The sequence below is a fragment of the Sporolactobacillus terrae DSM 11697 genome (genome assembly GCF_000648615.1).
In the GTDB taxonomy this organism is placed as follows: domain Bacteria; phylum Bacillota; class Bacilli; order Bacillales; family Sporolactobacillaceae; genus Sporolactobacillus; species Sporolactobacillus terrae.
Window position 1 is genome coordinate 57,672 of sequence record NZ_JFZC01000034.1, and the last position, 56,000, is coordinate 113,671.

Consider the following 56,000-nt stretch of genomic DNA (forward strand, 5'->3'; position numbering starts at 1 on the left):
GGAAGCAGGCACCCTCTTTTGAAGTAGCAAAGCAACGATCAGCGAGATCCATAGTTTTAATCTTGTGAACATGTAAATCCTCCTCTGCTCTAGGTTGCAGGCACCATTCTCATGATTGTTCTTTTACGTCTGCAGTCATGGGAAAAAGACAAAATTAATAAGCCTGTTTAACGTCCGTGCTCAGAACGAGATAAGTGCAGATCACTATCCTTTCCGGGATATCCCCTGCATGATGCTGCGGTATTCACTCTGCAATTCTTGGAACTTCACAGTATTCTGCCGCTTCATTCGTCTAAATCCGCCTATTGTCTTGGGTGCGTCCTTGCCCAGCACCATCTGCCACCTAGCAAACTGCTTTTTCTCTTGATTCGCAACTCTGCGAATCTCTTGCTCTTTCTCGTATGCCTTTATCTGAGAAGCGGAGCGAACGTCTTTGTCTGGCTCGAAACCTTTCCATGCGTTCAGCTCGGATTGAATCTCGCTGTCTGAATGAAACTCAACTAAATACGGCGATACAGTATGACGGCAGCTAGTTTGGGTGATAAGGGGGCAGTATCCCAGTTCCTGAAGGGAATCCCTCTATATCACCATTCAAACTCACCACCTTCCCTGCATACGGCGCACACACATGGCATGTAGGACTGTGTTCGTCAACCTTTACCAGTTTCACATCGTTTTCAAGGTACCGATTAACCGCCCCGGTCGTGTTCGCTGTCCGCATCTTCGTCCGCACCACGGCCTGAGAATAGAAGTCTAACGGTAACCGCTTATCATCGCTCGTGATGAACGATGTCAGTCCATTCTCCGCGAACGATTTAGCGACCCGTGCTTGTATAACCTTGCGCGGATCGCCTACGATTAAGCCATTTGCAATATCTTTATTCACAGCTTTCAGAGCACCGTCAATGCTCGCTTTTGCACTCCGCTGAGCTGTTCGAATCGCCGCATTCAGGTCCATCATCGTGTCTTCGACAATGTTCTGCACGGCTTCAAGATGCATTTGTGACTGGAATTCTTTCCGCACCTTGCCGTCTTTCGTCAGTGCGGATGCTTTTTTTATCTCAAGCCCCGCTGCGATAAGCAACTTCGTTCCCTCATCTACACCGCCAAAATACTCCTTTAGAATCTGCTCCGGAATGACATCAGCAACCGTAGCTTTCAGCCTGTCCAGTGTCTTGAGAATAGAATTAATCAGCTCAAGCGCATTCGCGTCGTTCTGCAAATCATCGACTGAACTGACTTGAGAAAGGATATCTTGAACGACGAATGAGAAGTAATCAATCAGCTTGTCAGGAGACATTATTCTTCATCCCCCTCAATCGGCTTCCCATCCTCATCTCGGTTATCCATGTAGTTACTGAGGTTCGCTCTGCCTTGGCTAAGTGATGTGCTATCGTCACTCTGTTTCTCAGCTTCAATACGTTGTACTTCCTGATTAATCCAATCTTCCGAAGAATCCGGATTAATCGTTCGCACAAGTGTTTCAAGTGACGATCCGCCGCCAGTGTGTGCCGCAACGCCTTGCGTGATTAGTTCGCTCTTCGTGATCGGGAACATCTCTTTGGTCGCAACTTCCGGCTGTTCAATTTGCACCGCCGAATCGTCCTGATTGGCAAGCCACAGACAGTTTTCAAACAGCTGCTTCAAGAAATAAACATATTCATTTCTCAGCCGCTCAGCTTTGCACAGGGAAACGAACAAGTCATAATACTTGGCAATGCCTGACTGTGCTTGTGTGGTCTCAGAAAACAAGTCCAAGGCTTTTTCAGAGGTCTGTGTCTCAGCCAACATCTGCCGCTCGAGGTCTTTTACCCAAGCAACGTCGCCGATCTTCGTAATGTCAATCTGAACAACTTCAAGTGCCTTGCCATTTTCATCGAAGGTGGTTATTTCCAAGTCACGGTGATCAATCTTGCTTTCATCACCGTAGCGATCAAATGCCTTATCTTGTAGCGCCTGCATGATTTCCTTGGAGACGGCCAGCCTCGGTTTTCCGTTGCGCTCATACACAATCGCATTCCGTGTCAGCGACCAGTTGATCTCATCCTGCTTCCCTTCCTGACCTTTCAGGCAGCTGACGCCCAGCGGATGCATGAACGTCTTGTCGTTCGGCCAATACACAATAAATGGACGGTTGCGACCCGGATAGAAGGTCTCCAACTCGTCCATCTCAAGAAGTTCCATTGCTGTTTCATCGTCCACTGGCTCAAGCTGTCCGGATATGGCTTGCGAATAGTTACCAATGCCACTCGCATCAAATCCGCCGGCGGATTTCTTTTCGTCGTGCGCGCTCAACTCGTCGATCTTGTAGAGCATGTTTGTTGCAAGAAGCCCGCCATCTTCAACACGTTCACGGTAGATATGAAGATAAAAGTCCTCGCCGATCTTTCGCTGATAAGCGAGGTCAGCGCCTAGCCCATCCTCGTGAGGGAAATAGACATCACGCTGCTTGGTTTCGATTCTCAGCCCGCGCTCGTCATTCCACACAACGCCGACCAGTCCACCATCAACCTGTTGCTGTACAATGTTTGACCAATGCTCCATCTGCAAGCCGCTGTTCTTTTCGATCTGCTGAATTAATTCTTGCTGCAGATCATCAATTTGACTGTTCTCAGCATCGTGTGGCGCTTCTAGTTGCTCGTCCGTCTCTTTGTTCGCCGCATCGTTTTGCTCGCTGTCAGAGTGGATTGAGGACGAGATTTTGGCAATCGACCGTGACACAAGCATAGCCGGAATCTCCGGTATCAGTTTCGAGATATTCGCAATGATATACGGTGTCTGTACGTTTTGCGCATAGTGCCGACCGTGCATGATCTGATCGGTGATCTCGCCCTTGTCGATTAGGTTCTTCGCCCTCGGAAATAGATCAGCATGTTTGCCCTCATACAGATCACGATAGAACCACACATGACCGTGGAACTGCTCAATGACGCCTTCTGACCACTCTGTCCAATTGATTGCTGGCATCTGATTACCTCCTTTCATGCAAAATAAAAACGCTTATTCAGCGTTCGTTTCTCTCGCCACAGTCACAAGAGCATTTGATATAAGATCAACCGCTTGTTCTTCAGCTTCATCATCTCTTTCAACATGAAGTGGAGCAAAATGTAAATGCAAGAGTTCATGTACGAGACACCATTCCATGTCCTGAGGGAATGCCTCACATGCATCATAATCGACTGAATCAACAATACGAATGACCGCCATTTTCTTTAGCAGATTGTAATTGCATTCGCCTTGACCGTCGAACTCCATGTCGCGCTGTCTTGTGATTTTTAAATCAATCAGCCAATCCCGCAGGCGTAATCGCTTCTGCCAGTAATCTAGCTTTTCCTTGAGCTGATCTGCGTTCAAAATAACTTCTCGCAAAGCAATCCCCTCCAAACAAAAACGGCACCATCACTTGGCACCGTACTTTTCGAGATATTCTTTTTTCAGTTCGTCCATCCGGTTCGCGATCAATCCCGGTAACTTGATATGTTGGCCAGCAATGTTTTCAATGTATTTGCCGTCCAGCTGCTGATACTCGTCTTCAAGCGGCTGAACTTTGCTTAGATCTATTGGCTTTTGTTTGTACGCTCTCTGAATTCGGATTAGTAAAGACTTCCGCCGCTCCTGGAGCTTCTTAACTTCCTTGTCCATCACATAAGCCACATACTCATGCTTGCAATGCGGGCAGCGGAAATAACCTACAATGAACTTATCAATCTTCCTTGTCTTGTGCTTGATCTCAAAATCTTTATGGCATCCATCACAATTGACTTTCATTCTATCACCATCCTGATCTACTGCTTATGCCTGCTTTCGGTGCAAATAGAACCGTTTGGCAGAAGTATCTGTCCGAATCAAGTGCATGGTCAAATTGCTTCACAGGCTTGTCCTCGCCACGATCAGCCGCTTTTTCATCCCAAACATAGGACGCAAACTCGGTAAAAGTATTCTTACAGCAATCATTGTATAGAATCAAGCAGTTATTGAGTGCCACCGACATATTTTCGATGCCTGGCAGCACGTCGTTCTTAGCTTTAATTACATAATAACCTGCTCGCTTCAATTCTTCTATAAAACTCGTAGCCGATGGATCAATGATCACGCCTCGGATCCGACGATCGCCAACAAACTCTTTGAAGTCTTTCAAATACTCCGCGTTTGTTTTCTGTCTGACTTCCTTGCGACCGTTATAGTAATATTCTTTCACCTTGTACCACACGCCGTTGCAGAATCCCCATAGACCAAACGTCATTGGGTTTTGCATGCCGTAGTCACAAGATACATAGAATTGCGTGTAGCGCCGCTCCTCAGCCGGAACAACGTGCTTCTCACGGTCAAACATATCATAAATGAGACCTTCAGCAAGCACCCACAAGCCGAGAATAAATCGCTTGTAGAACACTCCGGTGTACATGCGCTTATAGCGCTGTTTGACCGCTTCAGACAGCGAATAGTTATCATCCATCGTGAAATGAAGATGAACCATTCTCTTGCCCTTAAGATGATTAAGATATTCAGTCTTGAACCAGTGATAAGGCCCTTCAGGGTTGCAGTTGAACCACAGCTTCGAACCATCCACAGAACAACGTGCAGTCGCTTGATTAACGAATGATTGCGGCATCAGCGCAACTTCGTCGAAGAACATACCGGCAAGCGTAATCCCTTGGATAAGGTCTTGAGAACCTTCGTCCTTGCCGCCGAACACATAGAAATAATTCACGACTCCATGGAATCGAATCTCAAGCATATTGTCCGCTCTATGATCCTTAACCCGATAATGCCGTGATCTCAGCATCCGTTTAAGCGGTGTGATAACGTTTCGCCGGAATGAACCAATTGTCTTACCGGACATGCCTAAGTTCTCTTCTGAGAAGGTATCCATTGCCCACATGACAAAGGAAAGCGACATGACAACCGTCTTACCTGCACGGACAGAACCATCACAAATTATTCCGTCTGAATCTTTAACCGGTGAATCGTCACGCCACCAGGTTAGAACCTGCATCTGCTTTGGAGAGAATGGCTTGAACTTAAACGGCGCCGGCTTTTTCTTGTGGACAAGCATCGTGAACTTTTTAACGCGTGGCTTCGTCTCAATCATCGGAGTCACCACCGCTATCATCCTCGTTGTAGTCCTTCCAGACATCAGCCGTCTTTCCGTTCAGAGCATCTAGGAATCCATCATCCTCGTAATCATCTTGATCGTCTCCTTTGAGCTTAGTGGTTTCGGCTTGAGCCTTAGCGGTATCGGCTTTAATCTTCTCTGCTTTAAGTTTCTCTTGTTGTGTTTTGGACAGAAGGTCAAAGTACTTCGACAACATATCGAGTGCCTTCATCTTGTCGGCAAGTTTGATTGATACTCCGTCACGCCCTTGCTTCACTTCATTGATTAACGACCCATCAACACTGTTCGAATCCTTTAAATCCACAAACGAATATGATTCTGTGCTTTCGTCAAACACCGGATTACCGTCACCGTCATGATCGACAATCTCCTTTTTGGTCATTTCCCTATTGCCAAACTCAACGTAATCAGTGATGTCAGCGAAGGCTATCTGAATGTACTTGTTCAGAACGTCCATCGCATCAATGAACAGTTCCCGATGCATCTTGCCTTTGATTTTACGAATATGCGCTGCAACTTTAGCATTTCTTATCAAACGGCTGCCCTCGACATGAGCGCTATCAGGAGCATAGCCGGCTTTGATTGCTGCCATCGTCTGATTGAACGACTTCACATAGTACAAACAAAAAAGCCTTTGCTTCTCGGTTAGTTCGTCCGATTCTGCAATAGGCTCTTCAATTTCTTTTTTACTTGGGGCACGCGCCTGTTTGGTTCCTTTTCTTTTTGTAGTACTACAATCGTTCTTTTGCAGTACTGCATTCCACTTATCGCGGCTTTTCCATGCACTGATTGTCTTTTCAGGAACATCTAATTGATTAGCAAGTTCCCGATTGGTGATCTTTCCTTGACTCTGCTTCCATATCTCAAAAGCTTGGCCTCTGCGCACATCTCTTTTTCTTGGCATTACATGACTCACCACACTCCTAAGAATAAAATAATTACGATTTGAATATAATAATGTTGAATAAAGGAAAATCCCTTGGAAATTCATTCAAGGGGGTAAATGTCAATGAAATTATGCTTCATTGTAATTGATTTGATATTCATTAGAATCTATATTGTAATTTAAGAAACAGCGACAAAGAAGTAAAAATTAAATAATCCAAAGGGTTTTCCTTTGGGGTTGAACGGATGTGTTAAAAACAATAGCGAATGCAATACATATTAATTACTTCTCAATTATTCCTCTTCTTTCAACTCATCCATCTCCATTTATGCAAAATAAAAACACCCCCGAAGGAGCGCCTAATCTTTTTTGCCAGTCTTGTTAAACTTTATTTTTTCCTTTTTACTTAAGTATTGAAACTTCGTCGCTGTATCATCGATATCCATTATCAAGCTATTGTCAGTCTTCTTTTTGCCTTTGAATTGTTTATAAATAATTTCTTGTTTTCTCTCTGATTGAGAGTAATGGATTTTTTCATTTTTGAGTGTGCGATAAGTAATATCAATACTGTCTACATAAGGACGAAGCATCTTTAATTTCTGCGAACATAAAGGAATAATTAATTCCTGGTTCTTTTCTATGTTGTCAATCCAAATCTTGAGTGTATCTGTATTTGTTAATTTTTCATCATCACTAATCAATATTTCGATAGTGCAATCTATAATTGCGTCTGAGTTTCCAAATACAGTTATTGAATAACATCTAACTGTATTGACTTTCTTCCCAATATCATATTCCTTTTGCCCAATCCTATAGTCAGACATATGTTTTAATTTAGGGTAGATTGTATTAATATCTTCTGTTAAGTATTCATAGTCGTCAGTAACCAATAACTTCCCTGTTTCTCTTCTTAAATGATCAATTTTACCATTGAATAAATCATGCAAATCATTGCCTGTGGAGTAAACCGATAAATAATTCCGCGAGTTTTCTATATCTTGCTGCCTGATTTGATTTATCTGAATAAACGCTACATAAACAGCAACAAGTCCACCAATGATTGCGCCGACTATTCCTAAATAACCAGATATGAGTTCATCGGTACTTATTCCAAATGTCTTAAAAATAGCTACGGCACATAATATAAATAATAAGAAGACAAATCCAATAAATACGTAATCAATTTTGGTTATTTTTTTCAAGATAATCCTCCCTTTATCTGATTATCGGATAAAAGGGAGGAAAATGGAAGCACCCTCTCGGATGCCTTTTTCTCTAAATATATTAAGTACCGAAGGTACGCCTTCTCTGCACTTATTTACGATATAAGGATAACATAAAAAATCCAACTAGAAGTGTCGTCTTGGTGTTGTGTTTCGGAAGTATCTTGATATTTTTTTGAACAGTCCGTTGCTGATTCTGGCATTCACGTGTTTGATCCAATCATAGCTGTAGCCTAACTCGTCAGCGATCTCAACCAATGAATAGCCTTGCAACCGTCGATACGCGACCTTGTATTCAATACCGTTAAATTCGCTCATTTTCTTTTCAATATCTCGCTTAGTTTGCTCTTTATCGTTCATGATCCGGTTCAGGGGAATCAGTACATCATCCACTCGATACATTTCATCTAGCGCACGATCAAGCGGCATCATCGCCTTTGTCGGATGCGTTCCCATTTGCCAATAATAGTCGCGTTCGGTCTCCAACTGGTTAATTCGCAGATACAGGCAGTCAATTTCTTTGCAGAGGTCATTATACAATTCAAGGGGCAGAAGCTTTGTTTTAGGCATCTTACCGCCCCTTCCTACGCAGCGCACCATGACGGCGTTCCAAAGTTTGGTCAAACTGCCCCATCATTTCACGCAGCTCATGTTTCGATATGTCCGGTTTCCGGTTCACTCGTTTCTTTGATTGCTTAGGCTTCTTGTTCATCGGATTCACCATCCATCGGCACGCGGATTCGACCGGACATCAATTCAGGGAGAAGAGCATCGCGCAATTCTCGCATCAATTTGTTTTCTTCATCATTAAAAAACATGCACCTTTGTGTCATTAGCAACATGATGATTCGGAAAACAGAAGGAACATCATTTTTATCCGTCAATTCAATCTTCAATACACGCGATCGGGACATCGTGATATACCGGTCAGTTTGAAGATCCAGATTGATCCCTATTTTCTTCATGTTGCGATTATTTTCTGCAATCAAATCATTGTTTTCTTTCATCGTTTCTGCTAAATCGTCGAAGCCAAGTTCTTTAGCGATTGTTTCGTTTATCGTTACTTTGACAGCATTTTTAACGACACTCAGGCGATGGATATCGTTTGCGATCTCAGACAATGGACGATGTTCCACCTCTGCATTTTTATGTTCAATATACCGACTCGGAGTTAGGACAAAGGAATTCATCATTGCATCGTCAACATCAATTGTTTTTGAAAAATCCGCTTCATCACTCTTTTTATGAACTGTTGCGGTAATCTTGTTAATGGAATCGTCTTTCAGGACATTGATCTCTTTCTTGTAAATTCTCGCTCTGTGTGTCACATCCGCATCGGTCGATCCGCCGCGCTGCTCTCTAATAAACTTTTCGGCGCTTTCTCTAGCGTCAATCATGGATATGTTTTCATTGTCTTTCGGGGTCAAAGACAAGATGCATGTGGGAATGCTTGTTGATTCAAACATCTTATCAGGGAGCATGATGACCGATTCCATTTTTCCATTTGAGACCAGATATTCCCGGACATTCTGCTCCGGATCCGACGTCAAGCATCCATTTGGAAGGATGACGGCCATCCGTCCATTTGATTTCAACTTGCTGAGAATATGGAGTATAAAGGCATAATTGGCATTACTTTTTGGTGGAAGCCCGCTTTCAGTAAACCGCGGGTCAAATTCGCCAATGATTGGCCACTCCCATTTGATATTGTACGGTGGGTTTGCGATCGCACTGTCCGCCTTGAAATTTTTGTAATCAACCACTTTCACCTGAGCGTGGTCTTTACCCGGAATAACCCGATATGTCTTATCATGTGACTCGGCAAGCACATCACCATTAATAACCGTCGCATCAATATTCCTCACAGCTAGATTAAACAGAAGAAGCGGAACGACATTTTCATCAAGTTCTTCACACACGAATTTCAGATTATGGTTGGTATTCCATTTCTGGATCGTCAAAGCCCCGGATCCGGTGCAGCAGTCATAAACAACTTTTTCCTCTTTATGCTCTGTCAGCTTTGCAACCAACTTCGCAAGACTTACCGGCGTAAAGTCCTGCTTCTTTTCCTCACGGTCTGCCAGATAAAACTGATAGATTCGCTGCATCCAGTCCACAGTTAGATCAGGGCAGAGTTTCAAATATTCTTCGTATGCTTTTATCTCTCCGTCCATAACCGCCTTCATAATCCGATCTGGAAGCTCTGAGAAGGTATCACAACCAAGTGCCGATAAAAATTTATCCGCTGTTTCTTTCAATTCCATCTTGACCACTCCTTTTTTTATTGTCCGAGTCAATAACAAAAACAAATAAAAGAGGACACCAATTCAAGCGCGTAAACGCTCAATCAGTGCCCTCCGTTCTCCCCGGCCAGGCGGTTATTCAGCTATGATCTTATACTGTGGTCTTGCTGGTTTATATTTGTTAAATGATACCTCTATTGTACCAAATTCTGGCATAGGATACTTAACTGCTTGTCCATTACTTACAAGATATACAGCATTTTCTTTTGCATCTATTTCTGATTTCATCGTGGCTGGATCAACCTGGATAAATTCTTTGTTAATGTTCATTGGGTATCGCCCCTTATGGTAAGATATAGGCATCGGATTGTCGGGGCGACCCGGCTTTTTTTATTGCACTTTAGGGTCGTACTGCGAATCAGTTTTTCATAAAAACCATCCAATGTGTCTTACTTCGTCTATTTCCAAACAGCGGCTTTTCACCAATCGCCTTTATGATTTCAGGCAGCCTGATCTGTTCCTCATTCCACTTAAAAATCAGTGTTCCGTTCGGTTTCAGCACCCTCATGCATTCATCAAAACCTTTTTTTATGTCTTCTTTCCATGTATCTTCGAGTACACCGTTTCCGGCATGGATTAAATGCGGTGGATCAAAAACTACTAGATAGAAAGATTCATCGCCGAATGGCATGTCTCGGAAATCGGCAACCACATCAGGATTAACTTCCAATGTTCGACCGTCACATAAATTGTCTTTTAATTTCCGATTGTCCATGTAAACTGCTTTAGGATTGTGCTTATCAAACCAAAACATTCGGCTTCCACAGCACGCATCCAATATTGGTTTCATCCTCTTACCTTCCTTCGCTTTAGCTGTCTACTCTGCCACAGCCCACTTGTATTTCTTCACGCACAATTCCGGCATGTTCGCACGAACCAACGCTTCCACGAATTGTGGTGGAACCGCATTTCCACAACGCGCAACCTGTTTGCTTTTCGGATACGTTTTGCCCTCAAAGTCGTGATCGATAATGTAATTGTGTGGAAAACCCTGCGCGTCGAACAGCTCTCTCGGCTGCAGCATCCGCATGCCGATGTCTACGATCCGGTATGGCTGACCGTAAACCTTCACCAAGCCGAACCGGTCATGACTTGTGACCGTTCCAAGCGGTGTATTTGCCGGCTGTCCAATACCTTGCCCGTAATATTTGATCAAGAAGGCTTGAACCGCTCCGATATGCTGTGCTCTCGCTGTTATGGTTGGCATTGGCTGCCGAACATCCGAACCAATTCCCGTTTTATAAAACTTTGTGAGGAACGCACAGGTTAACGCATATCGGTTTGACGTGTCCACATCGTAACTGTGATATTGGCTGATAAACGATGCCATCACTCGATCATCTTTCACGATATAAGGGTTTGAATTATTAGCAATAAATTTCTCAATCCCTTTTGCGATCCGAATCATCGTATTCTCAACCAATGGCTTTCTGCGCTTAAAAATACTTTTGCACGGTACCGACCAATCTATGACCTCTGCCGCTGTTCTCCACGGCTTTTTCAATCCTACCTGAACAGTTAATTCTCGCGGATCTGCATGCGTAGATTCTGGCCATGTTATCGGTTTTCCGTCACGTCTAGCGACTAGGAAAAAACGTTTCCTACTTGTAGGTGCCCCATAATCACATGCTCTCAACTCTCGCCAATCCACCCGATAACCAAGCGATCTCAGCGACTTCACAAATGACTTAAATGTCATGCCCTTTTTGTTTGGATCAGGAACCCATTGATTTTTCGAGTTGAGCATCAACGGCCCCCATGTCTTAAATTCCTCGACATTCTCAAGCATGATTACACGTGGTTTTACCGATATTGCCCATTTTATTGCGATCCATGCTAAGCCACGAATGTTCTTACTTACCGGCTTGCCACCTTTTGCCTTGGAGAAGTGCTTGCAGTCCGGAGACAGCCAGCACAATCCAACTGGGCGGCCCTCGCAAGCTTTCTTGGGATCAACATCCCACACGCTCTCACAATAGTGCTTGGTTTCGGGATGGTTTGCCTTGTGCATCGCGATTGCATCTGGATCATGGTTAATTGCAATATCTACGTTCAATCCCGTTGCCAACTCAATGCCAGTACTCGCCCCGCCTCCGCCGGCGAAGTTATCGACTATAATTTCTCTGAATATATCAAGCTGTTTAACTGGCAATCTGCTAATCTCCTTTCAATCACTTCCATTCAGTAACTCTGTATTGATCTGTCTCTTCACTCTTGCTTGTTCTTTTTTCCATTTTTCCGGTATCTCTTTTGCCTTCTGGTAAAGTTCAAAATGATACGGACAGAAGTCAATTTCACGATCAATATTTTTGGCGCATTCCTCGCACATCGGCACATCACAAGTCTCATAACTCGGTTCATTTTCCTTAACGCATCTCATACGGTCCCGCAGGAATATTTGTGGATGCCAACAGTCAATCACATAATCGCAATACCGAGTAGCCGGCCGTTTATGGCAGATAGCACATGGGCATTTAAATGTTTCGGGGTTGTTCATTTTTCCCTCACTTCTTTCCATCCATCCCTAATCCTCGCCTTCAGGTCGTAACGCTGAAGAGGTTCATATCTCCATACTGGCCATCTATTTTCATAACGCTTGAGCAATATCCACCGGCGGCGACTCATGTCGCTACCTTCTTTGTGAGAAACGGATGCAGATAGTCGAGCGCAATCCCGTTCCGACTCCATACCGTGACACAGTTTTCACAAAACCAACTGTACGGTATCGACTTCCGCCCGCCATTCGGCACCGCGTCATGCCATTTCACGAATTCCTTGATCGGCAGGATATAAGTCTCGTTGTGCTTAACAAACCGCACGAGCAGGAACGCATAGCCGCCGCAATCCTTATAGCGTTTCAGATACCGCGTCTGATGATCGTGCACATTCCGCAGTGGAAAGCTTGTTCGCTCGATTGTCTCCTTCGCGTCAAAGGCGATGCCTCGACCGTTTAGACAGCCGATAAAGTCCACCGTGCTCTTCTTAGCAGGAATCAGTTTGGTAAAGTTACCCTTGCGATCTCTAATCGGTTTAAACGGCGTTGGAATCTTTTGGACAACAGCAATCCCCTTGTGCTGATAGACTAGATTGCTAGATTCAATTTCGTGTTCCAGCTGCATGCCTAAGTTCGCGTGTGTGGTCATTGTTTTTCACCGTCCTCTTGTACGTCAATTGCCTTTTCGACAGCCCGGGGATCAATCAAGTTGAGCGTATCGAATAGGCTCTGATAGCCACTCAGTTCTTCACAAACCACTTCATTTATTGCTCTCATCCGCTCAACTTCGGATATAAGCCAAGTGAGATCTTCGCCCATTTCTTGCATGTGGTCAAAATCATATCCTTCGTCTTTCCATTGTTCTTTGATTTCTTCCAATCGATCGCTCACCCGTGCCACGCCCCTCTCAGTGCAATTGGCTGCTTGTCGCTGCCGTAGTCCTTGCAATGCTGTCCAGGACCACCATATTTCTGATGTACCTCAGCCAGCTGCTCTTTTGTCAGAAAGTAATGCTTAACCGGTCCACTTGCAAGTACTGGTCTCGGCTGAAACGGACGTGGTGGCCGTTTCTCGCCTTTCTTGGTACTTACCGCCTCCTCAATCGTCCATTTCTGCACACAGATCCGATTGAACACGTTGTTCTTATTCAGTCCGTTTTGTTCCATTCGCTTGAGTAACTCGCCGTCTATATGGTGTCCGTTGATTGTGAAGGGTTTAAGCATTGTGATCGCCGTCCTTGAGCCAATCCTTCACGTCAGGATGCTCTCTGGCGATGATCTCAACGACACTATCAATTAATTCTTCGCCTTTGGCTGCACCCAAATTGGTAATATCGACAGGTCCTGCATATGCATCACGTAAGAGCCTTAATTCCTCTTTCGGAGACATCGGATTGACAATCCTCTTGTGACTCCAGCAAGCGTTAGCCATGTCAATCACGTCTTCTTTTCCATTAACTTGGTGGATTTCTTCGATAGCACATTTGAAACCTGCATAACCTGAAATGCTATTCAATTTTTCTAGTACCTTTTCAGACTTCCAATTTTTCAGTACATATGTTTCTTCACTCATCGCTCTTGCTCCCTTCCTGCATGTCTATCGCTTCGCTTACTTTATCTGGCGCAATCAAATTCAGTTTATCGATCAGATGTTTATATCCGTTCAGTTCATCTGTCAGACGATCATTTTTAATGTTCAAGCAGAATATTTCATTACGCATATCTTCCACATCGTCTAGTGGCAAAGTGATCATTTCCCTCATTTTCTCTTTGCCTTCTTCCGGTTCCGTTTGCGTTTATGTGGTCGTTCCTCTTCCGCACAATCCTCACACAGCCGCGGATAACCTGTTTCTTCACCGTCGATCAGACAACCGCATTGTTCACAATAGAATCCATTCAGCATCATTTCTGCAATTTCACCCATCAATCAGCACCTAACCTTTCAAGAAGTGATGGGTTTTCATATTTGTTCCCAAGTACTTCAATTTCAGATATTCTATATTCAGATAACGGTTCAGAAAATCCTAACCCCGCAACGACATATTGAGCATACATGGTGCTGTGAAATACTCTGCCAATCACGCCACCGAGTGTATTGCCAAGAATGTCCCCTTCCCATATTTCTCGACCAGTCCTGTCACAAAGCCCGGTATACTGCATTAAGACAGGTTCTTCATCGAATGGTAAATCGTTATTAATATCCAGAACGTCGCCATCTGCTGTTACGTAGAATGAGCCAGGATCATCAGTTAAGATTTTGGATTTTGGAAGCCATATCCGAAACTTAGGATTTTTCATCTTTTGTGCCTTCTTTCTGTAGCTGATCCTCTAGTTCGCAGCCCTTACAATACGCGGCATACGTCGCTAGGCTGAGTAGAGCAATTGGAGCGACGATTAAGATTGCTAGCGTTGTCATTCAGCTGCTCCTCTCAAATCGATTTCAGGTATTCGTCCAGATACTCAGCGCGCCGCTTGACCTCTTCCGGATCCTCTGGTGGCTTGTCCTGTTTTTGCTTGTGCATCCATTCCGGAACAACTTCTTGCCGTTGAGACTTTTTATTGAATTTTTTGCTAGGTGACACTTGCTTGTGCTCAAACTCTGCATCTTCTAACCGTTCAGCATCTTTAACCGTATGAACACCTTGCTGTCGCCAATACCAAATCCGTTTGTATACAAAGCGCCAAGTACGACCATTTCCACGAGCTGCGGTCTTGATTCCAAAATCAATTACATCTTCCGGGTTCTCAAACCCAAACTTGTTGAATATATCTGCAATATCATCTCGTAACGTCTCGTTTATCCCACCAGGTGTGAGAAGATTATTTGCGATCAATTTGTCAACAATTGATTTTTGACGCTGTGCGATTTCCTCATCGTTGTTTTTTAAATTCTCTTCTTTACTTTCCTTTACTTTACTTTCCTTTACTTTACTTTGGGGATTACTGTCTACTTGATGCTTACCGTTACTATCATTAATGTTTACATTTACTCGTTTTCCGTCCACATTAATGATATAGACCTTAATTTTGCTATTTCCGATATACTCTAATGGATTAATAAGCAGGTACTTTCCTTCCAAAGTAACTTCTTTTCGTCTGGTCACCGCGTCTAAATAGCGCTTCTGTATGCCCTCAGAGGTCAATATTTTTTCAGATTCATAGATTTTTTGATCGAACAAACCCCACTTAATGCAATCATTTACAACGTCTGAAACGGTATTAATGTCAACATTTACTCGGCTGGAGAAAAGTAAGTGTTCCTTTTCTCCCCATTTATAGAAGTAACCTTCCTTATAAATTTTCATGAATAGTTTGATCACAACAGCGAATCCAGTTACTCCGTACTTAGCTTCTACAAGCGCTATTTTGTCGTCTTGATCGGTGTCTACATCGAGTGGAAAATAATCTAATCCTTCTTTTTTAGGACGGGCCACTTTATCCCTCCTCCCTTGCTGAATGTCTCAATCTTTTAGAACGGCAGATCGTCTTCGTTAATATCAATAGCCTTGCTGTCTCCTGCAAATGGGTCATCAAAGCTTGGAACGCCCTGAGATTGTTCTGTACCGGTGCTTCTGCTCCTGTTGCTGTAATTGTTCCCGCTTGTTGATTGACCGCTAGAATGCGTCCCTTTCGGCTCGAGAAACTGCACTGAATCGGCAATCACTTCCGTCACGTACACCCTGCGTCCTTCATTATTTTCATAGTTTCTTGTTTGAATTCGTCCATCGATACCTGCGAGACTTCCTTTACTCAAGAAGTTGGCAGCGTTCTCGGCTTGACGCCGCCATACAACAACTGGAATAAAGTCTGCCTCTTGCTCACCATCTTGTTTTTTAAAAGGACGATTGACGGCTAGGGCAAAACTTGTAACTGCGACGCCATTGGGCGTGTATCGCAATTCCGGATCCTTGGTCAATCTACCGACCAAAACCACTCGATTAATCAATTAAGCTCATCTCTTTTCGTCCGTAATTAAAATGGCAACTCTTCATCTGACGGAAGATCCGGTTCGGTCATCTTGGCATCTTTCTTTCCGTTATCTTTTGACTGACTGGAGGTCTTTGCTGATGAATCTTCAGCAATTGTTTGCTGCGCTTCTGAAAGCTCGTGAGGATCAATATCAATGACTTCTTTATCCTCAAGACCATCATCACCATCAACAAGTTGTCGCACCGTTTCATCTTTTGTAGTAGCCGCCTGCATATCAATCGATAGGATTCCCCACTTGGACAGCAGAGCTTTCAAAACCGTTTTGGTAGCCATTGCATCCCAATCACGCTTCCATCCAAAATCGGACTTGCTGAACCGTTGTTTATGTTTTTCAACCTGCTCTTTAGTCCAATAAACGGTCTTTTTGAAGCCATTGATTAATTCAAAGTAGGCTGCATACCCGATCACCTTGTCGCTTTCTTTTTCAGTGAAATCTATTTCGATTTCCTCTGTGAGAGGATTCCAGCTTTTTAACTCGCCTTCGTGAATTGAAATAACATTGATATGTTTGTACTGTCCGGTGCGAAGAGCCAACTGGATATAGCCCTTATAGCCCATTTGAAACTGAGCTACGTTTCCATAAGGAATGATCCAGGCATAGCCAAGGTTTTTATCGACCGGCAAATCAAGGGATGCTGCCACCATCGCACTGGATACAATGCTCAATGGCTGTACCTTTTGAAGCTGAGTTTCCGAATTGTAAAGGTTCAGAACTGAACTCATGAATTGCGGTGCCTTTTTATCAAGAAGCTCATTAAAACGTCTTTTCAGCGTGTCTGAATTCATCAATTGTTTTAGATCGTACTGACGAATTCCCTCTCCAGGTGCATTGTTCCGATTTGCGATTTGGTTTTTGAGCTTACTTGCTGTCGCCATTTACTGGTCTCTCCTTAATATCAAATTTTCTATACGTTGATTCGTTGAGCACTTGTTGATAAACGTCAGGGAACTTCTTTTTCAATGCTTTACTATCAACGCGATGCTGCGTGATATTAAACCATTTTGTAATATAGTCGCCAACGATGCCTTTCTCTGCATCTTTCATCTGAGCTTTAAGTAGATTCTTGATTTCTTTTTGGCGTTCCATCAGCGGCTTCAGCTCTTCTTCTCGCTGTAGGTACTCTTCGATCAGAGCCTTGCTATCAGAACCAAGCACGACTTCTTTCTCAGCTTCCGCACGCTCATACTTCTCTTTCAGATACTTCTCAGCAGCGCTTGTTCCATCAAGCGGAGGTGCAACATCAGCGATCACATAATCATTCCAAAATTTCACTTCTGCATTGAAGATCATCCAGATCAGCTCGTCATCACGATTAATTTCTTTGTAAACGAATTTGTTTCCACCGATTAAAACGGCGATATACGCGTGATCAAGACCGGTAACACCAAGGTAATGCTGCACCTGAGTTAAATAAGTATCTGGTATCTCATCATCCTTCCAGAGCTTCGCCAGATAGGCCGATGCGGTCTTGCATTCAAGCACCGCTGATTCCCCGTAAAGCAGCCGATCGACATTCGCAAAGATAAAGGGATAATCCGGATGGAAATGCATATGATTGTCATTGTGGACCTTCTTCCCAGTCCTCTTCATAAACTCTCGTGCAACCACATCTTCCATCTGATTGCCCCAGTAGATCGCTTCTGAATCAATTTCTTCCGGCGTCACTCTTCCTGTTTTCTCAAGCCAGAGTTCAAATGGTGTCTTATACTTATTCAGCCCTAGGACAATGCCACTGTCGCTTCCACCAATGCCCTTGGTGCGTTCCATGAGCCAATCAGCTCGGCTCATATTTGCAGTCGATATGGCGTTCATGGACATCAGCATCACCTCCTGATAAAATAGAGTTATTGATTAACTTGATAGAGTTTTCATTAAGAGCGCCCTGGCCGGCGTTCTTTTTCGTCTGCTCAAAATCTTTGATGAACGCTTGATAATCTGAACCGCTTTTGAACTGGAATGAAGGACGGCCATAACGATCAAAACCAATGCTTCCGCCGTGCTTGGCTAGTAGCTTCTGCGCATCCAAGTCTTGCATGAATGGATAGTTACACATTTTTTCTCACTCCTCTCTGTGCCATGTACACAAACTTGCACTCGTATTCATCGTGAATCATCTCTCCGTCAGCCAATTCCCAATAGCATTCATCATCATATATTGCTTCGCCGCAGCCTTCACAACGGCCAATCGGTTTATGCTGTTTAGATGATGGCCCATACAAAGGACTTCCAAGAACCATTCCGTTTTCGATGCTCATGCAATCACCCCCTCTCAGTGGTTCAAATAGATGTCCCTTGCTTGCTCAAACGAGTTATCATCCATCACACGCAATAGAGCAGCAAGTAACTTCGTTTCCTGTTCTTCCGCGTATCCGAGACGATCTGCAGCAAGCATCACATAGCCGAAAAATGCTTGGTTGTAATAAGCAGAATCTTTTTCAGGCATTCAGTTCACCTCTATTTGTTTTTGGTTTGCATTCAGATACCGCAAATCAACTTTTTCAGTTCGCCGCCTGTTAGTGATCCGGTGCGACCGGTATCCGTTAGCTTGCAATGGACAATGGCGTGTCCCATCTTTTCGCTAACGCCGATGATGACGAAGTTATGAATTTGTTTACCAATTAAACGCTTGCATTGCTTGATTGTCATTTCAATTCACCTCGTTTCGCGATTGCCTTGAATTCGATCAGCTGCCGATAGAAGAAACATTCAGCAACGGCCATACCTTTGCGTTGTGCTTTCGCGTGCAGGTCTTCCAGTTCTGTGATGCGTTCCAAAACCTCGTTCATTTCTTTTTCACCACGATTCTGACGATCTTTAGATGCTCCAAAGTCGGTAAAAACGGTTGTTCCGGCTTATTGACCAGTGCGATCAGCTCGTCCATGCAGTTGCAAATTTCATCAATATTTGTGTCGGCGTCCTCCAATTCGCCAAGAGCGATTCTTAATTGCCATGCATGAAACATGCGCTCAATGCATTCGATACGTTCTTTAACCGCCGGTAAATCCTTATCTGAAAAATGTTCTTTCAGTTCGTCCGTGAAGAGGTTCATTACATCATCGCCGCCTTTTTCGGCTTATAGGTCATTGCCACGCCCTGAGTTAATGCCTTTGTTGACCAACGGCTTGTCAGGTCGTCAACATCTAAGTCAAATTCTCTCATTCCTGCGTAAAGGAATGTTTGCAATGCTCGATAAACGTCATAAACTTGCTGCCAATCATCTGTTTTCAGTACCGAAATCCGAGTTGGACGTAGGTTGCTGATCCAATGTCGAATCGTTCCGAGCTTGTCCTCTGCTTCGTCGATTTGCTCCTGCAAGTTGATCAGCGCCTCGGCTGCGTTGTCGTTTAATTCCGGCGTAATCGGCACCGCAGCCAGTGGATGTAGACTGTAAATGTACTGGACAAGGTCAATATGTTCGTAGGCTTTTAAAACCGTGAACCAGCGAATCATAAACTCTGGTGTTGCATTGATGTAGCCATTTTCAAAATCGCTGATTTGACGTTGAGTTTTGCCTAGACATTTGCCAATTGCTTCTTGACTTATTCCTGCCTCAATGCGATCGTCATGCATTATATTTTTCAAAATGTAGCGTGGATACGCTTTGTTCGTCATATGTTCGCCTCCAAATCTACTATTATTTTCCAGTTAAGATAGAATCATAAGTTGTTACTTTCATACCGCCGTCTTTCGGTATTCATCCAATCGCCGATAAAGCACTGGCGCATTCAGTTTCACCCATTCGGTGTTCTGCTCAATCCATAAGATAAGGAGATGCTTCGCAACTTTCGGACGACCAAGCTCACGTGTAACTGGGAAGTGCCGCGGATCATTTAACAGCTCAGATGCTTTGTTGTTCTTGATACCGCAATAGGATTCCAAATCAGCCTTTGATAGTATCGGCGGCCAGTCACTGTAAACGCTCAATCGATCGGTGAGTTTCTCATAGGCACGATCAGCGATCTTGTCAGCCAACAAATTAATAAAATCGTCGTCAAATTCAGCTTTGAACACTTGTGTCGCCTCCTTTCAGTTGTGCTTGAGCGTGGCGATGGCTTGGACGATTTCTTTAACGTCCTCACTAAAGCCGTTACTCGCGATGATTTGGTTTGCTTCTTCAGCAAGGTTTTCAATCAGTTCTTTTTCGGCTTCAGTCATTTTTGATCCGCCTCCTTTTTGCTTTGTAATCAGGCATTGGGTAGATTGTTCATGCCGGAACACCGTTTTTCAAAAATTTATTTATGAAATATGGTTGTCCTTTGCCAGTAACTTTTGGCGTTTTAGATAGCGTTACAAATCCATTACTGTGCGTGATCGCTGTTTCTTTAATCCTAAAAAGACCCATTTCCATACTCTTTTGCGTTGGCATGTTGTAATCTGTTCCTTTACGCTTGATCAGATAGCCATTTTCACGCATCCAGCGAAACAATCGAGTAGCACCAATGTCGATTCCATTCTGCTTCAACATCTTTGCAAGATCGCCAATCAAGATGCACCCGTTACTGTCGGCTACGGAATCGGCAAACAGGACTTTTGGCTTCTGGATGTCAATCGTATTATTAAGTTCATTTATTTTGGCATTTGCGAATTCAAGCGCACGCTTCATGATCATTTCAGGACTGTTCCAAAGCATCTCAAGTTTTAAAAAATACTGTCGCGCTTCTTTGCCGCGTTGCGTTCTCTGAAGCATTGAAATTTCTTTAGCCATGTTGATTGTCATTTTGTGATCCTCGATCACTTGAAGATTTTGGGGGTGTACCATTTGGTACGGGCTATAATCAACCCCTTCTGTGAAGCCATATCCGGTCATTCGCTCGAACCATTTTGAATATCTTTCTTTGATTAGAAGAAATTCGTAAAGTTCATGACCATGAACTTTCAATTCACCATTTTCTGTTTGATGAGTAGGGATAAGCTGGTTCATTAGATCACTTCCTTTTCTTTATCTTTCGTAGCGTTTTTCGCTACATCCTGATCAAAAAAATATTCTGATGGAACTTTGAAAAAAATCGCTAGTGCATGTAACTCATCTGCCGAAAACTTAACGTGTCCAAGTTCTTTTCTGTTATAGGAATAAACGCTTTTAAACCTTAACAGTTCAGCAAGTTCTTCTTGAGATAACTTTTTTTCTTTTCTCAAATCCTTTATTTTCTCAAGGTTTAGAACTGCCATTCCTTATCACCTCCGTAGCGTTTTTTGCAACTCCATATTCATATTATATATTGCATTATTCGCTACGTCAATACTAAATTAGCGTTTTTCGCTATTTATTTTTGCATTAAACGCAAAGATGATAAAATTAAGGGGATGATTTTTTATGGGGGTAATTTTATTGAAAAAAGCCCTTGGTGATCGATTAAAAGAGTTGAGAGAATCAAAAAGACTAAGCCAAAAAGAGGCTGCTTCGCGATTCGGTATAACGAATTTTCAACTTTCTCGATACGAGACGGGGAAAGCAAATCCAGATCCTGATTTAATAGCAAAATTTGCCGAGTATTACGAGGTGACATCGGATTATTTATTAGGCTTATCGGACATAAAAAATCCCGAAAAACGGTCGGAAAGCCGCTTCTTCTTCGACTTAGATGATGCTACCGAGGAAGACTTAGAAGACCTTGAACAAGTGTACAAAATGCTTCAGCGTAGAAAACAAAAAAGACAAAATAAAGACAGCGATTGAAACCCACACCATGAAAAAAGACGCTCAAAGAGCGCCCGTTTAGGTGTGGGATTTTTATTATTATTGAGGTAGTACATATTTAATAGATAGATATTCATAGGGGGGGATTTTATGAAGATAAAAGCACTTATTCTATTGACAGTTATTTCCACTTTAATTCTTTCGTCTTGTGGTCAGAGTGTAAACGGCATTCCAAAAGATCAATTTTCAACAGCAGAACAAGTCGCTTACGACTTCACAAAAGCAATGTACAGTGGTAAAGAATCGAACCAATATCGAGCAATGAATGATTTAATGTCAAAAGATAATAGCCTTATAGCTATGATGTCTTCTATGAAAGATGATGGCGTTTTTAGTGAACATTATTCTGACATTAAAGTCATGAAACTTATTAAAGAAAAAGAGAAAGGTGAAACGATCCGATATATCTTACTGAAGCTAACTAATGGCGAAGGTTCGCGAGAGAACATAGTCAGTGTTTATAAAACTAAGGTCCAGTTAATATTTGCGCCGAACGACAAAATCGGCAAAGAAGGCTTTGAACGATTACGTAAGAAGTTTTAAACGCTTAATCTATATAAATATTCATAGGGGGATATCGATGATTGCTTCCATTTCAATTATTACCGCCTTATCAATCGTATCTTTTTTTGTGGGAGCCGTTTTGATGATTCCTAAGAAAATGAGAAAAAAGGGTGTGAAATTATTTGCGGCAAGTATAGTTATTTTTGCTGTGTGTGTCGTTACATCGCTTTTCTTCAATGAAGATGATAAGCCGTCTAGTGATAACTCTAATTCGAAAGCATCAGATAGTATTTATTTAACGAAAGATGATGAAGAAGCTCTAGCATCCGCTCAATCTTCCGCTAATCAGGAAACATTAAAAACAAAAATAAAATCTTCAGCTAAGCCTCAAATAGGCAAAGTTGAAGAAGTCGATATTAATGACGATACTGGAAAAAATGATGGTGGAAAAATCGTCCTCATTCATATCAAATCAAACGAAGCTACCAAACGAGTAGCACTTTACCAAACATCCTTAATTATGAGCAAAGAATTCAAAATCAAGAAAGTCAATGAAGTCGTAGTCTTTTGGGATGCTGATGTAGTGGATAAATACGGTAAAAAATCAGTCGGAACGTTGGCCAAGGTTGGGCTGACAAAAAGCGTCGCTAAGAAGATCCAATGGGATTCATTTGACTACACCCAATATCCTAATATTACTGATAACTACTACATGAGCAAACTATTAAAATAACGTTTTTCAACCACACAGAGAAAGGAATACCCCTTTGATCTACACATCGTTCCGCTTCCCCTACTTAGGTATTTTGCCGCAAGGCATTTACATAAATAAGACGAAATTATGGAGGAAATCATGAAAAGAATTACCGCACTACTACTGTCCATTTTAATCTCAATATCGCTTGTAGCTTGCAGTTCCACTAGCGCTACCGACAACAGCGATAGTTCGAGCACAGTAAAAACTGAATCAGTTGCTAAAGATTCAAGCTCTGCATCATCCAATTCATCATCGAGCGCTGATAGTTTATCGGATAGTTCTTCTTATTCTTCCCAAACGACATCAGTTGATAGCTCGTCGTCTCAAGCATCAAAACCAAAGACTGCAGCAGATGCAGTTAAAGAACTTGTCACCGCAACCGTAACAAAAGAAGTTGACGGCGATACGCTCCACGTTAACTTTAAAGGCAAAGACGAAACGATCCGCATGTTGCTGATCGATACACCGGAAACACATAAACCAGGTACACCGGTGCAGCCTTTTGGGATTAAGGCGTCTGCATTCGCTGTCGGTCAAATGCCGGTCGGAACCAAGATTAAGTTGGAGATCGGTAAGAAAGGATACGAACGTGACAAATATGGACGCCTGCTCGCCTTCATCTACCTTCCGAATGGTCAACTTTACAATGAAAAGATTGTACGCAAAGGACTTGCCCGCGTTGCTTACATCTATCCACCAAACACACAGCACTTGGACAAACTGAATGCAGCTCAAAACTATGCTAAAAATAATAAACTAGGCATTTGGTCAATTAATGGATATGTGACAGATTCAGGCTTCAATACGCCAAAGGCTGCAGTGAAGAAAAAAGATACAACAACATCATCAAACAACAATTCAAGTAACAGCAGTTCTCAAAAATCAGTTGCGGTAACTCCAAAAAAGAGCGCGCCATCAAATAATAACAACGCTAATAAACCCGCTGCTTCCAATTCCACCAGTTCAACCAAGCCCTTTGAAAACAATCCGGCTGATGACCAGGAGCAGAGCACGCAGTACAGAGGAAAAATAAAAGGTAATGCAAATACAAAGATTTATCACGTTCCTGGAGGTGCGTATTACGACCGAACGCAGGACAATATCGTGTGGTTTAATACTGAGCAAGATGCGATCAATGCCGGGTATCGAAGATCGAAGAGATAACACATAAACATAAATTGCCCTTTACGGGCTTTTCTTTTTGCTCTATAATCGAACATATGTTCTTGAAATATTGAGGTGATTAATTTGAACAAACCATACACTCCTCCACTTGTGGAAAAATGGGTATCTGACACCCTTATAAAAGCCGGTATCCTCTATCCTAGTGATATATGCTCGAGTAAAATTTGCAAAGCTTTCGATATTGAGTACACTAATCATTTTGGTATTGCCGGATCCAAAACTAATGAGCTAGGTTCTTTTATCGTAACCGATGAGCGGCTACAGCTTCCTGAACAACATGAACAGTTTTTGCACGAACTCGGTCATGTGCTACGCCATTATGGCGATCAAACCAACATGCCCCAATCTCTTCGGGAATACCAAGAGTGGGACGCCAATTTATTTGCGATGTATGCCGCTATCCCCTTCCATATGATCGATTTTAGCAAGCCATACACTATGAACAGCATCATGGAGGAATTTAACGTCACAAAGGCGCTAGCGCATAAACGGATCGAAGATATCCGTCAGAAAACCTACTGGGAGCAGCGCCGTCAGCGAGAACGGTACGTTCCAGTATTCAAACCCTTCGCTCTTCAAAACTGCTCAGACGAAACAAAAAGGATTATGAAGCAGCTTTCAAAACAAACAGGAGCAAAACTTGTATGAACACATTGATTTATGATATTGGTTCTGATGATGTAAAGCGGCCTATTTGGCTAAAAGTGCCATTACGCGAGGCGACACAAGTTGAAAACAAGCTATACATCGATGCGCTGAACTACGACTCAATATTTATTGGAGAATATATTGATGACTCAATCGGGTGTAGTATTTCCCTTGCCGAACTCACCACTGGAAGAAGATACGAGGAGATTGGCATTGACTTATTAATGGTTAAACAGCGTATTGGTTCAGTAATTGAAGAAATCGACCACTTTATCATACTTGTTGCCGACGTCATCCAAATCCAGTCAAACAGTTGCTATTTATTTGATGATATACCTAAATTAATTATCTGATAACCATATTCCAGCATATTTATGCTCTTTTATTAGTGTTCGCTGATTAATATGCTTGTCATAATCTTTTTTCTTACAGGAGGTTTTAGTCGTGGCGTACTTTAGAAAAATACCTGCCAAAAATTCAAAAGGATATACTTGGGGATTTACGATTAACCTTCCCAATGATCCAATGACTGGTAAACGCCGACAACTCAGTCGAAGAGGATTTGAAACGAAAAAAGAAGCCGAGCGCAAAGTAGCGGATTTGCTCGATAAAGCTAATCAGGGTATCAATGTTCAGGCGGGGAATATCAAGATTGAAGATTACGCTAAAAAATACTTGAAATCGAAAAAAGGACGTATTGCCGAAACCACTTTTATTCAATATAGAGGAAAAATAAATAATTATATTGTTCCTTTTCTTGGCAGCATAACACTAGAAAAACTGAATGCTAGGCATGCTGAGGAGTTTCTAGACTATCTAATCGAAGAGACGGATTTAAATAATGTATCCATTAATAAAGCGCTGAATATAGTTCGATCTATGATTAAAAAAGCTGTAACGGAACGGATCATCTTCTTTAATCCATTTTCATTAATTAAAAATCTGAAAGAAGATAAGCACATGAAGACCTGGACATTTGAGGAGTAAGAAAAGCTTTTGAAATATATTAATCGTCATCATACTTCTATGTACTCAAATTTTATTGGTGTTGCACTAAATACAGGGATGCGCAAAGGCGAAGTTCTTGGTTTGAGAAAAAGAGATATTGATTTTAAATCCAAACAAATTCATGTTAATCAAAGTGTTTACGAAATGCAAGGCGGAGCGTTTGTTTGTTCGCCAAAGACCTCGTACTCAAAGCGTACAATCCTATTTGACGAAACGATTGAAAAATATTTAAAGGATCAAATAAGTAAACAAGGTGCATTAAAATTGCTTTATGGAAAAAAATACAATGACAATGACTTACTTTTTTGTTATGACGATGGTCGCCCGATGCGGCCAACAAACATCAATAAATTTTTTAATCGTATAATTAAAGCTGCAGGCGTGCCCAAGATTAGAATACATGATATGCGACACACGCACGCTACCCAGCTTCTTGAACTTGGAGTAAATCCTAAAATTGTAAGTGAACGTTTGGGTCATGCAAGCGTAAAAATCACTCTTGATCTTTATTCCCATGTTAAACCGGAAATGCAGGTTCAAGGTGTTGCTCTTCTCTCCGAACGACTGAATATGAACAAAAATAAAATGAATGTGGTCAAATAGTGGTCGGTTTCAATGTAATGCATCCGATAAACATTGATATAACAATGTTTCTTGCTTCTAATCATAATCATATCCGGGTCATGGCGAAGCAATGCGCGAAAGCCCTCCGCATAGGTAAAATGTGCTTTTTCATTAACTTCCATTTGGACGAAGGCATCGTTCTTTTTTTCAATTGGATCTTCAATTGTAATGACACGTGCACGATAACGGCGCTGCAAGGTTGAAAGGATGGAGTAGAGCGTGGTTGTTTTCCCGGATCCTGTCGGCCCTGAAATTAAAATCAACCCGCTGTCATAAGAAAGGAGCGAGCATAAAGCTTTCTTGGCTTCTTCAAATACAGTTAAATCATCAATGGGCAGCTCAGTTTGTTGAGGAAGCAGCCGAATCACTAGGCTTTCTTCATTTGCAGTGGGAAGGATCGATGCGCGCAAATATACAAGATCGTGATTAATCACAACCCGCATACCTCCGCTTTGCGGGAGACGGCGTTCACCAATGTCCATCCCGCAACAAAATTTGAAATGATTGATGATTTGTTCTGCAGAACTGGGCTTAAGGACGCTGAGTTCATAAAGATACCCATTAATTCTTAACTCAACCAGTGTGTCTTTCTCGCGCGGCGTAAAGTGAAGGTCAGAAGCACCGGATTCATGGGCACGCTTTAATAAATCTCGACTTTTCTCAAGGGTACTGCTGTCGATTTCCGACACAAGTTCACCTGCTTTCCTTTTGTTTGTGCAGGCCGACTTGATCTCGAAATACAGGGGTTTACTATATATTAATTCACCGCGTAAGGTTTCATTTCCTTTTTGAAAAGCTAACTTTTAAAAAAAGAGAGGAAAAAATTGCGTATCCTTTAAATTGATAATGGCAGGCAAAAAACGCTCATTTCGAATGAGCGATTGATCCAACCTATTAGCTTATTCAAGGAATCCTATGAGGCGTCTGCTTCTTTTCAAGGACAAAGGGCTGATCCGCTCGTCCGGTTATTCGTGTATTTGGTTTTACGTACGTACCTTGTCCGACAATCACATGTTTTAAGTACACATTTTCGCCAATGATGCAATCCTCCAAGATGATGGAGTCTTCAAGATTCGTTCCTTCATAAACTGAAACATTTCGATTCACTATCGAATGACGGATACAGCCATTCACCCGACACCCCTCACCGATTAACGCATGATATGGTGCAGCCTTAGGTCCATAATAGGCGGGGACTTCGTTTTTCATCTTTGTCCCTATCTGATGGCTGCCTCCCAAAAGGGCAATCCGGTTCGCATCCTTGAGCATATCCATATTTGCATCATAATACGCTTTTATTGACTGGATTTTTTTCATATAACCTGTATATTCAAATCCATAAGTGGAAAATTCTGCAACCGCCTGGTGCAGCGCTTCACGCAAATAGTACACTTCATTTCTTGCAACTGAACAGCGTACAACTTTTATAAAAAGCGATGCTTTCATGCAATAAATTTCCATGTTTATCGGCACCCGTTTTTTGTCCAACGTTTCTTCTGAGACCATCCCCTTGATTCTTCCATTTTTGCTCATGTCCAGTTCTACAATCGGAAGGCTTTCACCCTCACTTCGCCGCGCCGTTTTATAGACAACGGTAATGGCTGCTTTTTGTTCGAGATGATTTTGCAATAAGGCGCGCAAGTCGATATTACACAGAACCTGTGCCCCCAAGACGACGACATAGTCTGAATCTGATTTTTCAACAAATTCAAGGTTGTCATAATAATTAACAAGATCTTCATGATTCTGTCCGTACCGTGATTGATCAATTCCCGGTGCAAAAAAGAAAAGGTCTCCGCTGATTCCATCGAGATCCCAATCGCTGCCGCTGCGAACATGATTATAAATGGAACGGTATTGTTCGTTCATAAAAATACCGATCGACTCGGATCCGGCTGCAGTAAGATTCGACAATGGAAAATCAATCAGTCGGTAACTGCCGCAAAACGGAAGTGCTGCCAAAGGTTTGCTGACCGTTAAAAGCCTTGACGTTTCCATTGAGTCCGATAAATTAATTATGCCGCAAATCTTTTGATTCCTCAGTTTGATCAGCTCCTCATCCCGCTACAAATGCAAAACAAAAAAGTATACCATAACTTTATGCGTCGAACAGGGAATCAGAATAAAAAAAGAAGAACAGCTGCTTAAGCTAGCTCTTCTTCAAGAAAACCTCTTTAATTGATATAATTGAGCGGATTCACCGCACCATTGTGCGGCGGCGGTGTCCAACGTCCATTATAGACTTCAAAATGCAAATGTGATCCGAACGACTCACCGGTACTCCCCATTGCACCAATCGTCTGTCCTTGCGAGACGCTTTGTCCCTCTGATACATTGATCGCTGACAAATGGGCATATACGGTTGTCATGAGCTGTCCATTGATCACATGAGAAATCATAATACAATTTCCATAACTGGACGATTGATAAGCTCTGAAGACAATCCCGTCGGCTGCCGCATGAATTGGCGTACCTGTACTGTTCGCAATGTCAATTCCCGGATGAAATCCATGATCAAATGAACGGTAGCCGAAACCTGACGAGATATAACCCGCGGCGGGTCTGATGAATTGAGCACTCGTATTTGCCGAAGAAACCGTTTCAGCAGATGTTTGCTGAGCATTCTCAACCGTGCCGCTGCTCTGATTCGAATCTGAGTCGGCTGCTGCAGATGTACTGCTATCTGCAGCATTCTTCGCAATTGCTGTATTCGTCCGCTCTGCTTTTGCTTTTGCCGCTTCTCTTTCCGTTTTTGCCTTCGCCTCTGCTTCTGCCTTCGCCTTTGCTTCAGCTTCTGCTTTTGCTTTTGCCGCTGCCAAATCGTCAAGCTGCTTTTTAACTACAGATTCTTGGGCACTCAATATGTCATGTTGTTCGCTTGTCGAAAAAACAGTTTTTTCAATGTCATCCGCTTGGTTTTGAAGATCTTTAAGTAAGCCTTGTTTATGATTATTCTCCTTATCTAAACTGGTTTTCATCGTGGTTAAGTTATGTAACGCGTTCGTTGTTTGCGCGAGAACATTCTGCAGCTTTTCTTTGCTGTTTTGTTGAACTTGTTTATCCTTTTTTTGATCGTTAATGATTCGATTATCCTGATCTGTAATCATTTTAAGGGCCAGCAAGCGGTCAAGAAAATTGCCAAAGCTCTTCGCGCCCATGAGGACATCGAGATAGTTTACCGCCCCGCCGCTAATATACATCGTTCGAATCCGCCCGCGAAGAATCTCGCCCCTTGCGTCAATACGCTGATTAATCTTATTAATCGTCTTTTTCAATTGCTCCATTTTCAGTTTATTTTGATCGATAACCGTTTGTGTGCTGCTGATTCTTCCGTTTAAGGTACTGATCTTCTTATCGGTAGCTTTGATCGCTTCAACCACCGTGTCTTGCTTGTTCTGATTTTTCGAGAGTTTTTGCTTTGATTTTGAAAGATTTTCCTTATTCTTTTGTTTTTGATCTTGAATCGTGTTCAATTTATCTTTTAATTGAGATTGGGTCGTTGCCGCGAAAACCGGTCCGCTGCTGACACTTAACACAAGCGAACATGAGAGGCATACTGATGCGACAATTTTTAACTTCGGTACATTCATTTATTCAAACCCCTTACGCAAACTCAGTTTATCAACTGATTCATTCGCCAACTGCGAAACAATGAAACAATGATTCTATCAATTTCAACATACTTCTTATTATAACAACAGATTCGCCGATCGTCCGACACAATTCGATTACAACTTTGTTTCAGTTGACGAATATTTAGTAAGAATTGTTAATTATGTGTATCAACGATTGAAATTTTCTGTCCACTCCAGGATCTTCCTTGTTTCTTTTTCTTGCAAAGAAAAATCTCACAGCCATGACTGACTGTGAGACACCTGGTACCTATAAAAAAACGATGCTCGTTTTTAGGCGATGATTTAATAGCCAAGTTCCCGATTCACTTGGTTTCTCAATGGTTTACCCGTGATGAAGTTTGTTACATTCTTCGCAACTAAATCATTTCTTTTTTTATATTTTCCCGGTCCAACACCTAAGGAATGGGAAGTAATAAGAATGTTCGGCAAATCCCACAAAGGATGATTTTCAGGCAGCGGTTCCTCAGCCGTTACATCGAGGGCTGCCCCACCGACTTTTCCGGAATGGACTGCGTCAATCAAGGCGCGCTCATCAACAGTCCCGCCTCTTCCGACATTGATAAATTGTACGCCGTCCTTCATCGCAGCAAATCGTTTCGCATCAAACAGATTCTTGGTTTCAGGAGTTAAAGGCAGCACATTGACCACGAAATCCGATTCATTGAGGACGGGATCCAAATCATCCAACGTATAAACAGCATCTGCATCCTCAGAAAGTCCGCTCAAGTTGCGCTTTACCGCAAGCACGCGCGCGCCAAATGCCTTCAAGCGATGTGCGATTTCCGAACCAATGTCTCCAAAGCCGATAATACCAAAGGTCGAACCGTCAATTTGCAAGCAACGATCCCCTTCGTGCCAAAGATGACGCTCCGTTTGCTTGACGTACAAGGGAATTTCTCGAATTAAAGCTAAAATTAAGGCAAGCGTATGCTCAGCACCGATCACACCGAATACGCCGCTTGAATTGGTGAGGGTAACTTCTTTAGCAAGATTGGGATGATGCGCAAAATGATTGGCTCCAGCACTTGGCAGCTGCAACCAACGTAAGTTCGGCATCTTCTTTAGCAATTCTGCTGACGGCGCACCGATGAACGCAACCGCATCCTCCAAAGAAACCGAATCGGGAACCGTATTTGCATCGAGTTGGACAAATTCATAGTGATCTTTAAACCGTTGTACAAGCTGCTCATACTCTGCTGCCGGCAATGAGAATTCTTGATCGAAGCCGAACACTATTTTATTCACTACCCGTCACCTGTCTTTCCTTTATTGTCAATTTTCCGAGATTACTTAATAGTATAGAGAAAAATAATCGATCCAGCTATCATCATGCTTGAAAACAAGTGTATTAATTTAATGCTAAAATTGCATTGAAAACTTCGCCAAACCAGGAACGTAAGCGCTATCTACCAATTGACAAGTCGATCTGAAAACGGCTACTATATAGTTCCAAACACCTGATGTTTCCAACACAAATAGAAAAAATCAGATCGTTATGTTTATTAAGGAGAGAAAGAAAATGGCCTTGCAGCTTATTTCACGAATTGCCCCTCAAGAATATGTATTAGAAAAAGGTGCCTATGATCGGCTTGCACCTGAACTTAAATCGCGTTTCATTCACCGTGTGATCTTGCTTCACGGAACCAAATCAATGCAAAAAGCAGCACCATATCTTCCCGATCTATCCCAGCAAGGGATCGAGGTCATTGATGTCTCCTTTAACGGTGAATGCTCGAAAAGTGAAATTCAACGCATGATCGACCTCATTCACAGCAAACAGGCCGATGCAATTATTGGTCTAGGCGGCGGTAAAGTTATGGATACCGCAAAGGCCGCAGCATATAAAGCCGGCGCAGTACCCGTTATTTTGCTGCCAACGATGGCAAGCAACTGTGCGGCATGGTCTTGTCTTTCCGTACTGTATAAAGATAACGGAGAATGTATTGGCCATGAAATTTATCAAAATCAAACTTTTCTTCTTTTGGTCGAGCCTCGTGTTATCTTTGATTCACCGATCGATTATTTTATCGCCGGAGTCGCAGATACCATTGCCAAGTGGTATGAAGCAGACCTTCTATTAAAAAATGCCGACCGTAACAGTCTTGCACTTCGTTTTTCTCGTGAAGCAGCTCGTCAATGCTTAGAAATTCCGCTAAATCATGCGGAACAAGCCATTGAGGATATGAAACAGGGAAAGCTCTCCGATGAATGGATTGAAGTCATGGAGACCAATATCATGGCAAGTGGGTTAGTTGGCGGATTTGGCGATGAATACGCCCGCGCGACTGCAGCTCATGCCGTTCATGATGCGTTGACCATTCGCAAAGAAACACACCATCTGCTTCATGGTATTAAAGTTGCATATGGTATTATGGTTGAACTCGTTATTGAAAAGAAATACGATGAAATGACTCGTCTTCTCCCATTTTATCGGGCACTTAAGCTTCCGTTTTGCCTAGAAGATCTATCGCTGGGTGCGCTAACCGACCAAGAAATTCATGACATCGCTGATTCATCGGTTCATAAACCTTTTTCCCTTATGGATATGCACCCGCTGAGTCCTTCAGTTGAAACGGTCTATCAAGCAATGATTGAATTGGAAAAATGGGCGGAACAAAATAAAGTGAAATAACCAGCGCATGATGAAGCAGCACCGGAGGCAAAACATCCCCCGGTGCTTTATTATTGTTCTCATCAAACGATGACCCTTTGAAATCGTGCTCAATGTCCGGCAAGCAAAAAGACCGACGATTCTCAGCTCTCTGTCACAATCGATCCTCTGTTTTTCCTAAATTCATCCTTTCAAATCCAGATCCAGTTCAACCGGACAATGATCCGATCCATATATATCTGTTAAAATTCTTGCGTCGCGAATACTGCTGCTCAAGCGTTTGGACAAAACAAAATAATCAATGCGCCATCCGATATTCCGTTCCCTCGCATTAAATAGAAATGACCACCACGAATAGGCATCTGTGCGCTCCGGATATAAATGGCGAAAACTATCAACAAAACCGTTATTAAGTAAAGCGGTAAAGTCCTCACGTTCCTCGATCGTGAATCCTGAATTTCCTTTGTTGTTCTTGGGATAGGTCAAATCAATCGCTTGATGGGCGACATTCAAATCACCACAAAAAATAACCGGCTTATTCTCGTCCAGCCGCTTTATATATTCGGTAAAGGCTGCGCCCCATTCCAAGCGATAAGCAAGCCGCGTCAAGTCTCTTTTTGCATTCGGTGTATAGACTGTGACCAAATAATAATCTTCATACTCCAAAGTAATCAATCGTCCCTCTTGATCATGTACCTCAATCCCCATTCCATAGGTGACACGAAGGGGTTTATTTTTTGTAAAAATAGCAGTACCCGAATAGCCTTTGCGAACGGCATCATTCCAAAATTGATGATATCCTGGTGTATCGATCTGTACTTGATCCTGGTGGAGCTTCGTTTCTTGAATACACAGTGCATCAGCTCCTGTTTCTTTAAGCCATGAAAAAACATCCATTTTGCGCTGAAGCGCGCGAAAACCGTTGACATTCCATGAAATGAACTTCATTCGTTTCTCCTAATTGATTAATTTTTCTGCCGATGAACTGGGTTTAATCCATAGTTTACTAAAGTCCGCCCAACCGAACGCATTCAATCGGATTCCTGATAATGCTGCATTGAAGGTGATTTCTTTGCGGCTGTGGTATAAATAGATCAACAGCTGTTCGCTATTGAGATACCTTTCCAATTGTTCAAAAGCTTCTTGTCTCATTTTTGCCGTGCCTGCCTGGATAAACAAATCCATGAATTGATCAACACGGGCTAATCGCTTTGGATCAAGCATTCTGCGAATTAAGCCGCTTTGATCCTTAAATAGATGAATCAATCCCAGCTCTACATTTTCCTCAAGCACTTCTCCGCCAAGAATGATATCGGCATTTTCAACAAACTGATCATTATAAAATTGATCCATCGGCCAAGGGATAGGTTCCAGACACACCCCAAATCGTGCTAGAGCATTTTTAATCCACGCGGCATCAACAGCAACAGGCTGATGATTAAAATAATAGAGTTTTAATCGTTCGCCTTGATAAACACTTCGCCCAAGACATTCCTCTATTCGTTTTGCATCTCCAACCGCTTTCAACCTGCGTTCCGAATTGTTTGGAATAAAACTGTTTGACGGGCTGTATCTGTCGCCGCAGAGTTCGCGAAGCATTTTGTTGCGGTCAATCGCCGTGTTCATCGCTAGCCGCAACCACTTATCCTGAAGAGGACCCGATCTATTAAGATTATAAATCATGTAGCTGCTGCCCTTTTCTTCAAAGCGCTTTGCATGTGTAGCGTGATCCGCCTGAATTTGCGCTACGTCATACATTTTTTTCGCGCCGACAAGTTTGGGTGCAACGTACAATTCAATCCGATCAAGCAGCGCGCGTTCACGGAAATAATCGGCAAACCGTGCCAATATGAGCAGCTGATTGCTATAGTGTACAATTTTAAACGGTCCGGTACCAATCATTTGTTTTGGGTGATACCCCGCATCAATACAACGGACCTTAGTGCGGATCAAGCAGCCGAGCTCATCAAAACCACCTTTTATCTGGCATAAGAAAAACCCGAAGCTGCGTGAATTGTATGCTTCGGGTTTTTCTGTTGGATCATTATTTTCCACTGAACTCGTCTGAGTAGCGGTTCAATAGGTTATGTTTCTCATTCCAAACCTTCCAAGACAAGTCAACGAAGTAGTTATGCGGATTTTCAAAGCGGAGCACTTCTGCCCACTGGCGCTGCACTTGTTCCTGAGCAAATTGGCGAATGTCCATGACGGATGGGCTCTTGTAACACAACTTGCCGTCTTTGAAAATCTGTTTTCGTAAAAGTTCCGCTTTATACCGCTTTAATTTTTTCTTTTTCCAAGTAAATACAGGATCAAATAAGGTGAGCATCTTGCTTTCATCAATCGTTTCCGATTCATCACAAATCAGATCGGCGATTGCCTTATCCGCATCCTTATCATAGATCCGGTAAATCTTTTTAAATCCTGGATTGGTGATTTTCTCTTCATTTTCACTGATCTTGATGCGCGGAATGATTTTGCCGTCTTTCTCAACGGCTACGAGTTTGTACACGCCACCAAAAACCGGTTCGGAACGTGCGGTGATCAATCGCTCACCGACACCAAATGAATTGATTTTTGCGCCTTCAACCAAGACATCTTTAATGATATGTTCATCAAGAGAGTTGGAGATGACAATCATTGTATCCGGGAAACCCGCCTCATCCAGCGCTTTCCTCACCTTGCGCGTCAAATAGGTTATATCCCCTGAATCAATCCGAATCCCCATCGGCTCATGACCTTGTTCGCGAAGTTCTTTAAACACTTGAATCGCATTGGGAAGCCCTGATTTCAAGACATTATACGTATCGATCAAGACCAGACATTGATCTGGATACGCTCTTGCCCACGCGCGAAACGCTTCGAGTTCACTGTCAAATAATTGTACCCAGCTGTGGGCCATCGTGCCTGAGACCGGGATATCGAACATCATGCCCGCTAATGTATTGGCCGTTGCAGAACATCCACCGATGACTGCGGCGCGCGCGCCATAGATGGCGCCATCATACCCTTGAGCCCGCCGAGATCCGAACTCCATCACCGGTCGATTCCCGGCAACGCGGCAAATGCGGTTTGCTTTTGTTGCAATCAACGTCTGGTGATTAATCGTTACAAGGATCATTGTTTCAAGCAGCTGTGCCTGAATCGCGGGACCACGTACAGTGACGAGCGGTTCGTTTGGAAAAACAGGATAGCCTTCAGGAATTGCCCAAACATCACAAGAAAACCTAAATGTGGAAAGATAATCGAGAAATTTTTCTGAAAAGGACTTAGTGGAGCGGAGATAATTAATATCTTCCTCTGTAAAACGGAGATTCTCAAGGTATTCAATCAGCTGGTCCACTCCGGCCATAATGCAATAGCCGCCCCCGTCAGGCACTCTGCGGAAATACATATCAAAATAGACGATTTGATCGCCTACTCCTTCCGAAAGATAGCTGTTCCCCATGGTCAGCTCGTAAAAGTCAACCAGCATCGTGAGATCTCGATCATTTCTCACGTCAAACCTGGATTTCATGATCTAGTTTCCTCCAATGTTTTCCTATATGTATTTATTAGTGACATTTGAATCGAGTATACTATTGACGCTCAATCTTGTAAACTGTGCCTCAATTCCAATGGGGTGTGTTTTTTTGTTAAAATGAAATTAATTTTATGAATGGGACATTAGATGTCAAAAAATAATAAACATACATTCACAATAAATCAATATTTTGCTTAACAATGATCACGTACACTATAATAAAAGCATCGCACAGATCAAAAAGACAGTTTCACTGCGAATCATTTATCGCCTTTCGATGCTTCGAATCTGTTTATAGGGAGGTTAGACGATTGCTGTCCATTCATGCACTGTATGAAATGGAATGCCGCTTATTCCGACGAATCAATCAGCATTTTGAACGCAGAATGTTAAATGCTTATTTTCGCATGATCACCAATATTGGCGGGGCCGTACTTGAAATTGCACTCGTTCTCTTTTTGTTGATTTTTGCACACGGTCCATTGCATTTAACCGCTATTGCTTGTGCTGTATCACTAATAACGAGTCATATTATTGTTCAGATTTTCAAAAGATGCTTTCCGAGAAAACGTCCTTATCTCATCCTTGACGGAACAAATCATCCAGTAAATCCAATACAAGACAACTCATTCCCGTCGGGTCATAGTACTGCTATTTTTTCTGTTATTACTCCATTAATATTATTTCACCCGTCGTTAAGCCTTATACTGCTTCCTATTGGATTGAGCGTTGCTGTATCTCGAATTTTTCTTGGCTTGCATTATCCATCTGATGTACTCTCCGGCATTTTGTTAGGCTCCGTGACTGGTTATCTTTGTTTTATAAAAATTGTTGTACCCTTTTAAAGGACATCCTAGGCAGTTGGTGATTGATCGACTGCCTTCATTTCGCACACTTTTAAAAGCGTTTTCATTCTTTATTTACAAAAATTGCTGTATACTAAAGAGCGTTAAAGGAGTTTGGAGGGAATTCACGTGATTCAATTAATTGCGATCGATCTTGACGGCACTTTACTGAATGATCGGAAACAGATCACAAAACAGACACAAGCCGTACTCAAAGCAGCACGAACAAGCGGCGTTCGAATCGTGCTCTGTTCCGGCCGCCCGCTTCGCGGAATCGACAGGTATCTGCGCATACTTGGACTTACCAATCCTGGTGATTTTGCAATCACGTACAACGGAGGGCTTGTGCAAAAAAGCGATTCCGGTGAAGTCATCTCTGAAAAGACCTTAACTCGCGACCAGCTGCTTTCCCTATACGCATTGAGCCAAGAACGTGACCTTCCAATGAATTTTATTGATCGCGAAAAAGTATACTGTCCCCCTTATCCTAAGCAAAAGCCTTCTTTATACGGAACAGTCATGAAAACAATGCCCTTTGTAAAAGCAGATATGGAGCACCTTCCTGCCGACATCCAAGTCAATAAAGCCGTCTTCTGCATCAGCGAGAAAATTCTAACACCGGCAATTGCCGGCATTCCGCAAACGTACATGAAAAACTATACCATGGTTAAATCTCATCCTTACCTGCTTGAAATTTTAAATAAGGATGCAGATAAGGGTAAGGCACTGCAAACGCTCACTCATTTTCTTGGTTTGTCTTCAGCTGAGGTGATGGCAATCGGTGACGAAGAAAACGATTTGGCAATGATTCGGTTTGCCGGATTAGGCATTGCAATGGGCAACGCGATTGATGCATTAAAAGCTGAAGCTCAATTCGTGACCAAGACGAATGAGCAGGAAGGCGTTGCCTACGCCATTGAAAACTATGTATTGAACCAATAATTGATCCTACAGTGGTCTTCCTAAGCACCCACTGCAGAAATAGAGCACCACAAAAGAAGAACGGATCGCGGCATCATCGCGGTCCGTTCTTCAATGAATCGTCCTCTTGGTCACGGTCTGCGACAGGAAATCCTTCTGCTCAGTGAGTGACGTTCCAGAGCATCGCTCCAGATGCTTAAAACTGCCGCAGCGAGAACCATCAGCGCGCCGATCCAGGTTGTATCAATTAAGTTGAGATAACGAACAACTTGACCGCCAATGAATGATCCTAAAGCGACTCCCCCGTTAAATGCTGCGATATTTACAGCAGAGGCAACAGCCACAGCTTCCGGGACAAAACGTTCCGCGAGCATCACAGCGTAAAGCTGCAAACCAGGAACATTCATAAACGCAAATAAACCCATGAAAACAACAGTGGTCACACCAAGTAATTTGTTCGATGCGGTGAAGGACAAGAGAAAGAGTGCAGCAGCCTGGAAAATAAACATATAGATCAATGCGTGCATCGGATTATTATTCGCAACCTTCCCGCCGAATGCATTTCCGACAGCAATAGCAACGCCATACACAAACAAGATCAGAGCAACAGCATTTGGCGAGAATCCAGTGATTTTTTCCAATAATGGAGACAGATAGGTGAAGACAACAAACGTCCCACCATAGCCAAGTGCAGTGATTACGAAAACAAGAAGCAGCGGTCCAGTCTTGATGAGTTTAAACTGATCAGCAAATCTCATTTTTGGTGCTTTTTTCAACTGAGAAGGAATTAAAAAACCGTTGGCAACTAATGCAATGAATCCAATGATTACAATAACGACAAAGGCGGCTCTCCATCCCATTATTTGACCAATGAACGTACCGATTGGCACACCAGTCACTGTTGCGAGCGTAACTCCGGTAAACATAATCGCTATCGCACTCGCACGTTTATTCGGTGCTACAAGATCAGCGGCAATTGTCGCGCCGATCGACATAAACACACCGTGAGAAAAAGAAGACAGTATTCGTGCTGCCAGCAACAGATCGATCGTTGGCGCAACAGCAGCCAGTGTATTGGCGACGAGAAAAACAATCATGATTAAGATCAGCAGCCGTTTCTTTGGTATTTTTACCGTCAACGAGGTTAGTACTGGAGCGCCGATGGTTACACCCAATGCATAGAGCGTGACGGTTAGTCCCGCCATTGAATAAGAAACATGAAATTCCTGCATCATTAACGGGAGCAAACCAACACTGATGAATTCTGTTGTACCAATAGCGAATGCACTTGTTGCTAGAGCGATTAAGGAAAAAACACTACGTTTAGACGACATGAAGCGACCCCTTCCAGAATGGTGTTCAAAACAATTTGCACATGCTATTATGGTAGGTGCATAATCTTTAGCCAAGTACGCACTTTTTTGTAGGGTAAGCACTTTTTTGTAACAATTGTGGAGGTTACAACGTTGACTAAGAAATATAATATTTCAGTTGAAGCGACACTCGAGGTCATTGGTGGGAAATGGAAACCCGTCATTCTCTGCCATTTAATGAACGGTAAGAAAAGAACCGGAGAGCTCAAACGATTGATCCCGAAAATCACGCAAAAAATGCTGACCCAGCAGCTGCGTGAGCTTGAACACGACGGTATTATCAATCGTATTGTATACAACCAGGTACCGCCAAAAGTCGAATATGAATTGAGTACGTACGGAAATTCTTTACGAGAAATTCTCCATTCGCTCTGCATTTGGGGTGAGCATCATATCGAACGTACTTACGGTGATGCTAAGAATTATCTTGAGGACAGCATTCTTAATCAATAGCGCAAAACGACCGTTGGCCAATGTGGTCAACGGTCGTTTTGCTTTCGACGATTCGATTAATAAGCATCTCGCGGCTGCTGTGGTTTTCTTACCAAAGCCATAATTCCAGCGATCAGCAACAGAATGCCGGGAACAAACAGTTCCGGTAGACTCAAGATTCCTGCAATCAGCAATACTATTCCAGACGTTTTCGTCATCTTTAATTTCAAAAGAAGGAACAGGCCAATTGCTGTAAGCAAAAAGATAATTATGCTGTACACTAAAATAAAATTGCCTGCCGCCTGTGCAATATGAATATAATCATTAATTTGCTGCGGGGTTAAGTTCTGCTGCTCGCCTGCAGCTTGCAGCTGGCTGCGTATCACAGAGTAATCCGCAGTGACCAATCGAATACCGATGAGCAATACGAGCAGATTAATGCAACCACCAATAACCGTCAATGCAATTTCTCCAGTTCTTTTCAACTAAATTCCTCCTTCAATCTGTTGATTTCCTCAACACGTTGTACAGATCCAGGAATTATTTTATCATCTGCTGACCCTTGTTCCGTTCTTCAACGCTCTTCATTAGCCAATGATTGCCACCATCAAGTTAATAGAAGGTAATAATAGGCAATCGGCCGTAACTGCACTCACTGTAAACCCCTGCCTCGATCAATCAATCCGTATTCGTAAATCTCAACTGTTGATTCAAGGGAAGTTGCGTTCCATTTTCATCAATCATCGTTGAATGATTACGCTGCACGCTTCGTGAAAAGAACCATGACGCAACGAAATACGGTATGTAACCGGATGAAAAAACAACTTCTTGATAAATGGAAAACAATGTGAGAAAGCAGTGGAAAAAACGATGAGAAAGAACGCATGCAAGAGTGAATAAGTGGTTTAATGTTCAAAGGCATTCAGATTAAACGCCTACACTCTACTTTAGTCAGCTGATTGTGAAACTCCATGGAAAATGTATCTTATAAAAACTATACACTATTTTTCATCATTGATCATGGGAAAAATTGTCAATAAAAAAACGGTATAAGACTCATCTATCCTAAAAATTACATATAATTATATATTTTCCATTTTATGGATTTGCATTGCAAAAAAATAAGCTGAGAATCGAAACGGCGCATGTCGCCTGACTTCTGATTCTCAACTGAAACCACCACATTTACCCTGAAGTTAGAATTCCACTCTCTTATAGGATATAAGTATGGCTGACTGAAACCAGTCAAAATTGAAAAGCTATCATTATGGGGAGCCTCAACAATAGCTAAAACGCCTTCACTCACCGACTTGGCCGAATCGCCCAAATAATATCAGGACTGAACATGGCCGTCACCTCCTTTTGATGTAATTATAGTAGCATGATTCGACAATTTTATTTTAAAATGTATAATATACTCACACATTACAGGGAGGAACGATGTCATGGGCTATCAATTAGGGGAAGTTCTGAAGAAAGTACGCCAGTCGAAAAGATACACACAAAAATATGTTGCAGATGAAGAAATGTCACGCGCAACTTATGCAAAAATAGAAGCGTGTAGCATGCAGCCTACAGTTGGAAAATTCATGCATATATTAAAAAAACTTGATATAACGTATGATGAATTGACCTATATTCAACATTCTTACCGATTAAGCGGAAAAGAAGAAATAATACATGATTTATTTCAATTATCTTTTAGTACTGAGATTAATAAACTCCACTCACTTAATTTTAAGTGTGAGTCCTATTTGAAAGATAATTACGATAATGTTGTGCAAGACATCAGCTATGTTTGTAAAGCTAATATCTCTATTCACAACAGCAAGAACTTTGAATCCGCTTTACCTTATGCAAAGAAAGTATGGGAACGTCTATCAAAACTTGATAATTGGTACTCAATAGAATTGAAGTTAATTAATAATATATTTTACTTTTTCCCACTTGATACAGCCATATTTATTGCAAAAAAAGCATTAGAGAATATTAATCGTTTTTCTTACATTATTCGAAATATAGAACTAAAATCTTCTTATCTGTTAAATATATCGATTCTTTTAATTAAAGATCATAAATACCAAGAAGCACTTGACTATGCTGAAAAAACAATTGACGAGTGTATTCGTATCAAAAGATATGAAGGTTTAGCAGTTGCATATAGTCGAAAAGGTATGTCCTTGATAAACCTTGAAAATAAAGACAAAGGATTCAGTTTCATACGGAAAGCTCTTTCAATATGTGATGTTTTAAACTTAGATGTAATGAGAAAAGCTATCATTCAAGAAATCGCTGAACTTACATCATTGGATATCGATCATTTTATAGCTGGCGACACCGATTAATCCTTAAAAAGTTCATGGATGCCGTCGATTAATAGTTCTTTAAGTGGGCCGAACGCAAAATCGACATCCAGTCGTTCCGTCCATTGATGTGGGTCGCGGCCTACCGGACCAAGATTCAGTACAGGTACCGATAACGCTTCGATTTCCGTGAACGGAATTGAGTAGCCATGATTCCAAAGTGGCATGTTGCCGCGAAGCTGATCCATTGACGACCGATTTGCCGGGACCCCGATATAGCTCAAATCGGATATCCCGCTGAAATAGTGCTGTTCAATCAGTTTCGTACGATAAACGTTCTGTGCGTGATCTTGAATTTTTTTAACCGTTGCTTGGATCCGTTGATGATGATGGGATTGAACCGCCGGATAAAAAGGTGGTGCATAAAAGAGAATGATCATGGGTGCTAACGTATTGCAATAAGCAGCAAGCTGGTCAACAATCAAAATCGACAGACCTCGGTCATCCATTGATCGGTACTGATTTATCCAGGCAGCGATCATTTGCGCCACTTTCTCTTTACCTAGCGATCGCTCTGCTTCATGGATTAGCTGATCAAACGTTTGTACACGCACAGTCTGATGTGAAGCCGATGAACCGGTTCGTTTTGCATATTTTTCTGCTTCGTCATGATAGCGCGCCTCAATTTTGCGAGCAGCAGAAGTCGCTTTTCGAAGCAGTAATTCGCTCAGCTCTGCAATGGACCTCTCCAGCAGAAACAGGTTGAACAGCGTTACGGAATGATGGGGCGTTTGTACCGAATAGCCGCTCTTCAATCCCTTTTGAATTAAGTTTGTCGGCGGTGGGGCCGGCTTCCCTTCATCTTGATCACACAAATCCGTATTCAATTCAATCTCAGCCGTCACCAGAGACGCCATAAGATTGCTGTTTAATCCTGAAAACGGCTCACCAACATGCGTTTCTTTTCCACAGCAGAGAAAGCCAGGCATTATTTTTCCGATTGAGCCGGTATAGATGTAATGATGGTCGTCGCCCGGGTATAGTGAGAACATCGGTTCAGAATTCAGAGCAACCCGGTAGTCTAAGTTATATTTATTCTTTAGCTGTAGTAAATGAGGAACAGCCGCACGCATGCCCACGGAATTCGCTTCTTCATCGGGAACAGAAATAAACAGCAGATTGCCAGAAAACGCACCCTGACTTGCCATCTCCAGCAGAGATAAGTGAACGGCAAGACCACTTTTCATATCCATCGATCCTCTTCCGAACAGCCAGTGACCTGATGCGAGATCCTCGCGCACGCTTTGCGGCAGGCGATCCATTTCGCGATAGAATTGTTGGGTTAATGCTTTCACTTCAAATGCGGAGTCCTGCCACTTCCCGAAATCTTTAATATCAACGACATCAAAATGGCTGAACAAAATAACGGTTTTCGCAGTCGGTTCCGGTGCCCGAACAAAAGCTGAAACAAGAGAACGTCCATCTTCTGCAAATAGTTGCTGCAAATCATCCGGGTGTTGCAAAAAATAATCCATCTCAGATAGTTTTTTGATTATTAATTCAGGAAAATCTTTCTCTGCTTGTGATCCGGAGATGCTAGGAATACGCACCATCTCACAAAGAAGATCAGTCATTGCCTCTTTCGTTTGCCACATAGCCACTGCTCGAACACCCGCCTTCTTCTAGAATCCATTTAGTTTCATTATACAAGCATCAGGCAGTATAAATAGCGTTTTCCGTTGAAAGTAAACGATTTAAGAAAAATCGGGCAAAATACGCCCGGTCCTTAATTTCCAACCATGTATGATGGTCTCCTGTCTTTTCGGTGCTGAATCGCCGCTTCGGTTACTCGCTTGCCGCGGGCGCACCGCGAGCCTCCTCAGACAAACAGAAATCTGCGGGGTCTCGCTGGCACGCGGTTCCCGCAGGCGTCTCGTACCTCCGCTTTGATTCTTGGCCAAGACACTGAGCTATTGATTTGAAGACAGGGCAAATTCTATACTTTCTTTTCCTATAAGAAAAACAGAGTCGTTTATTAAGTTCCGCAAAACGGAAATACTGATCAAGCATTCCACTCAATGACCTGTCCGCAGTGGCAGAGTCCGCCGCCAAATCCGTACAATAAAAGGCGATCGTTTTTCTTAATCTTTCCTTCTTTAACGGCATCAGACAATGCAAGACCAATTGAGGCTGATGACGTGTTTCCATAATACTCCAAGCTGTACAATACTTTGTCCATCGGTACGTTCAATCGATCAAACACAGCTTCAATCAAACGTAAATTTGCACTGTGTGGAATGAACCAATCAATGTCCTCGATGGAAAGTCCGCTGTTTTTGAGCAGCTCGGGAATGCCCGTTGTCACGGTTTTTACCGCCCACTTGTAGACTTCACGTCCATTTTGAATCATCTTTCCAGTATCCACCAATTTTGCACCATCCATGACGGTTGACAACCCGGTACGGTACAGTGCTTTTCCTAGGCTGCCGTCAGCACCCATATAAGCACCAAGGAACGCCCCATTTTCTTCGCTTCGTTCGACGAGTGCTGCGCTGGCGCCGTCGCCGAGCAAAACGCAAGTCGTGCGGTCGCTGTAATCCGTTACTTTTGACATCGTTTCAGCGGCAATCACAAGAATTTTTTTATGCAATCCGCTCGTTACTAAACCGTTAGCTACATGGAGGGCATATTCAAATCCGGAGCAAGCGGCACTCAGATCAATGGCACCGGCTTGTTTTAACTGAAAAGCTGCTTGGACACGTGCAGAAACGCTTGGGAATCCATAATCAGGAGTCGTGGTTGAGACGATCACGAGATCCGTATCGTGTAGATCACTCTGATAGCGTGCGACAAGATCCTTGACTGCCGCACAAGCCAAATCGCTGGAAAACTGTTCCGGACCAGCGATGCGCCGTTCCTTCATTCCTGTTCTCCGAACAATCCATTCATCAGAAGTGTCTACGAGCTTTTCTAAATCTTGGTTCGTCAAACGTTGCTCCGGTACATAGGCACCGATCGCCGACAATTTTGCTGTTGATTTCAATGGCTATACCGTCCCTTCACTGCTGTTATTGATCATATTATACCAGATATTAATACCACATCCTACATTCTTATTTTTTCAGCGCTAAACGTCTAAACCCATTGCATAAAAAAACGAGCTGGGAGACCCAACTCGCGTGCTGCTTCACTAAATCAATTATTTTTTTGTGGTACCGGGTCTTTGCCCAGAAAAGCCGTGTAAAACCAAATCGTCTTATCCAGCTTATTCTTAATTGCAATCAGTGTATCATTCGTGACTGCATCACCTTCACGGTCAGAGATCACAATCCCTTCTACCAGCTCATTGCGAAGCAATACGAGATCGTCAACCGCTGTCTGAACCATTTCCTTCTCACTTAGCGGATTGACATACGGCTGTTCCTTAAGGCTTGCATGTTCCAGAAACTCACGTAATGTCGAATAGGGCCGCCCGTTAATCTGAAGCAGACGTTCTGCCAATTCATCGAGAATTTCCGTTGTTTGATTATATAGTTCTTCAAATTTCGCATGCAAGGTGAAAAAATTTGCACCTTTCACATACCAATGCAGTTGATGCAATTTTGTATAAAACAATCCATAATTTGCAACTTGCTTATTCAAAAAAGTTTTCGTCGTTGTTTCTTGTTGAATAGACATTAAAACAGCTCCTTATTAATAATGTTTTTCTTTATGTAATCATTATAATTTAAATTGTATTTTTTGTCTACCTTATTGTTCCAGAAATAATTTCAGCTAAACCTATCGCCTCTATTTGCGCTATCTATTTTCATTTACAGCGTCAGTTTTATCATCTTTATTGCAAAATCCTTGAGCCGCCGCTTCCCTTAATAAGATGTCCATCGATGAGGCAAAAAATAAATTTAATGTAAAATGAAATTTCATTCATTTTAGTTGACTGTGTTAACCTTTATCGGTACCATATAAAACAGTTAACACAGTTATCTATTTTATGGAGGTTTAATAAATGGAGCTTGACTCGATCAAATCCCTGATTAATGCCTATGAGGAGGTTTCGATTTATACATCCAATAAGGTACATGAAGCCGTTGAGAGCGTGCTTCGATCCCATGGCATTACGTATGAACAGATGTGCTTGCTGCGCATGATTTATCGTCATCATGGAATTAGTTCAATCCAGATTTCAGAAGCATTGGATATTAACAAAAGCGGCGTCAGTATTCGCGTCAATCGGTTAGTAGGGAAAGGCTACGTTGAAAAACAAAAGATTGATAATCGCAGTTTTGGGCTGTATATCACTGCCAATGGTCGTGCCGTCTTACAAGAAGGAGAGCGAAAGATCCACGACCTTGTCGGGAAATGGATTGAAGAAGTCGGTGAAGAAGACAGCAAGGCATTCATCCGAATTTATACGAGAATTAATGAAACGATTCGGAAACAGAAGGTGGAACAATGAAGAAAGTAATCAAGCTTCGATGGGTTTTCCTAGCCATTTGGATTGTTGGTCTGGCGGCATTGATCCTAACCCAACCGAATATGAACCAGCTCGTCCGTGATAAAGGCGGCTATGCACTTCCAAATGATTATTCAAGCAGTGTCGCCAGCAGAATTGAAAAGCAATTTAGTGGCGATCAGAACACGACATCATACATTGCGGTATTCCATTCAGATCAAGGATTATCAACGAAGCAAATGGATCGCATCAAAGAAACACTACAGAAAATAAGGGCGGATCAGAAAGACCTCCATATCAATAATGTCGTGGACAGTTTTGATCAGACCGATTTAAAGAGTCAGCTGGTCGCAAAAAACAACAAAACGCTCATGGCAGTCTTTCAAGTAGAAAACACGAACGATGTGACCGTCCATCAATTGCGCGCCAAAATGGATACGCAAATCAAAACGAACGGAGTCAAGACCTATCTTACGGGTCAAGAACTGATCAATGACGATATGAGTACCTCCGCGGAAGCGGGACTACAAAAGACTGAATGGATTACCGTTGTATTCATACTCGTTGTTCTTTTACTCGTCTTCCGTTCACTGATCGCACCATTTATTCCGCTCGTCACCGTAGGAATCAGTTACGTCGTTGCTCAGAGTGTGGTTGCGTTTCTGATCAAATATTTTGACTTTCCGGTCTCCAATTTCACACAAATTTTCATGGTTGCCATCATGTTCGGGATTGGAACGGACTACTGCATTTTACTCATGAGCCGTTTTAAAGAAGAACTTGCAAAAGGAAAGGACAAAACCCGAGCAACACAGGCAACTTTTAGAACTGCCGGTAAAACCGTACTGCACAGTGGGATTCCGGTCTTCATCGCGTTCCTGTCTCTTGTTTTTGTTCAATTTAGCCTTTACCGTAGCGCGATCGCCGTCGGTGTCGGCATTATCTTCCTGCTGTTAGCACTTTTCACCTTGCTGCCTCTGTTCATGTCCACGTTGGGCAAACAGTTATTCTGGCCGATGGTTGGTAAAATCAAAGAACCGAAGAGTCCGCTTTGGGCGGGTGCAGGCAATCTTGCGTTCACGCGTCCGCTGATTGCACTTTTAATTGTTGCTGCCTTTCTCGTTCCGCCGATTCTGACTTACAATGGTCAATTATCTTTTAACTCACCTGAAGAGCTGCCTGACCATTATGCAGCAAAGGAAGGATTCGACGTTGTCTCAAATGACTTCGGTCCGGGAAATATATCCCCAGCAACCCTCTACTTAAAAAATGATGATAACATGAAAACAACGGACTATATTGCACTCATTGAACGGATTTCAACTGAACTAAAGACGGATGCAAATGTGTCAAAGGTCATGAGTATTTCCCGTCCATTGGGAGATCGTTTAAAGGATATCTACGTTGCGAAACAGTCACAAGCACTGCACAGTGGTTTATCGGATGCCTCTGACGGCTTAGGCACCTTACAAAAAAGTCTGAACGACACAAGCAAGAAAATTGATGCCTCGCAGCCTCAGCTTGCAGCCGTACAAACCGGAGCTGACAAACTGCAAGTCGGCACAAACGATACAAAAAAAGGCGTTCAAGATCTGCAATCTGCACTGGCAAAGATTTCCGACGGAATTAAAAAGGGATCAAGCGGAACCAGTGAAATCAGGACGCATGTTCACGATGCGCAAAAGCAGCTGACACAACTGCAAACGGGTCAGCAGCAACTTCAAAATGGGTATCAAAACGTTGCTCAGAGCTTGCAGACACTCTCCGATCAGCTCGGAAAATTTTCGACCGGATCAAGCGCTCAGCCGGCCATCGATACAACACAACTAAAGAAAACCTTAGGACAAATTCAATCGGGTCTGCAGGCATACGCCGCGGCACACCCTGAAGCGATGCGGGACCCTAATTTCAGAACCATAGCTGCTGGATTGCAAAAGCTTCCGGATGAGATGAACCAGCTGCAGTCCTCGATCCAGTCTGAAGCAGCGAAACAGTCGCAAGCAGCACAAGGACAAATCAGCCAACCCAATAAGAACATCCAAGCGCTGGCAGACGGAATGAACACCCTGAACGCCCAGTCTGCCAAAGTCTCCGATGGACTTAGCGCTTTTAAGTCCGGTTTGGCACAACTCGATACAGGCCTCGCTCAACTGGAAAACGGGTTAAACCAGGCAAGCAATGGTCAAGCGCAAGTGATTGCCAGCACCCCGAAGATCACTAATGCCTTAACGCAAATTGCATCGGGTCAAGAAAAACTGAAAAATGGATTTTCTGATGTTCAAGATCAGATGAAAGACCTGTCTAGCGGATTATCCGAAGGTGCAAGCGGGACCAATAAAATTCAAAGTGGCCTTCAATCGGCAAACAAGTTAGTCGGCAGCTGGGCAAAGGTTCCTTATGATCAGTCGGGCATCTACGTACCTGAACAGATTTTTAACAATAAAGATTTTAAGACCGCCCTTGATCAATACATGAGCAGTGACGGAAAGATCACAACCCTTCAAGTGACGATGAAGGAAGATCCGTATACCAATAAAGGGATCGCTGATCTGCGCAATCTGAAAAAAGAACTTCCATCAATACTAAAAGGAACGAAGCTCGAAAATGCTCAAGTTGGGGTCAGCGGTATCGCCAGCTTTAACAGTGATTTGAAACAACTCGTAAGTTCCGACTATCAAAAAGCCGTTACCTTTGTCATTATCGGTGTCTTTATTGCGCTCGTTATCGTGCTGCGCTCGCTCAGCATGCCGATCTATTTAATGGCATCGCTTCTGCTCACTTATTTCGCGTCAATGGGCTTCACAGAGCTGATCTTCACTAAACTCTTTCATTTTTCAGGGTTGACGTGGACGACTCAATTTTTCGGCTTTATCGTCCTCGTAGCCTTGGGCATTGACTACTCAATCTTTGTCATGACACGATTTAATGAGTATGTTAATCAAGCAATAAAAGAACGCATGCTGCTCACGTTGTGGCATATGGGAAGTGTAATCTTCTCCGCTGTTTTGATCCTCAGCGGTACTTTTGCGGCAATGATGCCTTCCGGAATGCTGTCGCTCGTTGAAATTTCAACGGTGGTCATTATTGGTTTGGTGCTTTACGCAGCGATCTTGATTCCATTGTTCATCCCGGTAATGGTAAAACTGCTTGGGCGTGGCAACTGGTGGCCGTTTATGGAGCGTCCGAAAAAATCGGTACCTTCAGATGATTCACCCTCCATGTAAATGAAAGCACACAACGAAAAAACCTTGACGGCGTATAGCCGACAAGGTTTTTTCTATAGCTTCCTTTTGTTGTCCAAGCGCTTTAAAAATTAAAGCTGCCCGATGCATAATAGTAAATTAATGTTGCAACCACATCAACGGCGCAGATGATCGCGATGATGGGTACAATTTTACCGCCTTTTTTCTTCGCTTCTTCCGACTTAATCGTCTTTTTATTCATAACCGCACCCCCAAAACCATTATCTCGTTCCTTTTGTTATAATAATGATTGATCCCGATTGCGATCAGCTTTTTCAAACCACGTTGTTCCGTGCATGCATTCATACGAAAAACCTCTGTTTTTTTACTAGTTTAACATAAAATCAAACAAATAAATGACATGCAATTCTGATTCATTTCGAATCCTTTAGCCGATGGATAAAATTTCAATCTTTTTTTAAATGGAATGCAATCTTTTCTCTTGCGTCATGAGGTAAACTTAATCTATAGCTATTAAGCAATGTGAGCAGTTTGTTCGTAACAACAAGAAACAACGCTCGCCTCAGCAACATGGCAAAACACATCTTTCACGGAGGGCGAGTTCACTTGAAATTAAACACGAAACACCGCTATATGGGCGGTTTGGATGGGCTGAGGGCGATTTCGGTTCTCGCTGTCATTGCCTATCATATGAATTTGCCCTGGGCCGGCGGCGGTTTTCTCGGAGTCGGTATCTTTTTTGTTCTGTCCGGCTATCTGATTACTGATCTTTTAATTGACGAATGGGAAACATCCGAAACCATTAATCTCAAACAGTTTTGGATCAGACGTGCAAGACGACTATTGCCTGCAATGATCACTGTGGTCACAATTATATATGGCTATGTTTTTTTCTTCCAGCCAAGCTTGCTGCATGAAACGCAGATGGATGCCGTTGCCGCGCTCTTTTATTTCAGCAATTGGTGGTCGATCTTTCATCATCAATCCTATTTCGACAGTTTTATAAATCCTTCACTCTTGAAACATTTTTGGTCCTTAGCAGTTGAAGAACAATTCTATCTTATTTGGCCACTGCTCGTCCTGCTTGTCCTGCAATTGTTTAAAAGTAAAAAAGCCCTCTATTTTCTGACCCTTGTTTTAGCTGCAGGATCCTTATTGTGTATGGGACTGCTTTATCACTTCGGTACGGATCCGAGCCGTGTTTATTATGGAACCGACTCGCGGGCATTTTCACTGCTTTTCGGTGCAATTCTTGCTTGTATTTGGCCAAGCCGTCACCTAACCGGCAGCAAGGCACAGGGCATTTTTCTTGATGGAATGGGCAGTCTTGCACTTCTGTTTCTATTCTTATGCATTGGCTATGTCGACGCTTTTGAACCTTTTCTCTATAGCGGCGGTCTCGGTCTGTTTTCTATTGTGGTGGTGGTTCTGATTTCAGTACTTGCCCATCCGTCTACTCTGCTTGGCAAGTGGATCGGTGCCAGACCACTGCGTTGGATCGGTGTACGCTCTTATGGAATGTATTTATGGCATTATCCCGTCATACAACTCACAACGCCTGCAAATCAGGCAAACGAGATACATCCGCTGCGTATTGTGATACAGTTAATCTTAATTTTCCTTATTTCTGCATTGTCCTATCGTTTGATTGAACAGCCCATTCGGCGCAGAAATCATGCAAGCAGTAGCTGGCTGATCGTGCAGCACGCAGGCATCGGTCTATTCGCACTGTTTTTGATTTTTTCGGGAACATCCATTGCGGTCAGGCACGTTTCGTTCCCGGTTCATTCTGAACGGTCTGCAATTGAGCAGCACCATCCGGATGCCCGCCATAAAGAAACACATGCGGACAAAAAGAGTGAACCGGTAAATGCAAAAGAGCAGACAAGCCATCCAAAGCAGAAGCAAAAGGCAACGAAGAAAAAAACAAAAAGCAAAAGTGAAGTCAAAACACAAAGTCCGCCATCAAGCAGTGCCAGCTCATTTACCAGTGGAAAAGTCACTGCGATCGGTGATTCCGTCATGCTCGGCGCCGAGCCTTATTTAAAAAAATCGATTCCACAGCTCACGATTGATTGTAAGGTGGGCAGACAGTTCCGAGAAGGATTTACCACGCTCAATCAATTAAAACAATCCGGTGCCCTCGGTCGTTATGTGATCATTGAACTCGGAACAAACGGTCCATACGATCAAGAAGAAATGGATGAATTAATCCGCTTAATCGGCCCGAATCGCAAAATTGTTCTGATCACAATTCGCGTTCCGCGACCATGGGAACGCGTCGTAAACCAAATGATTCAGCAAACAGCTGCGAAACACAAAAATGTCACATCCGTTGACTGGCATCAGGCCAGTGCGGGTCAAGCATCTTATATCGGTAGCGACGGCGTTCACCTGTCAGTTACCGGCGCAAAGAAATATTCAGCACTAATTGTTCATGCCCTTCATCAACTGGATTAAGCGTCTATCCACTGTTTTTTGTCTCGCACAACAATGATAAAGAGAGCGTCTCCAAGTCAAATACTGATTTGTGAGACGCTTTCTTGTGATTGAGGGAGTGATCCGATAAAGAGGCTGATCTATTTTGTAAGGGTTTACATTTGTTTAGCCAGCTCCGTGATCATTCTGTTACTTGATCTGTTCCTTCAGTGCCATAGCGGTTAGTCTTTCAAACCATTCTTTATCATAGGTAGCCAAAGCCAAATCAATTAAGCTCTTCAACTCTTGGTTCGTCAATGCATCATGATTAGGAAGTACATCTTCAAAAGAAATTTCGAGCCACTTCATTCGTGGATGATTTTCGCACTGTGTGACACGCAGCTTGCACCTTTTAAAGTCAGGATAAATTGATGTCACGAAACCAATGCAATCATGCTTTCCCATATATTTTGTGTGAACCCACTGTCCCATTTCCATGGCTGATCGCCTCACTCTGTCTCAAGTTGCCTGGCCATCATCACACTTCCAAGAATGTATCTGCTCTTAGCATATGATGCAAATCCGTTTCCTGCCACAGATCCAAGCCTGTTTGACAAAAGAAATAATCATTTCTCCGCAATTCTTTTGATTGGAACATCTCTTCCCCGAAACAAACAGGCTTCATGGTATGCTATAGAAAATGAAATTCCCTTTAAAGGGAGCCAAGTCATTGGAGGCGCTTTATCATGGCATATATCCATTTATTCATCTCTGTCAGTCTGCCCATCTTGATTATTTGTACATGCGGCGCTTTATTGCAAAAAAAAACAGCCCATCGATACAAAAATGCTGGCGAATATCAGCTTATACATACTCGCACCTGCCCTAATTTTATCAGCACTTTCACAGTCGCATTTAAAGGGATCTTACGTGCTCCACATCTTTGCTTTTTCACTGATTATGACCGCTGTTCTTTGGCTGCTCGCCGTTGTTGCCGCTAAATGGATGCATTTATCCGAGGGAAGCAAACGGGCATTAACGTTAACACTCGTCTTTAGCAACGCAAACAACTACGGACTTCCGGTTCTTTTGCTTGCATTTGGCCAATCCGGATTTTCACTTGGCGCCATTTACGTCATCGGTCAGATTATTCTCGTCAATGTGCTTGGTATGTACATTGCATCCCGTGCAGAAATGAGCGGTAAAGCAGCGTTGGTTCACATCGTAAAATCGCCGCTTATCTATGCATCCTTGATTGGTTTTCTCTTTGCATTTCTGCAGCTGCCGCTACCAAGCGGAATTGATACCGCAGCTCAAATGCTCGGCGCAGCCTATCCTGTGCTCGTTCTATTGATCCTTGGAATAAAATTAGGTCATACCCGTTTGGCAGGAATTCGGCGACGCGATGTTTGGGGCGGCGTGCTGCTTCGCTTGCTGCTGGTCCCACTTATCGCTAAAGGCGTCTTATTCCTGCTGGGGATTCACGGCATGCTTGCCTCCGTTTTATTCGTTGAGGTCAGCATGCCGGCTGCCGTAAACAGCGTTATGTTAATCGAAAAATTTAATGGAGACTCTGAGCTCGCGTCTCTGATCGTAACCCTTACAACCGTTCTAAGTTTCATTTATCTTCCCTTTCTCATTCGCATTGGATGAGTTGAAAAGCAGTTGCTACCAGTTGATTCCTAAATGCCTAAAACGTAACAAAAGACGTTTGCATCAGATGAGTATGCGTTGTGGACGCGGAACGAATCATAATGATTTCTGCATGAAAGACGCCTTTCTGCTCCTTCCCCCATACACGAATGGGTACGTTGCGATGCAATCGAGAGAGATGATCTAAGGAACGATGCTTATAAACTGCTTGTTCCGGTTGATGAGAACGGGCATTTTCTTCAGTATAAATTTGCGTTGCCGCACTTAGTTGAACAGAAAGGTTAATTTTCCCCTGATTGTCGTCTGTCTGTAAAGTCAGTGTTTTTCTGCTGCTTGCAAGCAGTGTTCCTGCGTAATCCGGAATACCTAGTGAACGAATCACTGCTCGCTGTGCTTGACCCGATGAATTTGCATGGCTCATTTCTGCAAACTGAACCATGAGCGTGCAGAAAATAATTAATGAAATAACGATCAGACAATGGTTTCGATTCTGGTGATCAATTGCCAGCCAATCAGACAACAGATGCCACAGTGCAAACCCAAGAATACTTCCCAGCATGCAAAGAATTAAATCATCAACGTTTGCATTTCCAGTCGCAAAGAAGAATTGAATCGTTTCGATCAATGTTCCAATTAACAGGGTCATCCCGATAAACCGTTCGAATTCCATCGGCTTTCGTAATAGAATCGGAACAAAAAAACCTAATGGCAGTGCAGCCATAAAAATCTGAACAACACTGAATAGAGCGGAACGAAACTCCTGATCATGTTGGTCCGCTAGGTAAAACAAAGTGTTCACAAAATTCATCGGCACCAAATTATAAGCCTGAAAATTAAATTGCGGACTGGATCCATTCGTTGTTAAGTGTAAAGGTGCCACTAAATTCATTCTGCTCAATGCCCATAGATAGAGAATAAACAGGATCCATAGAAAACAGGACAGCCATTTCTGGCGATGCAGCCTTTTCGACGGGACTCCTGATTGTTCCCTTTTGTTCGTATGATCCGTTGCCTCCGGCATAGTACCCCTGCTTCCCGTGATCGATGATTCAGATTCTTTTCGGGTAAATCGCTGATTGAACCATTGAAAATTTCACATACTCAGGCTATTCCCTTTTCTGTAACAAACAGCACGTATTCGCCAAAAATCGAACCTATTCTTTATGTACCTATTAAAACATTTTAAAAGGAACATTCAGGTTACAAAATTCTTATAAGTTCCTTAAATTTATCTGCTGCTTGCACAATAAAAAGCAAAACGCGCATCGGCTTGTGACAAACGCCGATACGCGTCTTGCTGCTGAACCAATCAATCCATCTTCAAGGGGCTTTTATGCAACGTTTTTTGCTTCAATCCAGTGATTGGTCCGCAATCTTCGCTTATACTAATGCCCGTAATGCGTTTAGAGCTGCTTCGTAATCCGGATGATCGGTCATCTCTTTTACATATTGAACGTAACGAATCGTATTCTCCTGATCAATAATAAAAATTGAACGCATATCCAGTTGAAGTTCCTTAATCAACACACCATAATTCTTGCCAAATGCATGTGTCTTATAATCAGACAGTGTATCAAGGTTGTCAATTCCAGCCACGGAGCAGAAACGATCCTGCGCAAACGGCAAATCGACTGAAATGGTCAGTACAGCAACCCCATCACCAAATTTTGTCGCTTCTTCATTGAAGCGCCGTGTCTGGGCTTCACACACTTTCGTATCCAATGATGGAACAACAGAAATCAGCTTGATTTTTCCTGCATAATCGGAAAGCGACTTCTCTTCCATTAGATCCTTATTCACCGTGAAATCCGGTGCTTTATCTCCGACTTTCAATTCCGGTCCAATTAAAGTGATCGGATTTCCGCCAACCGTTGCAATTCCTTTTTTTTCTTCACTCATCATTTATCCCTCCAAAAGTTCGGTTAGTATTTAATACAAAATCCATCCGTATACGGGTATTCACAAATCAGGTTGCCAACACCTCCTTAACCGAGATAAATGAACTTCTTTGGGACAATCATTTCATTTGACCTTGCGTCACCTGTTGGGTTAACAATTTGATCGTCCGGTTCAAGTTTTGAATCTCGGCTTCAGTCATCTGGCTTGATCGAATAAGTGTCTCAGGAATGCAAACGGCTTTTTCCTTTAAGGCTGCACCCTTTTCCGTTAATCGAACCGTAACGATTCGCTCATC

General features: G+C 42.7%; 72 protein-coding genes (2 of these 72 cut by a window edge). 17 read left to right on the top strand and 55 right to left on the bottom strand.

Annotated elements, in window-relative coordinates; all coding sequences use genetic code 11:
- The 38 genes from AA84_RS0105885 to AA84_RS0106080 form a co-directional block, all read right to left on the bottom strand.
- On the bottom strand, positions 1-72 hold the beginning of the coding sequence (locus AA84_RS0105885; RefSeq protein ID WP_028976445.1) for a hypothetical protein. The gene continues 705 nt to the left of window position 1, outside the view; the window shows 72 of its 777 coding nt (coding positions 1-72); its start codon is at positions 70-72; the stop codon falls past the left edge of the window.
- Between the two features lie 457 nt (positions 73-529).
- Positions 530-1,300, bottom strand: coding sequence for a phage minor capsid protein (locus AA84_RS0105895; protein ID WP_028976446.1), 771 nt, complete (start codon positions 1,298-1,300; stop codon positions 530-532).
- Positions 1,300-2,967 (bottom strand): hypothetical protein, encoded by a 1,668-nt coding sequence (locus tag AA84_RS0105900; RefSeq protein ID WP_028976447.1) that lies wholly within the window; start codon positions 2,965-2,967, stop codon positions 1,300-1,302. The genes AA84_RS0105895 and AA84_RS0105900 overlap by 1 nt, the downstream gene beginning before the upstream one ends.
- A gap of 33 nt (positions 2,968-3,000) precedes the next feature.
- The gene (locus AA84_RS0105905; protein ID WP_028976448.1) at positions 3,001-3,369 is read right to left on the bottom strand and encodes a hypothetical protein; all 369 of its coding nucleotides are present in this window, start codon (positions 3,367-3,369) and stop codon (positions 3,001-3,003) included.
- 30 nt (positions 3,370-3,399) lie between these two features.
- On the bottom strand, positions 3,400-3,768 hold the full coding sequence (locus tag AA84_RS17200; protein ID WP_037563082.1) for a hypothetical protein: 369 nt from the start codon (positions 3,766-3,768) through the stop codon (positions 3,400-3,402).
- Positions 3,769-3,772: 4 nt separating this feature from the next.
- Positions 3,773-5,092, bottom strand: coding sequence for a PBSX family phage terminase large subunit (locus tag AA84_RS0105915; protein ID WP_328286229.1), 1,320 nt, complete (start codon positions 5,090-5,092; stop codon positions 3,773-3,775).
- Positions 5,085-6,020 carry a terminase small subunit gene (locus AA84_RS0105920; protein WP_028976450.1) on the bottom strand — a complete coding sequence of 312 codons (936 nt, stop codon included), beginning with the start codon at positions 6,018-6,020 and terminating at the stop codon, positions 5,085-5,087. Before AA84_RS0105920 ends, AA84_RS0105915 begins: the two co-directional genes overlap by 8 nt.
- A 341-nt stretch (positions 6,021-6,361) precedes the next feature.
- Entirely contained in the window at positions 6,362-7,204 is an 843-nt protein-coding gene (locus AA84_RS0105925; protein ID WP_028976451.1) for a DUF4190 domain-containing protein, read from the bottom strand.
- A 147-nt stretch (positions 7,205-7,351) separates the two neighbouring features.
- Positions 7,352-7,795, bottom strand: a complete 444-nt coding sequence (locus tag AA84_RS0105930; protein WP_028976452.1) for a hypothetical protein — start codon at positions 7,793-7,795, stop codon at positions 7,352-7,354.
- A gap of 1 nt (position 7,796) precedes the next feature.
- Entirely contained in the window at positions 7,797-7,937 is a 141-nt protein-coding gene (locus AA84_RS18930) for a hypothetical protein (RefSeq protein WP_160168699.1), read from the bottom strand.
- Positions 7,921-9,489 carry an N-6 DNA methylase gene (locus AA84_RS18310; protein WP_051577826.1) on the bottom strand — a complete coding sequence of 523 codons (1,569 nt, stop codon included), beginning with the start codon at positions 9,487-9,489 and terminating at the stop codon, positions 7,921-7,923. Before AA84_RS18310 ends, AA84_RS18930 begins: the two co-directional genes overlap by 17 nt.
- A gap of 114 nt (positions 9,490-9,603) precedes the next feature.
- A complete protein-coding gene (locus AA84_RS0105945) occupies positions 9,604-9,798 on the bottom strand; it encodes a hypothetical protein (protein WP_028976453.1) in 195 nt (64 codons plus the stop codon).
- 88 nt (positions 9,799-9,886) lie between these two features.
- Complete coding sequence (locus AA84_RS0105950) at positions 9,887-10,318, bottom strand: class I SAM-dependent methyltransferase (RefSeq protein WP_028976454.1); 432 nt, start codon at positions 10,316-10,318, stop codon at positions 9,887-9,889.
- Between the two features lie 27 nt (positions 10,319-10,345).
- On the bottom strand, positions 10,346-11,680 hold the full coding sequence (locus AA84_RS0105955; RefSeq protein ID WP_028976455.1) for a DNA cytosine methyltransferase: 1,335 nt from the start codon (positions 11,678-11,680) through the stop codon (positions 10,346-10,348).
- Between the two features lie 15 nt (positions 11,681-11,695).
- Positions 11,696-11,908, bottom strand: a complete 213-nt coding sequence (locus tag AA84_RS18815; RefSeq protein WP_152540351.1) for a hypothetical protein — start codon at positions 11,906-11,908, stop codon at positions 11,696-11,698.
- 241 nt (positions 11,909-12,149) lie between these two features.
- The gene (locus AA84_RS0105970; protein WP_028976456.1) at positions 12,150-12,671 is read right to left on the bottom strand and encodes a Holliday junction resolvase RecU; all 522 of its coding nucleotides are present in this window, start codon (positions 12,669-12,671) and stop codon (positions 12,150-12,152) included.
- Positions 12,668-12,913: a hypothetical protein gene (locus AA84_RS0105975; RefSeq protein ID WP_028976457.1), complete on the bottom strand. Its 246-nt coding sequence runs from the start codon at positions 12,911-12,913 to the stop codon at positions 12,668-12,670. The genes AA84_RS0105970 and AA84_RS0105975 overlap by 4 nt, the downstream gene beginning before the upstream one ends.
- A complete protein-coding gene (locus tag AA84_RS0105980) occupies positions 12,910-13,245 on the bottom strand; it encodes a hypothetical protein (RefSeq protein WP_028976458.1) in 336 nt (111 codons plus the stop codon). The genes AA84_RS0105975 and AA84_RS0105980 overlap by 4 nt, the downstream gene beginning before the upstream one ends.
- Positions 13,238-13,594: a hypothetical protein gene (locus tag AA84_RS0105985; protein WP_028976459.1), complete on the bottom strand. Its 357-nt coding sequence runs from the start codon at positions 13,592-13,594 to the stop codon at positions 13,238-13,240. The genes AA84_RS0105980 and AA84_RS0105985 overlap by 8 nt, the downstream gene beginning before the upstream one ends.
- Positions 13,587-13,784, bottom strand: a complete 198-nt coding sequence (locus tag AA84_RS0105990; RefSeq protein WP_028976460.1) for a hypothetical protein — start codon at positions 13,782-13,784, stop codon at positions 13,587-13,589. The genes AA84_RS0105985 and AA84_RS0105990 overlap by 8 nt, the downstream gene beginning before the upstream one ends.
- Positions 13,781-13,945, bottom strand: coding sequence for a hypothetical protein (locus AA84_RS19165; RefSeq protein ID WP_169736931.1), 165 nt, complete (start codon positions 13,943-13,945; stop codon positions 13,781-13,783). Before AA84_RS19165 ends, AA84_RS0105990 begins: the two co-directional genes overlap by 4 nt.
- Positions 13,945-14,319 (bottom strand): YopX family protein, encoded by a 375-nt coding sequence (locus tag AA84_RS17215; RefSeq protein WP_051577827.1) that lies wholly within the window; start codon positions 14,317-14,319, stop codon positions 13,945-13,947. The genes AA84_RS19165 and AA84_RS17215 overlap by 1 nt, the downstream gene beginning before the upstream one ends.
- Positions 14,306-14,437, bottom strand: coding sequence for a hypothetical protein (locus tag AA84_RS19495; protein ID WP_268870274.1), 132 nt, complete (start codon positions 14,435-14,437; stop codon positions 14,306-14,308). Before AA84_RS19495 ends, AA84_RS17215 begins: the two co-directional genes overlap by 14 nt.
- A 13-nt stretch (positions 14,438-14,450) precedes the next feature.
- On the bottom strand, positions 14,451-15,455 hold the full coding sequence (locus AA84_RS18315; RefSeq protein WP_051577828.1) for a Lin1244/Lin1753 domain-containing protein: 1,005 nt from the start codon (positions 15,453-15,455) through the stop codon (positions 14,451-14,453).
- 35 nt (positions 15,456-15,490) lie between these two features.
- Positions 15,491-15,967 (bottom strand): single-stranded DNA-binding protein, encoded by a 477-nt coding sequence (gene ssb / locus AA84_RS0106015; RefSeq protein ID WP_028976461.1) that lies wholly within the window; start codon positions 15,965-15,967, stop codon positions 15,491-15,493.
- Positions 15,968-15,993: 26 nt separating this feature from the next.
- On the bottom strand, positions 15,994-16,887 hold the full coding sequence (locus tag AA84_RS17225; RefSeq protein WP_081791731.1) for a recombinase RecT: 894 nt from the start codon (positions 16,885-16,887) through the stop codon (positions 15,994-15,996).
- The gene (locus AA84_RS0106025; RefSeq protein ID WP_037563088.1) at positions 16,871-17,830 is read right to left on the bottom strand and encodes a YqaJ viral recombinase family nuclease; all 960 of its coding nucleotides are present in this window, start codon (positions 17,828-17,830) and stop codon (positions 16,871-16,873) included. Before AA84_RS0106025 ends, AA84_RS17225 begins: the two co-directional genes overlap by 17 nt.
- Positions 17,787-18,065, bottom strand: coding sequence for a hypothetical protein (locus AA84_RS0106030; RefSeq protein ID WP_028976463.1), 279 nt, complete (start codon positions 18,063-18,065; stop codon positions 17,787-17,789). The genes AA84_RS0106025 and AA84_RS0106030 overlap by 44 nt, the downstream gene beginning before the upstream one ends.
- On the bottom strand, positions 18,058-18,267 hold the full coding sequence (locus AA84_RS17230; protein WP_037563090.1) for a hypothetical protein: 210 nt from the start codon (positions 18,265-18,267) through the stop codon (positions 18,058-18,060). The genes AA84_RS0106030 and AA84_RS17230 overlap by 8 nt, the downstream gene beginning before the upstream one ends.
- 14 nt (positions 18,268-18,281) lie before the next feature.
- On the bottom strand, positions 18,282-18,455 hold the full coding sequence (locus tag AA84_RS18935) for a hypothetical protein (protein ID WP_160168700.1): 174 nt from the start codon (positions 18,453-18,455) through the stop codon (positions 18,282-18,284).
- A gap of 32 nt (positions 18,456-18,487) precedes the next feature.
- Positions 18,488-18,658, bottom strand: a complete 171-nt coding sequence (locus tag AA84_RS18940) for a hypothetical protein (RefSeq protein ID WP_160168701.1) — start codon at positions 18,656-18,658, stop codon at positions 18,488-18,490.
- The gene (locus AA84_RS18945) at positions 18,655-18,798 is read right to left on the bottom strand and encodes a hypothetical protein (protein ID WP_160168702.1); all 144 of its coding nucleotides are present in this window, start codon (positions 18,796-18,798) and stop codon (positions 18,655-18,657) included. The genes AA84_RS18940 and AA84_RS18945 overlap by 4 nt, the downstream gene beginning before the upstream one ends.
- Positions 18,795-19,061, bottom strand: a complete 267-nt coding sequence (locus tag AA84_RS0106055) for a hypothetical protein (RefSeq protein ID WP_028976464.1) — start codon at positions 19,059-19,061, stop codon at positions 18,795-18,797. The genes AA84_RS18945 and AA84_RS0106055 overlap by 4 nt, the downstream gene beginning before the upstream one ends.
- Positions 19,061-19,624, bottom strand: a complete 564-nt coding sequence (locus AA84_RS0106060) for a helix-turn-helix domain-containing protein (protein WP_028976465.1) — start codon at positions 19,622-19,624, stop codon at positions 19,061-19,063. Before AA84_RS0106060 ends, AA84_RS0106055 begins: the two co-directional genes overlap by 1 nt.
- A 60-nt stretch (positions 19,625-19,684) precedes the next feature.
- The gene (locus AA84_RS17235) at positions 19,685-20,023 is read right to left on the bottom strand and encodes a hypothetical protein (protein ID WP_051577830.1); all 339 of its coding nucleotides are present in this window, start codon (positions 20,021-20,023) and stop codon (positions 19,685-19,687) included.
- Positions 20,024-20,038: 15 nt separating this feature from the next.
- Positions 20,039-20,167, bottom strand: a complete 129-nt coding sequence (locus tag AA84_RS19500; protein WP_263282760.1) for a hypothetical protein — start codon at positions 20,165-20,167, stop codon at positions 20,039-20,041.
- 49 nt (positions 20,168-20,216) lie between these two features.
- Complete coding sequence (locus AA84_RS0106075; protein WP_028976466.1) at positions 20,217-20,933, bottom strand: phage antirepressor KilAC domain-containing protein; 717 nt, start codon at positions 20,931-20,933, stop codon at positions 20,217-20,219.
- Positions 20,933-21,181: a helix-turn-helix domain-containing protein gene (locus AA84_RS0106080; RefSeq protein WP_028976467.1), complete on the bottom strand. Its 249-nt coding sequence runs from the start codon at positions 21,179-21,181 to the stop codon at positions 20,933-20,935. Before AA84_RS0106080 ends, AA84_RS0106075 begins: the two co-directional genes overlap by 1 nt.
- A 145-nt stretch (positions 21,182-21,326) precedes the next feature.
- Here AA84_RS0106080 and AA84_RS0106085 point away from each other — a divergent pair, with 145 nt between their 5' ends.
- The 8 genes from AA84_RS0106085 to AA84_RS18325 all read left to right on the top strand — a co-directional run bounded on the left by AA84_RS0106085 (position 21,327) and on the right by AA84_RS18325 (position 26,415).
- Positions 21,327-21,689 (top strand): helix-turn-helix domain-containing protein, encoded by a 363-nt coding sequence (locus AA84_RS0106085; RefSeq protein WP_037563093.1) that lies wholly within the window; start codon positions 21,327-21,329, stop codon positions 21,687-21,689.
- Positions 21,690-21,800: 111 nt separating this feature from the next.
- Positions 21,801-22,253, top strand: a complete 453-nt coding sequence (locus AA84_RS0106090) for a hypothetical protein (protein WP_028976469.1) — start codon at positions 21,801-21,803, stop codon at positions 22,251-22,253.
- A 37-nt stretch (positions 22,254-22,290) separates the two neighbouring features.
- The gene (locus AA84_RS0106095) at positions 22,291-22,947 is read left to right on the top strand and encodes a hypothetical protein (RefSeq protein ID WP_028976470.1); all 657 of its coding nucleotides are present in this window, start codon (positions 22,291-22,293) and stop codon (positions 22,945-22,947) included.
- A 120-nt stretch (positions 22,948-23,067) separates the two neighbouring features.
- Positions 23,068-24,135, top strand: a complete 1,068-nt coding sequence (locus AA84_RS17240) for a thermonuclease family protein (protein WP_051577831.1) — start codon at positions 23,068-23,070, stop codon at positions 24,133-24,135.
- Positions 24,136-24,219: 84 nt separating this feature from the next.
- Positions 24,220-24,804 (top strand): ImmA/IrrE family metallo-endopeptidase, encoded by a 585-nt coding sequence (locus tag AA84_RS17245; protein ID WP_051577832.1) that lies wholly within the window; start codon positions 24,220-24,222, stop codon positions 24,802-24,804.
- The gene (locus tag AA84_RS0106110) at positions 24,801-25,157 is read left to right on the top strand and encodes a hypothetical protein (RefSeq protein ID WP_028976471.1); all 357 of its coding nucleotides are present in this window, start codon (positions 24,801-24,803) and stop codon (positions 25,155-25,157) included. The genes AA84_RS17245 and AA84_RS0106110 overlap by 4 nt, the downstream gene beginning before the upstream one ends.
- A 91-nt stretch (positions 25,158-25,248) precedes the next feature.
- Complete coding sequence (locus AA84_RS18320; protein WP_051577833.1) at positions 25,249-25,791, top strand: Arm DNA-binding domain-containing protein; 543 nt, start codon at positions 25,249-25,251, stop codon at positions 25,789-25,791.
- 9 nt (positions 25,792-25,800) lie between these two features.
- Positions 25,801-26,415, top strand: coding sequence for a site-specific integrase (locus AA84_RS18325; protein WP_051577834.1), 615 nt, complete (start codon positions 25,801-25,803; stop codon positions 26,413-26,415).
- Here the strand turns inward: AA84_RS18325 and AA84_RS17255 are convergent.
- The 4 genes from AA84_RS17255 to AA84_RS0106135 all read right to left on the bottom strand — a co-directional run bounded on the left by AA84_RS17255 (position 26,349) and on the right by AA84_RS0106135 (position 31,316).
- Positions 26,349-27,125 (bottom strand): ATPase, T2SS/T4P/T4SS family, encoded by a 777-nt coding sequence (locus AA84_RS17255; RefSeq protein WP_223362562.1) that lies wholly within the window; start codon positions 27,123-27,125, stop codon positions 26,349-26,351. The two genes, AA84_RS18325 and AA84_RS17255, sit on opposite strands and share 67 nt — an antisense overlap.
- A 214-nt stretch (positions 27,126-27,339) precedes the next feature.
- On the bottom strand, positions 27,340-28,488 hold the full coding sequence (gene glgD, locus AA84_RS17260; RefSeq protein WP_328286231.1) for a glucose-1-phosphate adenylyltransferase subunit GlgD: 1,149 nt from the start codon (positions 28,486-28,488) through the stop codon (positions 27,340-27,342).
- 122 nt (positions 28,489-28,610) lie between these two features.
- Positions 28,611-30,026 (bottom strand): murein hydrolase activator EnvC family protein, encoded by a 1,416-nt coding sequence (locus AA84_RS0106130; RefSeq protein WP_028976472.1) that lies wholly within the window; start codon positions 30,024-30,026, stop codon positions 28,611-28,613.
- A gap of 327 nt (positions 30,027-30,353) precedes the next feature.
- Positions 30,354-31,316, bottom strand: a complete 963-nt coding sequence (locus tag AA84_RS0106135) for a D-2-hydroxyacid dehydrogenase (protein WP_028976473.1) — start codon at positions 31,314-31,316, stop codon at positions 30,354-30,356.
- 274 nt (positions 31,317-31,590) lie between these two features.
- On the opposite strand from AA84_RS0106135, the gene AA84_RS0106140 reads away from it, so the two are divergent.
- Positions 31,591-32,703, top strand: a complete 1,113-nt coding sequence (locus AA84_RS0106140; protein WP_028976474.1) for an iron-containing alcohol dehydrogenase family protein — start codon at positions 31,591-31,593, stop codon at positions 32,701-32,703.
- 162 nt (positions 32,704-32,865) lie between these two features.
- On the opposite strand, the gene AA84_RS0106145 is transcribed toward AA84_RS0106140, so the two are convergent.
- The 3 genes from AA84_RS0106145 to AA84_RS0106155 all read right to left on the bottom strand — a co-directional run bounded on the left by AA84_RS0106145 (position 32,866) and on the right by AA84_RS0106155 (position 36,199).
- On the bottom strand, positions 32,866-33,630 hold the full coding sequence (locus AA84_RS0106145) for an exodeoxyribonuclease III (RefSeq protein WP_028976475.1): 765 nt from the start codon (positions 33,628-33,630) through the stop codon (positions 32,866-32,868).
- 9 nt (positions 33,631-33,639) lie between these two features.
- Positions 33,640-34,635: an ABC transporter substrate-binding protein gene (locus AA84_RS0106150; RefSeq protein ID WP_160168703.1), complete on the bottom strand. Its 996-nt coding sequence runs from the start codon at positions 34,633-34,635 to the stop codon at positions 33,640-33,642.
- Positions 34,636-34,726: 91 nt separating this feature from the next.
- Positions 34,727-36,199, bottom strand: coding sequence for a nicotinate phosphoribosyltransferase (locus tag AA84_RS0106155; RefSeq protein ID WP_028976477.1), 1,473 nt, complete (start codon positions 36,197-36,199; stop codon positions 34,727-34,729).
- A 320-nt stretch (positions 36,200-36,519) separates the two neighbouring features.
- Here AA84_RS0106155 and AA84_RS0106160 point away from each other — a divergent pair, with 320 nt between their 5' ends.
- Both AA84_RS0106160 and yidA read left to right on the top strand, forming a co-directional pair.
- The gene (locus AA84_RS0106160) at positions 36,520-37,050 is read left to right on the top strand and encodes a phosphatase PAP2 family protein (RefSeq protein ID WP_028976478.1); all 531 of its coding nucleotides are present in this window, start codon (positions 36,520-36,522) and stop codon (positions 37,048-37,050) included.
- A 129-nt stretch (positions 37,051-37,179) separates the two neighbouring features.
- Complete coding sequence (gene yidA / locus AA84_RS0106165) at positions 37,180-37,992, top strand: sugar-phosphatase (protein ID WP_028976479.1); 813 nt, start codon at positions 37,180-37,182, stop codon at positions 37,990-37,992.
- A gap of 110 nt (positions 37,993-38,102) precedes the next feature.
- Here the strand turns inward: yidA and AA84_RS0106170 are convergent, their stop codons facing one another.
- Positions 38,103-39,305 (bottom strand): MFS transporter, encoded by a 1,203-nt coding sequence (locus tag AA84_RS0106170; protein WP_028976480.1) that lies wholly within the window; start codon positions 39,303-39,305, stop codon positions 38,103-38,105.
- Between the two features lie 132 nt (positions 39,306-39,437).
- Here AA84_RS0106170 and AA84_RS0106175 point away from each other — a divergent pair, with 132 nt between their 5' ends.
- Complete coding sequence (locus AA84_RS0106175; protein WP_028976481.1) at positions 39,438-39,797, top strand: winged helix-turn-helix transcriptional regulator; 360 nt, start codon at positions 39,438-39,440, stop codon at positions 39,795-39,797.
- 56 nt (positions 39,798-39,853) lie between these two features.
- On the opposite strand, the gene AA84_RS0106180 is transcribed toward AA84_RS0106175, so the two are convergent.
- The gene (locus AA84_RS0106180; RefSeq protein WP_028976482.1) at positions 39,854-40,261 is read right to left on the bottom strand and encodes a DUF4064 domain-containing protein; all 408 of its coding nucleotides are present in this window, start codon (positions 40,259-40,261) and stop codon (positions 39,854-39,856) included.
- A gap of 960 nt (positions 40,262-41,221) precedes the next feature.
- On the opposite strand from AA84_RS0106180, the gene AA84_RS0106190 reads away from it, so the two are divergent.
- Positions 41,222-42,121: a helix-turn-helix domain-containing protein gene (locus AA84_RS0106190; RefSeq protein ID WP_028976484.1), complete on the top strand. Its 900-nt coding sequence runs from the start codon at positions 41,222-41,224 to the stop codon at positions 42,119-42,121.
- Here the strand turns inward: AA84_RS0106190 and AA84_RS0106195 are convergent.
- The 3 genes from AA84_RS0106195 to AA84_RS0106205 form a co-directional block, all read right to left on the bottom strand.
- Entirely contained in the window at positions 42,118-43,740 is a 1,623-nt protein-coding gene (locus tag AA84_RS0106195; RefSeq protein ID WP_028976485.1) for a M20/M25/M40 family metallo-hydrolase, read from the bottom strand. The genes AA84_RS0106190 and AA84_RS0106195 overlap by 4 nt on opposite strands.
- A 401-nt stretch (positions 43,741-44,141) precedes the next feature.
- The gene (locus AA84_RS0106200; protein ID WP_028976486.1) at positions 44,142-45,122 is read right to left on the bottom strand and encodes a ketoacyl-ACP synthase III; all 981 of its coding nucleotides are present in this window, start codon (positions 45,120-45,122) and stop codon (positions 44,142-44,144) included.
- A gap of 152 nt (positions 45,123-45,274) precedes the next feature.
- Positions 45,275-45,757 (bottom strand): Dps family protein, encoded by a 483-nt coding sequence (locus AA84_RS0106205; protein ID WP_037563099.1) that lies wholly within the window; start codon positions 45,755-45,757, stop codon positions 45,275-45,277.
- Positions 45,758-46,085: 328 nt separating this feature from the next.
- Here AA84_RS0106205 and AA84_RS0106210 point away from each other — a divergent pair, with 328 nt between their 5' ends.
- Together AA84_RS0106210 and AA84_RS17265 are read left to right on the top strand one after the other, a co-directional pair.
- The gene (locus tag AA84_RS0106210; protein ID WP_028976488.1) at positions 46,086-46,535 is read left to right on the top strand and encodes a MarR family winged helix-turn-helix transcriptional regulator; all 450 of its coding nucleotides are present in this window, start codon (positions 46,086-46,088) and stop codon (positions 46,533-46,535) included.
- Complete coding sequence (locus AA84_RS17265; protein ID WP_037563100.1) at positions 46,532-49,756, top strand: MMPL family transporter; 3,225 nt, start codon at positions 46,532-46,534, stop codon at positions 49,754-49,756. Before AA84_RS0106210 ends, AA84_RS17265 begins: the two co-directional genes overlap by 4 nt.
- Before the next feature lie 82 nt (positions 49,757-49,838).
- Here the strand turns inward: AA84_RS17265 and AA84_RS18950 are convergent, their stop codons facing one another.
- Positions 49,839-49,976 carry a hypothetical protein gene (locus tag AA84_RS18950; RefSeq protein WP_160168704.1) on the bottom strand — a complete coding sequence of 46 codons (138 nt, stop codon included), beginning with the start codon at positions 49,974-49,976 and terminating at the stop codon, positions 49,839-49,841.
- A gap of 365 nt (positions 49,977-50,341) precedes the next feature.
- Between AA84_RS18950 and AA84_RS0106230 the strand changes: the two genes are divergently transcribed.
- Positions 50,342-52,195, top strand: a complete 1,854-nt coding sequence (locus tag AA84_RS0106230) for an acyltransferase family protein (protein ID WP_028976489.1) — start codon at positions 50,342-50,344, stop codon at positions 52,193-52,195.
- Between the two features lie 168 nt (positions 52,196-52,363).
- On the opposite strand, the gene AA84_RS19345 is transcribed toward AA84_RS0106230, so the two are convergent.
- Positions 52,364-52,522, bottom strand: a complete 159-nt coding sequence (locus tag AA84_RS19345) for an IDEAL domain-containing protein (protein WP_223362563.1) — start codon at positions 52,520-52,522, stop codon at positions 52,364-52,366.
- Positions 52,523-52,999: 477 nt separating this feature from the next.
- Here AA84_RS19345 and AA84_RS17270 point away from each other — a divergent pair, with 477 nt between their 5' ends.
- Positions 53,000-53,806: an AEC family transporter gene (locus AA84_RS17270; protein WP_236628062.1), complete on the top strand. Its 807-nt coding sequence runs from the start codon at positions 53,000-53,002 to the stop codon at positions 53,804-53,806.
- Positions 53,807-53,843: 37 nt separating this feature from the next.
- On the opposite strand, the gene AA84_RS18330 is transcribed toward AA84_RS17270, so the two are convergent.
- The 3 genes from AA84_RS18330 to AA84_RS0106255 all read right to left on the bottom strand — a co-directional run.
- Positions 53,844-54,827 carry a VanZ family protein gene (locus tag AA84_RS18330; RefSeq protein ID WP_051577836.1) on the bottom strand — a complete coding sequence of 328 codons (984 nt, stop codon included), beginning with the start codon at positions 54,825-54,827 and terminating at the stop codon, positions 53,844-53,846.
- A 359-nt stretch (positions 54,828-55,186) separates the two neighbouring features.
- Positions 55,187-55,705 carry a thiol peroxidase gene (gene tpx, locus AA84_RS0106250; RefSeq protein WP_028976491.1) on the bottom strand — a complete coding sequence of 173 codons (519 nt, stop codon included), beginning with the start codon at positions 55,703-55,705 and terminating at the stop codon, positions 55,187-55,189.
- 118 nt (positions 55,706-55,823) lie between these two features.
- Positions 55,824-56,000, bottom strand: partial view of a MarR family winged helix-turn-helix transcriptional regulator gene (locus AA84_RS0106255; protein ID WP_028976492.1) — the final stretch only. The gene runs 264 nt beyond the window's last position; 177 of the gene's 441 nt are visible here — the last part of the coding sequence; its start codon lies beyond the right edge, outside the window; the stop codon is at positions 55,824-55,826.

Bases quoted from the DNA above. Each gene is read 5' to 3' on its own strand.
- AA84_RS0105895 (WP_028976446.1), bottom strand. From the start codon at position 1,300: ATGTCTCCTGACAAGCTGATTGATTACTTCTCATTCGTCGTTCAAGAT.
- AA84_RS0105900 (WP_028976447.1), bottom strand. From the start codon at position 2,967: ATGCCAGCAATCAATTGGACAGAGTGGTCAGAAGGCGTCATTGAGCAG.
- AA84_RS17200 (WP_037563082.1), bottom strand. From the start codon at position 3,768: ATGAAAGTCAATTGTGATGGATGCCATAAAGATTTTGAGATCAAGCAC.
- AA84_RS0105915 (WP_328286229.1), bottom strand. From the start codon at position 5,092: ATGATTGAGACGAAGCCACGCGTTAAAAAGTTCACGATGCTTGTCCAC.
- AA84_RS0105920 (WP_028976450.1), bottom strand. From the start codon at position 6,020: ATGCCAAGAAAAAGAGATGTGCGCAGAGGCCAAGCTTTTGAGATATGG.
- AA84_RS0105930 (WP_028976452.1), bottom strand. From the start codon at position 7,795: ATGCCTAAAACAAAGCTTCTGCCCCTTGAATTGTATAATGACCTCTGC.
- AA84_RS18930 (WP_160168699.1), bottom strand. From the start codon at position 7,937: ATGAACAAGAAGCCTAAGCAATCAAAGAAACGAGTGAACCGGAAACCG.
- AA84_RS18310 (WP_051577826.1), bottom strand. From the start codon at position 9,489: ATGGAATTGAAAGAAACAGCGGATAAATTTTTATCGGCACTTGGTTGT.
- AA84_RS0105945 (WP_028976453.1), bottom strand. From the start codon at position 9,798: ATGAACATTAACAAAGAATTTATCCAGGTTGATCCAGCCACGATGAAA.
- AA84_RS0105950 (WP_028976454.1), bottom strand. From the start codon at position 10,318: ATGAAACCAATATTGGATGCGTGCTGTGGAAGCCGAATGTTTTGGTTT.
- AA84_RS18815 (WP_152540351.1), bottom strand. From the start codon at position 11,908: ATGAGATGCGTTAAGGAAAATGAACCGAGTTATGAGACTTGTGATGTG.
- AA84_RS0105970 (WP_028976456.1), bottom strand. From the start codon at position 12,671: ATGACCACACACGCGAACTTAGGCATGCAGCTGGAACACGAAATTGAA.
- AA84_RS0105980 (WP_028976458.1), bottom strand. From the start codon at position 13,245: ATGCTTAAACCCTTCACAATCAACGGACACCATATAGACGGCGAGTTA.
- AA84_RS0105985 (WP_028976459.1), bottom strand. From the start codon at position 13,594: ATGAGTGAAGAAACATATGTACTGAAAAATTGGAAGTCTGAAAAGGTA.
- AA84_RS0105990 (WP_028976460.1), bottom strand. From the start codon at position 13,784: ATGAGGGAAATGATCACTTTGCCACTAGACGATGTGGAAGATATGCGT.
- AA84_RS19165 (WP_169736931.1), bottom strand. From the start codon at position 13,945: ATGGGTGAAATTGCAGAAATGATGCTGAATGGATTCTATTGTGAACAA.
- AA84_RS17215 (WP_051577827.1), bottom strand. From the start codon at position 14,319: ATGAAAAATCCTAAGTTTCGGATATGGCTTCCAAAATCCAAAATCTTA.
- AA84_RS19495 (WP_268870274.1), bottom strand. From the start codon at position 14,437: ATGACAACGCTAGCAATCTTAATCGTCGCTCCAATTGCTCTACTCAGC.
- AA84_RS17225 (WP_081791731.1), bottom strand. From the start codon at position 16,887: ATGGCGACAGCAAGTAAGCTCAAAAACCAAATCGCAAATCGGAACAAT.
- AA84_RS0106025 (WP_037563088.1), bottom strand. From the start codon at position 17,830: ATGTCCATGAACGCCATATCGACTGCAAATATGAGCCGAGCTGATTGG.
- AA84_RS0106030 (WP_028976463.1), bottom strand. From the start codon at position 18,065: ATGTGTAACTATCCATTCATGCAAGACTTGGATGCGCAGAAGCTACTA.
- AA84_RS17230 (WP_037563090.1), bottom strand. From the start codon at position 18,267: ATGAGCATCGAAAACGGAATGGTTCTTGGAAGTCCTTTGTATGGGCCA.
- AA84_RS18935 (WP_160168700.1), bottom strand. From the start codon at position 18,455: ATGCCTGAAAAAGATTCTGCTTATTACAACCAAGCATTTTTCGGCTAT.
- AA84_RS18940 (WP_160168701.1), bottom strand. From the start codon at position 18,658: ATGACAATCAAGCAATGCAAGCGTTTAATTGGTAAACAAATTCATAAC.
- AA84_RS18945 (WP_160168702.1), bottom strand. From the start codon at position 18,798: ATGAACGAGGTTTTGGAACGCATCACAGAACTGGAAGACCTGCACGCG.
- AA84_RS0106055 (WP_028976464.1), bottom strand. From the start codon at position 19,061: ATGAACCTCTTCACGGACGAACTGAAAGAACATTTTTCAGATAAGGAT.
- AA84_RS0106060 (WP_028976465.1), bottom strand. From the start codon at position 19,624: ATGACGAACAAAGCGTATCCACGCTACATTTTGAAAAATATAATGCAT.
- AA84_RS19500 (WP_263282760.1), bottom strand. From the start codon at position 20,167: ATGACTGAAGCCGAAAAAGAACTGATTGAAAACCTTGCTGAAGAAGCA.
- AA84_RS0106075 (WP_028976466.1), bottom strand. From the start codon at position 20,933: ATGAACCAGCTTATCCCTACTCATCAAACAGAAAATGGTGAATTGAAA.
- AA84_RS0106080 (WP_028976467.1), bottom strand. From the start codon at position 21,181: ATGGCAGTTCTAAACCTTGAGAAAATAAAGGATTTGAGAAAAGAAAAA.
- AA84_RS0106085 (WP_037563093.1), top strand. From the start codon at position 21,327: ATGGGGGTAATTTTATTGAAAAAAGCCCTTGGTGATCGATTAAAAGAG.
- AA84_RS0106090 (WP_028976469.1), top strand. From the start codon at position 21,801: ATGAAGATAAAAGCACTTATTCTATTGACAGTTATTTCCACTTTAATT.
- AA84_RS0106095 (WP_028976470.1), top strand. From the start codon at position 22,291: ATGATTGCTTCCATTTCAATTATTACCGCCTTATCAATCGTATCTTTT.
- AA84_RS17240 (WP_051577831.1), top strand. From the start codon at position 23,068: ATGAAAAGAATTACCGCACTACTACTGTCCATTTTAATCTCAATATCG.
- AA84_RS0106110 (WP_028976471.1), top strand. From the start codon at position 24,801: ATGAACACATTGATTTATGATATTGGTTCTGATGATGTAAAGCGGCCT.
- AA84_RS0106130 (WP_028976472.1), bottom strand. From the start codon at position 30,026: ATGAATGTACCGAAGTTAAAAATTGTCGCATCAGTATGCCTCTCATGT.
- AA84_RS0106140 (WP_028976474.1), top strand. From the start codon at position 31,591: ATGGCCTTGCAGCTTATTTCACGAATTGCCCCTCAAGAATATGTATTA.
- AA84_RS0106145 (WP_028976475.1), bottom strand. From the start codon at position 33,630: ATGAAGTTCATTTCATGGAATGTCAACGGTTTTCGCGCGCTTCAGCGC.
- AA84_RS0106155 (WP_028976477.1), bottom strand. From the start codon at position 36,199: ATGAAATCCAGGTTTGACGTGAGAAATGATCGAGATCTCACGATGCTG.
- AA84_RS0106170 (WP_028976480.1), bottom strand. From the start codon at position 39,305: ATGTCGTCTAAACGTAGTGTTTTTTCCTTAATCGCTCTAGCAACAAGT.
- AA84_RS0106190 (WP_028976484.1), top strand. From the start codon at position 41,222: ATGGGCTATCAATTAGGGGAAGTTCTGAAGAAAGTACGCCAGTCGAAA.
- AA84_RS0106205 (WP_037563099.1), bottom strand. From the start codon at position 45,757: ATGTCTATTCAACAAGAAACAACGACGAAAACTTTTTTGAATAAGCAA.
- AA84_RS0106210 (WP_028976488.1), top strand. From the start codon at position 46,086: ATGGAGCTTGACTCGATCAAATCCCTGATTAATGCCTATGAGGAGGTT.
- AA84_RS17265 (WP_037563100.1), top strand. From the start codon at position 46,532: ATGAAGAAAGTAATCAAGCTTCGATGGGTTTTCCTAGCCATTTGGATT.
- AA84_RS18950 (WP_160168704.1), bottom strand. From the start codon at position 49,976: ATGAATAAAAAGACGATTAAGTCGGAAGAAGCGAAGAAAAAAGGCGGT.
- AA84_RS19345 (WP_223362563.1), bottom strand. From the start codon at position 52,522: ATGAAGTGGCTCGAAATTTCTTTTGAAGATGTACTTCCTAATCATGAT.
- AA84_RS17270 (WP_236628062.1), top strand. From the start codon at position 53,000: ATGCTGGCGAATATCAGCTTATACATACTCGCACCTGCCCTAATTTTA.
- AA84_RS18330 (WP_051577836.1), bottom strand. From the start codon at position 54,827: ATGCCGGAGGCAACGGATCATACGAACAAAAGGGAACAATCAGGAGTC.
- tpx (WP_028976491.1), bottom strand. From the start codon at position 55,705: ATGAGTGAAGAAAAAAAAGGAATTGCAACGGTTGGCGGAAATCCGATC.